51 protein-coding genes, 1 pseudogene and 1 riboswitch (1 of these 53 cut by a window edge) are annotated in these 57,671 nt (G+C 43.8%); of the genes and pseudogenes, 19 read left to right on the top strand and 33 right to left on the bottom strand.

Translation table 11 applies throughout. From position 1 onward, the window contains the following. Positions 1–1,146, bottom strand: the 5' portion of a protein-coding gene (locus E0H77_RS06930; RefSeq protein ID WP_131376197.1) for an NAD(P)/FAD-dependent oxidoreductase. 270 nt of this gene lie to the left of the window's left edge; 1,146 of the gene's 1,416 nt are visible here — the first part of the coding sequence; the start codon lies at positions 1,144–1,146; its stop codon lies beyond the left edge, outside the window. 489 nt (positions 1,147–1,635) lie between these two features. After that, positions 1,636–2,190 (bottom strand): oligoribonuclease, encoded by a 555-nt coding sequence (gene orn, locus E0H77_RS06935; protein WP_004902299.1) that lies wholly within the window; start codon positions 2,188–2,190, stop codon positions 1,636–1,638. Positions 2,191–2,310: 120 nt separating this feature from the next. Between orn and rsgA the strand changes: the two genes are divergently transcribed. The 7 genes from rsgA to E0H77_RS06970 all read left to right on the top strand — a co-directional run bounded on the left by rsgA (position 2,311) and on the right by E0H77_RS06970 (position 8,106). Continuing rightward, positions 2,311–3,369 (top strand): ribosome small subunit-dependent GTPase A, encoded by a 1,059-nt coding sequence (rsgA, locus tag E0H77_RS06940; protein ID WP_131376200.1) that lies wholly within the window; start codon positions 2,311–2,313, stop codon positions 3,367–3,369. 92 nt (positions 3,370–3,461) lie between these two features. Then, a complete protein-coding gene (locus E0H77_RS06945; protein ID WP_131376203.1) occupies positions 3,462–3,872 on the top strand; it encodes a rhodanese-like domain-containing protein in 411 nt (136 codons plus the stop codon). A 16-nt stretch (positions 3,873–3,888) separates the two neighbouring features. Further along, entirely contained in the window at positions 3,889–4,143 is a 255-nt protein-coding gene (grxC, locus tag E0H77_RS06950; protein WP_131376206.1) for a glutaredoxin 3, read from the top strand. 24 nt (positions 4,144–4,167) lie between these two features. Beyond that, positions 4,168–4,620, top strand: a complete 453-nt coding sequence (gene secB, locus E0H77_RS06955) for a protein-export chaperone SecB (protein ID WP_131313694.1) — start codon at positions 4,168–4,170, stop codon at positions 4,618–4,620. Positions 4,621–4,850: 230 nt separating this feature from the next. Next, the gene (locus tag E0H77_RS06960) at positions 4,851–6,221 is read left to right on the top strand and encodes a sensor domain-containing diguanylate cyclase (RefSeq protein ID WP_131376209.1); all 1,371 of its coding nucleotides are present in this window, start codon (positions 4,851–4,853) and stop codon (positions 6,219–6,221) included. 77 nt (positions 6,222–6,298) lie between these two features. Further along, positions 6,299–7,600: an ABC1 kinase family protein gene (locus E0H77_RS06965; RefSeq protein WP_131376212.1), complete on the top strand. Its 1,302-nt coding sequence runs from the start codon at positions 6,299–6,301 to the stop codon at positions 7,598–7,600. A 173-nt stretch (positions 7,601–7,773) separates the two neighbouring features. Beyond that, positions 7,774–8,106: a HopJ type III effector protein gene (locus E0H77_RS06970; protein ID WP_131376215.1), complete on the top strand. Its 333-nt coding sequence runs from the start codon at positions 7,774–7,776 to the stop codon at positions 8,104–8,106. A gap of 331 nt (positions 8,107–8,437) precedes the next feature. Here the strand turns inward: E0H77_RS06970 and E0H77_RS06975 are convergent, their stop codons facing one another. From E0H77_RS06975 to E0H77_RS06995, 5 genes are all read right to left on the bottom strand, one after another. Next, positions 8,438–8,758, bottom strand: a complete 321-nt coding sequence (locus tag E0H77_RS06975; RefSeq protein ID WP_131376218.1) for a DUF190 domain-containing protein — start codon at positions 8,756–8,758, stop codon at positions 8,438–8,440. A gap of 13 nt (positions 8,759–8,771) precedes the next feature. Further along, positions 8,772–9,155, bottom strand: a complete 384-nt coding sequence (gene crcB / locus E0H77_RS06980; protein WP_004749785.1) for a fluoride efflux transporter CrcB — start codon at positions 9,153–9,155, stop codon at positions 8,772–8,774. Between the two features lie 116 nt (positions 9,156–9,271). Beyond that, positions 9,272–9,338: riboswitch (Fluoride riboswitch) on the bottom strand. Between the two features lie 50 nt (positions 9,339–9,388). Continuing rightward, positions 9,389–9,796 carry a GFA family protein gene (locus E0H77_RS06985; protein WP_131376221.1) on the bottom strand — a complete coding sequence of 136 codons (408 nt, stop codon included), beginning with the start codon at positions 9,794–9,796 and terminating at the stop codon, positions 9,389–9,391. Between the two features lie 57 nt (positions 9,797–9,853). Further along, positions 9,854–11,047: a TIGR03862 family flavoprotein gene (locus tag E0H77_RS06990; protein WP_131376224.1), complete on the bottom strand. Its 1,194-nt coding sequence runs from the start codon at positions 11,045–11,047 to the stop codon at positions 9,854–9,856. Further along, positions 11,037–11,675, bottom strand: coding sequence for a class I SAM-dependent methyltransferase (locus tag E0H77_RS06995; protein WP_171478323.1), 639 nt, complete (start codon positions 11,673–11,675; stop codon positions 11,037–11,039). The genes E0H77_RS06990 and E0H77_RS06995 overlap by 11 nt, the downstream gene beginning before the upstream one ends. An 82-nt stretch (positions 11,676–11,757) precedes the next feature. Here E0H77_RS06995 and E0H77_RS07000 point away from each other — a divergent pair, with 82 nt between their 5' ends. Next, positions 11,758–11,943: a DNA gyrase inhibitor YacG gene (locus E0H77_RS07000; RefSeq protein WP_045794382.1), complete on the top strand. Its 186-nt coding sequence runs from the start codon at positions 11,758–11,760 to the stop codon at positions 11,941–11,943. Positions 11,944–12,053: 110 nt separating this feature from the next. Here the strand turns inward: E0H77_RS07000 and E0H77_RS07005 are convergent, their stop codons facing one another. The 5 genes from E0H77_RS07005 to E0H77_RS07025 all read right to left on the bottom strand — a co-directional run bounded on the left by E0H77_RS07005 (position 12,054) and on the right by E0H77_RS07025 (position 16,366). Further along, positions 12,054–12,698: an MBL fold metallo-hydrolase gene (locus E0H77_RS07005; protein WP_131376230.1), complete on the bottom strand. Its 645-nt coding sequence runs from the start codon at positions 12,696–12,698 to the stop codon at positions 12,054–12,056. Positions 12,699–12,706: 8 nt separating this feature from the next. Further along, complete coding sequence (hemH, locus tag E0H77_RS07010) at positions 12,707–13,717, bottom strand: ferrochelatase (RefSeq protein ID WP_131376235.1); 1,011 nt, start codon at positions 13,715–13,717, stop codon at positions 12,707–12,709. Between the two features lie 36 nt (positions 13,718–13,753). Next, on the bottom strand, positions 13,754–14,761 hold the full coding sequence (locus tag E0H77_RS07015) for a DUF4062 domain-containing protein (protein ID WP_131313705.1): 1,008 nt from the start codon (positions 14,759–14,761) through the stop codon (positions 13,754–13,756). An 81-nt stretch (positions 14,762–14,842) separates the two neighbouring features. Further along, positions 14,843–15,709 (bottom strand): glutamate racemase, encoded by an 867-nt coding sequence (gene murI, locus E0H77_RS07020; protein WP_131376238.1) that lies wholly within the window; start codon positions 15,707–15,709, stop codon positions 14,843–14,845. Between the two features lie 45 nt (positions 15,710–15,754). After that, on the bottom strand, positions 15,755–16,366 hold the full coding sequence (locus E0H77_RS07025) for a DUF1285 domain-containing protein (protein WP_131376241.1): 612 nt from the start codon (positions 16,364–16,366) through the stop codon (positions 15,755–15,757). A 165-nt stretch (positions 16,367–16,531) separates the two neighbouring features. Between E0H77_RS07025 and E0H77_RS07030 the strand changes: the two genes are divergently transcribed. Continuing rightward, the gene (locus E0H77_RS07030) at positions 16,532–18,244 is read left to right on the top strand and encodes an electron transfer flavoprotein-ubiquinone oxidoreductase (protein ID WP_131376243.1); all 1,713 of its coding nucleotides are present in this window, start codon (positions 16,532–16,534) and stop codon (positions 18,242–18,244) included. A gap of 166 nt (positions 18,245–18,410) precedes the next feature. On the opposite strand, the gene E0H77_RS07035 is transcribed toward E0H77_RS07030, so the two are convergent. The 4 genes from E0H77_RS07035 to tusA all read right to left on the bottom strand — a co-directional run bounded on the left by E0H77_RS07035 (position 18,411) and on the right by tusA (position 20,873). Further along, positions 18,411–19,136, bottom strand: coding sequence for an HvfC family RiPP maturation protein (locus E0H77_RS07035; protein WP_131376246.1), 726 nt, complete (start codon positions 19,134–19,136; stop codon positions 18,411–18,413). Beyond that, entirely contained in the window at positions 19,120–19,947 is an 828-nt protein-coding gene (locus E0H77_RS07040; RefSeq protein WP_131376249.1) for an HvfB family MNIO-type RiPP peptide maturase, read from the bottom strand. The genes E0H77_RS07035 and E0H77_RS07040 overlap by 17 nt, the downstream gene beginning before the upstream one ends. 59 nt (positions 19,948–20,006) lie before the next feature. Further along, on the bottom strand, positions 20,007–20,270 hold the full coding sequence (locus E0H77_RS07045) for a hypothetical protein (protein ID WP_131376252.1): 264 nt from the start codon (positions 20,268–20,270) through the stop codon (positions 20,007–20,009). Positions 20,271–20,615: 345 nt separating this feature from the next. Continuing rightward, positions 20,616–20,873 carry a sulfurtransferase TusA gene (gene tusA, locus E0H77_RS07050; protein WP_131376255.1) on the bottom strand — a complete coding sequence of 86 codons (258 nt, stop codon included), beginning with the start codon at positions 20,871–20,873 and terminating at the stop codon, positions 20,616–20,618. Positions 20,874–21,047: 174 nt separating this feature from the next. On the opposite strand from tusA, the gene E0H77_RS07055 reads away from it, so the two are divergent. From E0H77_RS07055 to E0H77_RS07095, 8 genes are all read left to right on the top strand, one after another. Continuing rightward, a complete protein-coding gene (locus E0H77_RS07055) occupies positions 21,048–21,887 on the top strand; it encodes a CBS domain-containing protein (protein ID WP_131313713.1) in 840 nt (279 codons plus the stop codon). Then, on the top strand, positions 21,884–23,443 hold the full coding sequence (gene lnt, locus E0H77_RS07060) for an apolipoprotein N-acyltransferase (protein WP_131376258.1): 1,560 nt from the start codon (positions 21,884–21,886) through the stop codon (positions 23,441–23,443). Before E0H77_RS07055 ends, lnt begins: the two co-directional genes overlap by 4 nt. A 640-nt stretch (positions 23,444–24,083) precedes the next feature. After that, on the top strand, positions 24,084–26,285 hold the full coding sequence (locus E0H77_RS07070; RefSeq protein WP_131376260.1) for a primosomal protein N': 2,202 nt from the start codon (positions 24,084–24,086) through the stop codon (positions 26,283–26,285). Between the two features lie 135 nt (positions 26,286–26,420). After that, on the top strand, positions 26,421–28,262 hold the full coding sequence (locus E0H77_RS07075; protein ID WP_131376263.1) for a monovalent cation:proton antiporter-2 (CPA2) family protein: 1,842 nt from the start codon (positions 26,421–26,423) through the stop codon (positions 28,260–28,262). Between the two features lie 50 nt (positions 28,263–28,312). Then, positions 28,313–29,188: an Hsp33 family molecular chaperone HslO gene (gene hslO / locus E0H77_RS07080; protein WP_131376266.1), complete on the top strand. Its 876-nt coding sequence runs from the start codon at positions 28,313–28,315 to the stop codon at positions 29,186–29,188. A gap of 348 nt (positions 29,189–29,536) precedes the next feature. Next, positions 29,537–30,466 carry a DnaJ C-terminal domain-containing protein gene (locus E0H77_RS07085; RefSeq protein WP_131376269.1) on the top strand — a complete coding sequence of 310 codons (930 nt, stop codon included), beginning with the start codon at positions 29,537–29,539 and terminating at the stop codon, positions 30,464–30,466. Between the two features lie 11 nt (positions 30,467–30,477). Next, positions 30,478–30,810 carry a chaperone modulator CbpM gene (locus E0H77_RS07090; protein ID WP_131376272.1) on the top strand — a complete coding sequence of 111 codons (333 nt, stop codon included), beginning with the start codon at positions 30,478–30,480 and terminating at the stop codon, positions 30,808–30,810. Between the two features lie 168 nt (positions 30,811–30,978). Then, positions 30,979–31,209 (top strand): HP1242/YdcH family protein, encoded by a 231-nt coding sequence (locus E0H77_RS07095; protein ID WP_131376275.1) that lies wholly within the window; start codon positions 30,979–30,981, stop codon positions 31,207–31,209. An 89-nt stretch (positions 31,210–31,298) separates the two neighbouring features. On the opposite strand, the gene E0H77_RS07100 is transcribed toward E0H77_RS07095, so the two are convergent. From E0H77_RS07100 to E0H77_RS07130, 7 genes are all read right to left on the bottom strand, one after another. After that, positions 31,299–32,144, bottom strand: coding sequence for a Cof-type HAD-IIB family hydrolase (locus tag E0H77_RS07100; protein WP_131376278.1), 846 nt, complete (start codon positions 32,142–32,144; stop codon positions 31,299–31,301). A gap of 248 nt (positions 32,145–32,392) precedes the next feature. Beyond that, complete coding sequence (locus E0H77_RS07105; protein WP_131376281.1) at positions 32,393–33,616, bottom strand: magnesium transporter CorA family protein; 1,224 nt, start codon at positions 33,614–33,616, stop codon at positions 32,393–32,395. Between the two features lie 90 nt (positions 33,617–33,706). After that, positions 33,707–35,794: a polyribonucleotide nucleotidyltransferase gene (gene pnp, locus E0H77_RS07110; protein WP_171478324.1), complete on the bottom strand. Its 2,088-nt coding sequence runs from the start codon at positions 35,792–35,794 to the stop codon at positions 33,707–33,709. Positions 35,795–36,041: 247 nt separating this feature from the next. After that, complete coding sequence (gene rpsO / locus E0H77_RS07115; RefSeq protein ID WP_131313723.1) at positions 36,042–36,311, bottom strand: 30S ribosomal protein S15; 270 nt, start codon at positions 36,309–36,311, stop codon at positions 36,042–36,044. Positions 36,312–37,200: 889 nt separating this feature from the next. Continuing rightward, positions 37,201–38,946: an exodeoxyribonuclease V subunit alpha gene (gene recD / locus E0H77_RS07120; protein WP_416240507.1), complete on the bottom strand. Its 1,746-nt coding sequence runs from the start codon at positions 38,944–38,946 to the stop codon at positions 37,201–37,203. 98 nt (positions 38,947–39,044) lie between these two features. Then, positions 39,045–42,773, bottom strand: coding sequence for a UvrD-helicase domain-containing protein (locus tag E0H77_RS07125; RefSeq protein ID WP_131376290.1), 3,729 nt, complete (start codon positions 42,771–42,773; stop codon positions 39,045–39,047). Further along, positions 42,773–46,435 carry an exodeoxyribonuclease V subunit gamma gene (locus E0H77_RS07130; RefSeq protein ID WP_131376293.1) on the bottom strand — a complete coding sequence of 1,221 codons (3,663 nt, stop codon included), beginning with the start codon at positions 46,433–46,435 and terminating at the stop codon, positions 42,773–42,775. Before E0H77_RS07130 ends, E0H77_RS07125 begins: the two co-directional genes overlap by 1 nt. 167 nt (positions 46,436–46,602) lie before the next feature. Between E0H77_RS07130 and E0H77_RS07135 the strand changes: the two genes are divergently transcribed. Beyond that, complete coding sequence (locus tag E0H77_RS07135; protein WP_131376296.1) at positions 46,603–47,112, top strand: hypothetical protein; 510 nt, start codon at positions 46,603–46,605, stop codon at positions 47,110–47,112. Positions 47,113–47,123: 11 nt separating this feature from the next. Here E0H77_RS07135 and pap read toward each other — a convergent pair whose 3' ends face one another. From pap to E0H77_RS07180, 9 genes and pseudogenes are all read right to left on the bottom strand, one after another. Next, complete coding sequence (gene pap, locus E0H77_RS07140) at positions 47,124–48,542, bottom strand: polyphosphate:AMP phosphotransferase (RefSeq protein ID WP_131376299.1); 1,419 nt, start codon at positions 48,540–48,542, stop codon at positions 47,124–47,126. 172 nt (positions 48,543–48,714) lie between these two features. After that, entirely contained in the window at positions 48,715–49,503 is a 789-nt protein-coding gene (locus E0H77_RS07145) for an ABC transporter ATP-binding protein (protein WP_131376302.1), read from the bottom strand. A 10-nt stretch (positions 49,504–49,513) separates the two neighbouring features. Further along, a complete protein-coding gene (gene ssuC / locus E0H77_RS07150) occupies positions 49,514–50,293 on the bottom strand; it encodes an aliphatic sulfonate ABC transporter permease SsuC (RefSeq protein ID WP_131376305.1) in 780 nt (259 codons plus the stop codon). Then, a complete protein-coding gene (gene ssuD, locus E0H77_RS07155; RefSeq protein ID WP_131376308.1) occupies positions 50,290–51,465 on the bottom strand; it encodes an FMNH2-dependent alkanesulfonate monooxygenase in 1,176 nt (391 codons plus the stop codon). Before ssuD ends, ssuC begins: the two co-directional genes overlap by 4 nt. Before the next feature lie 46 nt (positions 51,466–51,511). Further along, positions 51,512–52,504, bottom strand: coding sequence for an aliphatic sulfonate ABC transporter substrate-binding protein (locus E0H77_RS07160; RefSeq protein WP_131376311.1), 993 nt, complete (start codon positions 52,502–52,504; stop codon positions 51,512–51,514). A gap of 11 nt (positions 52,505–52,515) precedes the next feature. Next, entirely contained in the window at positions 52,516–53,511 is a 996-nt protein-coding gene (locus tag E0H77_RS07165) for a sulfonate ABC transporter substrate-binding protein (protein WP_131376314.1), read from the bottom strand. A 542-nt stretch (positions 53,512–54,053) separates the two neighbouring features. Next, a complete protein-coding gene (locus E0H77_RS13895) occupies positions 54,054–54,245 on the bottom strand; it encodes a hypothetical protein (protein ID WP_228258302.1) in 192 nt (63 codons plus the stop codon). Between the two features lie 282 nt (positions 54,246–54,527). Next, positions 54,528–54,936, bottom strand: a pseudogene (locus E0H77_RS07175) (ABC transporter permease subunit); the annotation flags it as partial. 152 nt (positions 54,937–55,088) lie between these two features. Beyond that, the gene (locus tag E0H77_RS07180) at positions 55,089–55,319 is read right to left on the bottom strand and encodes a hypothetical protein (RefSeq protein ID WP_131376317.1); all 231 of its coding nucleotides are present in this window, start codon (positions 55,317–55,319) and stop codon (positions 55,089–55,091) included. Positions 55,320–55,543: 224 nt separating this feature from the next. Here E0H77_RS07180 and E0H77_RS07185 point away from each other — a divergent pair, with 224 nt between their 5' ends. Further along, a complete protein-coding gene (locus E0H77_RS07185; protein ID WP_131376320.1) occupies positions 55,544–56,008 on the top strand; it encodes a hypothetical protein in 465 nt (154 codons plus the stop codon). Positions 56,009–56,318: 310 nt separating this feature from the next. On the opposite strand, the gene dsdA is transcribed toward E0H77_RS07185, so the two are convergent. Then, a complete protein-coding gene (dsdA, locus tag E0H77_RS07190; RefSeq protein ID WP_131376324.1) occupies positions 56,319–57,656 on the bottom strand; it encodes a D-serine ammonia-lyase in 1,338 nt (445 codons plus the stop codon). Between the last annotated feature and the right edge of the window lie 15 nt (positions 57,657–57,671).

Consider the following 57,671-nt stretch of genomic DNA (forward strand, 5'->3'; position numbering starts at 1 on the left):
ATTGTAGGTTAAATCAGTTTCACCACTCCACACAAAATCCAGCTCAACGGATTTAAGTTGCGGAAAGACATGCTGAATCCGTCTTTCTAAATATTGATAAGCACGATGTGGATTCCAGCATCTTCCTGTACCCTCTCCACCAAACAACAGACGGTTTTTAGACACTCCACGGTAAAAATCGAGCGCAAATTGCGTATCGTAAACTGCATAGCCCGATGGAATAATTTCTTTTAAATCAATTTCCAAGGGTGCTGTGGTACAGACATAAGTAAACAACGGAATGGTGGTATGATTATGCGACTCAAGTAATTTAAACGAGGCATGATGTACTGCCAACACGACACTTTTACGCGCCTTAATCACACCATGCGTTGTATGCACATAAACACCATCAGCCTGCGTTTTTAATTCTATAACTTCTGTCTGCTCAAAAACCTGACCACCATTTTTAGAGAAGCCATAAATTAAACCACGAGTCAGTGCCAACGGGTGAATTTGCCCACCGAGGCTATCAATTAGCCCACCATGATATGCTTCGCTGTTTACATAGTTATGTACTTCATGTTTCCCTATAATTTTGGTGTGATCTTCACCAAGAAACTTACGTGCATCTGCACCTTGGGTCAGTGCAATCAAATGCCCTTCGTGTACTGCGGTTGTGATATGCCCGCGCTTGCGGTCAAGCCCCAAATCATACTGATCAATAATGTCATCAATGAGTTGCATGGCTTCATCGGCGGTAAAACGCCAGAGTTTTTTGGCATCTTCCACACTCATATGCTGCAACATTTCGGAAGCTTCCCAACGTGCCAAACCTGGGGTAAGTTGCCCACCATTTCGTCCTGAAGCTGCGCTGCCAATTCGGTTTTTTTCCACCAAAATGGTATCAATACCGAGTTCAGACAAATGCAATGCTGTAGATGATCCCAGTAATCCACCACCAATCACAACAACATCACATTCCTGATCCGATGCTAAGGTGTCGAACGAGTGCCATTCTGCCAGTGAACTTTCATAATAATTGGCAGGTTGATCAATATCGGCACACTCAGGATTTAACCAAGTCCATTCCTTATCGAGTTGGTTATGAATACTTCGCTTATATTCAACATCCTCTAAAATAAGAGGTTTATCTATCTTTTGCATGTCGGACTCCAAATCTAGAATTTGCTTTTTTGATTGAGAGTTTTCTTCAAGAGGGTTCAATAGTTAGAAAACCAAAGAAACTATAGAATAGTGAAAAGCTGTTTTATGAAGTTCAGAAATAAAAGAGAAGTGTACTGAACCAATCAACCACTCATTTTTTAAGGGTTTCAACTTGCCTGACTGTCTCCATACATCTCAATGAAATAGCATTGAATGCTATTTCTTGCGGCTTAAAGTATCCTGTAAATTTGAGTGTTTATTGCAAATGGAGCAATTCATATGCCAGTAGTCCACCAACATTTGCTGTGATTTGGTTTCGCTTGACTGACACTCAAAAATCACTATATGGCTCTATATTGTCGTATTTACATAGAATTTTCCATATATGACAATATTTTTATAGATACAGACAACCGCTCAGCCGACTCAATCTCCACAAAAAAGCCTGTCATCGAAAAGACAGGCTTTGACAGACTTCAATCATCTGAATTACTTGTTCATAATAAAGAAATATTCACGATAATATTTCAATTCACGAATTGAATCACGAATATCATCTAAAGCCAGATGTGAAGCTTCTTTTTTCAAGCCAGACATAATTTCAGGGCGCCAGCGTTTAGCCAACTCTTTAACAGAAGAAACATCCAAATTACGATAATGGAAGAACTGTTCTAATTCAGGCATTAAACGGTGTAAGAAACGGCGGTCTTGGCAAATCGAGTTACCACACATTGGCGATGCTTTAGCATTGACCCATTTTTTCAAAAATTCGATGGTTTGCACTTCAGCATCACGCGCCGTGAGCTGACTACGACGCACACGATTAATAAGACCAGACTGCCCATGCTGACGAGTATTCCATTCATCCATCGCATTAATGACAGGATCAGATTGATGTATCGCGAGCACAGGCCCTTCCGCCAGCACGTTCAAATGATCATCTGTAATAATTGTTGCAATTTCAATAATTTGATCATTATCTGTATCGAGACCTGTCATTTCAAGGTCAATCCAAATTAAACGTGTATCAGGGGTGCTGCTCATCGAGTCAATTCTTGTCTGTTTAAAAATTCTCATCTTAGCAAATTTCTTGCAACTTCGCTGTAATTCATCAGGGCTTCATGCTATTTTTGCCATTCTCTTGTGTTGGTCTTTAGGATATGCATGGCTCTCATCCGTAAACGTCGCTTAACTGAGCAACAACAGCGACGGATTCAAAAACAGCATCAATCACGCCAAGAAGATATTGATACATCAAATGATCTCGAAGGCCTGGTGGTGCAACATTATGGACGTCAGCTAGAAGTCAAAGCATTATCAACTCCTGAACCACACCCTGAAAAACCGCCTGTTGCTGAAGGTGAACCTGAACCCTTCTGGAAACCGATTGAACTGGGGAGTGTCTGGCGTTGTCATACACGTACCAACCTCGAATTGCTGGTTACAGGCGATCGGGTCAAATGGCAAGCCGACCCCAATACTGGTTTGGGCATTATTACCGCAATTCACCCACGTCAGTCTTTACTGACCCGCCCTGACCGTTATCATAAAGTTAAACCTGTTGCTGCCAATGTCAGTCTGATTGTGGTCGTATTTGCTGCCTTGCCTGAACCTGCACCAATGCTCATTGACCGTTATTTGGTGGCATGTCAGAACGCCGAAATCCCAGCGTTACTGGTACTCAATAAAACCGATTTATTAAAAGAAAATGACCCTATCTTAACACTGGTCACAGAATATGAAGCATTAGGCTATGAAGTGGTGCAAACTTGCCTAACAGGCGACATTTCAACTCTAGTACAGCGCTTAGATAATGAAACCGTCGCATTCGTTGGGCAATCTGGGGTTGGGAAAAGCTCACTGATTAATATCATTGCACCTGAAGCCGCACAAAAAACCAATATCATTTCGGAAAACTCAGCTCTCGGTCAACACACGACCACATCAACCCGTCTGATCAGTTTTGGTGAAACAGGCGCATTGATCGACTCTCCTGGAATTCGAGAATTTGGCTTATGGCATCTCACGTTAGATGCTGTTGAACACGGTTTTCCTGAAGTTGCCAATTTACTCGGTTCTTGTCAGTTCCGTAACTGTACGCATAAGCATGAGAAAAACTGTGCACTGCGACAGGCAGCCGATGCAGGTGAAATTTTACCTCGCCGTCTGGAAAGTTTTTTACGTTTATGCGACGAGATTCAAGAAGCGCAACAAAAAAATTAAGTTTGTTGAGATTTACCCTTGAAGCGAGGTTTTTGATCACTATTAATATAGGCTATACTCTAGCTCAATTTCTGATGGTTATAAGGTGAATTGTGGAACGTTGGTTTGAATTCATGGGGAATCACCCCTTTCTATTTGGTATTCTTGCCGTTCTTATCGTATTGTTTTTCGTATTTGAAGGACGACGCAGCGGCCGAAAAATCTCACCACAATCCCTTGGTATTTTAGTCAAAGTTAAAAATGCCATTCTCATCGATTTACGTGATGCTAAAGATTTCCGTGATGGGCATATCAGCGGTAGCCGTAACATTCCGTACAGCCAACTGTCTAGCCATATTGAAGAATTGAAAGGCTCAGATCGTCCATTGGTCTTTATTTGCAATTTAGGTCAGGTTGCGGGAAGTGCGTTACAACAGGTTGGACACACTGACAGCTATCGTTTAGATGGTGGTGTTTCCAACTGGAAAGCACAAGGTTTACCACTTGTAAAAGCAAAAAAATAATTCTGAGGAGAATACGATGACTGAAGTAGTAATCTATTCAACAACCGTTTGCCCATACTGTGTTCGCGCAAAACAGTTACTCGAACGCAAAGGCGTGGCATATAAAGAAATCAATCTTTCCAATGAAGCACCTGAAGTGCGTGTGGAATTGATGCAGCGCACCAACCACCGTACTGTGCCACAAATTTTTATTAATGATCAATTTATTGGTGGGTTTGACCAGCTTTACGCTTTAGAGCGTGAAGGTAAACTTGACCAGTTACTGGCATAATTTCTATCACACTAAGGATTTAAAATGAGTGAAGAACAACAAGCTCAGTTGGCTCTAGAGCGTATTTATACTAAAGATGTTTCTTTTGAAGTTCCTGGCGCACAAGTTTTTACCCAAGAATGGCAACCAGAATTAAATATCAATCTTTCATCTGCTGCGGAAAAAATTGACCCAACTCACTATGAAGTTTCATTAAAAGTGGTTGTGGAAGCGCAAAATGCAGGTGAAACCGCATTTTTAGTGGATGTGACTCAATCAGGAATTTTTCTGATTAGTGATATTGAAGATGAACGTCTTCCTTACATTTTAGGTGCATACTGCCCAAATATTTTGTTCCCATTCTTGCGTGAAGCGGTGAATGATCTTGTCACTAAAGGTAGCTTCCCTCAATTGTTGTTGACTCCAATCAACTTCGATGCTGAATTTGAAGCGAACATGCAGCGCGCACAATTAGCTGCTACTGAAGGTCAAGCATAAGTTTTGCTCTAAAATATAAATAAAAGCCACGCTCTGTGTGCTTTTATTTATATATACGAGTTAGCAATATAATTATTATTATGATTGTGACTATATTCACACTCTATTGCTTTTACACGAACAAATATTATTCATTATTACAAATATATCCATTACAATCACTGTATAGAAATAGATCCATGGATGCGTGGCTATAAATACATTTTTCGTCTAGGTCAAAATAAATTAGAATGTCTAGTACCTCCATACGTACTCTTGATTCCACAGAGCTTTTATCCTTAGTAAGCCAGCTGACCGATGCGATTCAGCAAAACATTACGCCAAGTGTGCTCTTAGAATATTGCTGTGCACAACTACAGACCAGTGAAGCATGGTTATTTGAACAATATCACCTCTGGGATGAATGCCATTTTTTTCACACGCCTGACAGCTCATTTTCAGAAGATGAGGGTCAAGTGCATATTTCCAAGCACGAGTTTGAGTTATGTCATCCTTATATTGCGATGGCATCAACAAGTGATTCTTCATCAAATTACTGTTCACAGCTCACCTTTAAACTCACCACACGTGAAAATCTAGCCAGTATTTATTTATATTTAGAATTTAGAATGCCACAACCGCAAGCATTGTTCACAAGTATGGAGTTTGTGCTGTTTCTCAACATTGTCCGTTTGTATTTTTCAGAACGGGCGAGTTTTAAAAATAATTTTTTTCACTCTTTAAATATTAGCGAGTTTTATCAAGATATTGTCGATGATGCGCCTGTCATGATTTACGCACTCAATGAACAGCAACGAATTGTGATGTGGAACAAACAATGTGAACAGGTCTTTGGCTGGTCAAAACAAGAATTACAACAATTTGAGCAACCATTAAAACTGTTCTATCCAGATAAAAAATACAGAGATCGAGTCTTAAAACAAAGCGCACAAAATACAGGCTCAAAAAAACTCAAAGAATGGAATCCGCTACACCGCGATGGCAGTATGCTCACCACACTTTGGGCACAGTTACTCTTACCCGACCAAACCACCCTAAATTTCGGTATTGATATTACTGAACAGCGTAAAGCTGAAAAAATTCTCAAAACCCGCGCCCGTATTGATGGGCTAACTCAATGCTTTAACCGTGATGAAATTTTGCATCAGCTAGAAGAACTACTCAAAGATAGTCAAAACCAGTCCCAAGACTTGCCTTTTTGTGTATTCATGTTGGATCTAGACCATTTTAAAAGCATCAATGATACTTGGGGGCATTTGGCAGGTGATGAATCCTTGATTCACTTTAGCCAACTCCTGCGCTCTTATCGCAAACAAAATATGACTGTTGGACGTTTTGGCGGTGAAGAGTTTTTACTGATCATGAAAGTTTCGTCGTTGGATGAAGCTATGGAATTTGACAGCAGACTCAGGGCAACCCTGCAAAACCACCCGTTGATGTATCATGATCAGACCATCAAACTCAATTACAGTGCAGGTGTCGTGCTGATTGAGCAAGGATGCTGTAATTTAACCCACCTGCTGACCAGTGTTGATCAAGCTTTATATCATGCAAAAAAAACAGGTCGTGGACGTACCATTCAAGCTGAAGAACATTTTTAAGTTAACAATTTTCTATCACATTGGGCAGAAAAGCGCTCTATGATCTAATTTTGTACAACAATAAGGTTTTTTTAAATATGGCAAATTCAGCAAACTCCCCGACTCGGCGTTTTTTAAAACTTGCAGGGATGACAGCGAGCATTGCCACCAAAACAGTTTCAAATAGCCTGCGCAGCCTAAATGCAGATCAAGACCAAAAAGATGCGGCCAAGTCTAAACTTTTTAAGGAAATTGGAATTCAAATTGCCGATACTCTCGGACAAATGAAAGGCGCGGTCATGAAAGTGGGGCAAATTGCCTCACAATACAAAGATATTTTCCCTCCCGAAGTTGCCCAAGCCATTAGTAAATTGCAACGCCAAGCCCCTGCCATGCCTTTTGCTGAAATTAAAATGCAGGTGGAATCAGAGCTAGGACAACCACTTGAAAAGATCTTTACTGACTTCAGTGAAACACCTTTTGCCGCAGCATCAATCGGGCAAGTGCATCGGGCGACCCTAAATAACGGTCAAGACGTGGTGGTCAAAGTCCAATATCCTGGCGTTGATCATGCCTGTGAGAGTGATCTGAAACAGATTCGGCTGGCGCTACGCATGATGGGAATGCTAAAAATTGATAAAGATTTGCAAGATCAGTTATTTACTGAAATTCAAGAAAGCCTTGCCAATGAACTCAACTATGAACTTGAAGCACAAAATCTTGAGATTGCACGAGCATTCCATCAAAAACTAGACTCAAGAGTTATTATTCCACAAGTATTTAAACAATACTCGACTCGGCATATTTTAACCCTCAGCTTTGAAGCAGGTGAGAGTATTGAACATGCCAGTACATGGTCACAAGAGCTACGGAATGAGTTAGGTAAACGCCTGTTTACGGCTATGGGACAGGAAATTTTTTATTTAAAACGTTTTCACTGCGACCCGCATCCTGGCAATCTGGCATTTCGTCCCGATGGCAGTGTGGTCGTTTATGACTATGGCGGTGTCAAACAGCTCAGCACTGAGCAGGTGCAGTATTTCAAAAAACTGATCTATGCTGCCAGACAGAGCAATATTCTCGAACTGGAAAATGCCCTCACGGAGTTACAAGTCCTGACCGAAAAACAGCGCTTTCCAAACGAGTTGTATCATGATTGGTTAGAAATTCTATTACGCCCGTTAGTTCAGCATTATGACTTTGCAGAAAACAGCGCACATCATGATGGAATGTTACTCATGAAGGCTTCTTTAAAATATTGGGATATTTTTAAGCCTTCGCCAAATACCTTAATGTTAAACCGAACCTTTACAGGACATTACTGGAATCTTGTACATCTGAAGGTAAAAGATGATCTCAACAGCCTATTTCATGAGCTAATTCCTGATAACATGTCATAAATCTCTTCTAGAATAAATCCATCTACTCAAAATTGGTTCATCTGATTTTAAACGAGTTGATTGAAACTCAATTTATTGCGAAGCCTAAAATCTATCCTCCTTTTAGGCTTCTTTTTTTATGTGTCAGAACAATGCTATGCTTCGCTGTATTTTGAAAAATCATCGAGGTTACTATGGCTCAAGCCCTGTTAGAGCAATTAAAAAATGGACAAGCTAAATTTGCAGATGTGATGAGTTACATCGAACAGCATTACACCCATACCCCAACCGCTTTTCAAAATGGTGCACAGCATAATGCCAGCACTGAAAATCAAGGCAGTGCTAAAGTCTTTTCGTTTGCACAGTTAAATGGCTTAAACCCAGAAGATACACTTGCATTGTTTGCGGAACATTATGCTGCGGTCTTAGCAACGCCTGAAAGCACTGACCATCAAAACATCCGTCAGTTTATGCAACATGGCTGGCAAGGGATTAAATTTGAAGGTCAAGCTTTAGCAGCAAAATAATCCTGTATCGCTTTTTCATCAAAAGATAGGCGCTCAGTTGAGTGCTGATTAGTTAAGGAGATGATCAATGATCTCCTTAATTTTTAAATAATTATAAAAAATAAATACTTAAATCTATGCTATTTTCTAATTTTTACGAATAATAAGCGAAGCCTCGCAAGGAAAGCTGCTTGAAGTGCAGTACTCCTACCCCAAAACAGTTTTTTCTACCATGTTGTCATGGTTAAAGCATTGCCGAAACATCGCCACAAAATATATCACCACATCAGTTTAAAAATAAAATGCCAGTCAATTTCTTAACTGACCAGCATTCAGCTTTTAAGCGAGTCTTTTATGTTAATTGTCCAAGCGAACCAAATTCGACAGGAATTTTGACATAAAACAAGGACAACTCTTGCTGCTGCAAATAATCCAGCAACTCATCTGCCTGCAGGGCAGTCACAACGAGTTCAACTTGAATCGGCTGGTCTGCAAGCTCAAAAAAACGACTAGAATGGCTTTCTCCTTGCCGACCTACACTTTCTAATGCACTCAAAATTGTTGCCCCTTGGATCTTAAACTGTTGGGCGACTCCAAGTAACCATTTAGACAACGGCTTACCTCGATATTGAACTTTTTGTTCCGTATAAAAACGCAATAAATAGCCTTGCATATCTGCCTCCAATTCAAGCCTGTGCGGTCAAATAATGATGTGCTGCCATTCCCAGAAAGGTACACAGTAATGAACCGATCAAATGCACCGAGATTGCAAGACATGCTAGGCTGAGTTTGCCATTTTGTAACAAATTCATAATTTCAGCAGAAAAAGTTGAAAATGTGGTCAGTGCACCGCAGAACCCTGTAATGACAAATAATTTATAGTTTGGACTCAGACTACTTTGTGCAAAAAATGCAATCGAAAAGCCAATAATAAAACCACCAATCAGATTAACTGCTACTGTTCCAAGTGGAATTTCTGGGTAGATCGCATTGAGCTTTAAACCTAAAAACCAGCGTGTCCACGCACCGAGGACAGAGCCTAAGGCAATTGAAATGAGCGAATAATACATAATGATCTGTCTCCTTTAGCACAGATCTAAAAGAGCATAAGCAAAGAATGAGTAAAACATAGAAGTACTCCTGAACAGAGTACGCACGCAAACCCACGTACCCTGTCTAGATGAAGGGTGACGTAGGCATCATTAGCCGATATGGCGGTTTGTTACAGGAGGAATGCCATCTCCAGATGAGCTTATCTTAGACGATTTTTCATCGGCATGAAAAATCGTTTTTCCCGATCTTTTTATGGGCGTTCGGCATACTGTGGCAATGCATCACAAATATCATCCCACTCTGCTTTCGATGCTGCAAAAATATGCATGATTGGTTTTTGTTGTAAAGGCGTATCCAGTGTGCCAATACGCAGGCGATAATAATCTGGTGTTTCTGCTTTCACGCTGATAATTGGTGAACCACATTCACTACAGAAACAACGTTGTGTCGTTGCAGTTGACTGATATTTTTTCAGTAAGTGCTCACCCTGCACAATTTTAAAGTCTGCAACACGAATCGGGGCATTGACTGCATACGCACTACCATTGGCTTTACGACAACGTTGGCAATGACATTCGAGCATATCACCAATTGCACCATGTACTTCGTATTGAATGCCTTGGCATAAGCAACTGCCACGATAGATCGTTTCAGACATTTGTCTTCCCTCATGTTGTATTTATCGTGGCGTCAGCATAACAAAAAAATGCAGGCTTTAGCTTAAAAACTGCACTACACCCTGTGCCGCGGCACGCCCTGTTGCAAAACAGGCTGTGAGCAAATAACCTCCTGTTGGCGCATCCCAATCTAGCATTTCACCACAGCAAAAAATGCCTGCATGCTGTTTGAGTTGTAAGGCTTCACTGAGAACATCTTGCTTTACTCCGCCTGCACAGCTAATCGCTTCATCAATCGGGCGAAAGCCTGTTAAAGCAATCGGGAGTTGTTTAATCTGGGCGGCTAAAGCTTCAGGTTGTTGCCAAAGATCTTTAGAAACAAGCTCACGGACTAAATTGGCTTTTGCAGTATCCAAGCCTGCCTTGCGCCAGATATTTGCCATGGACTGTTTTTTATGCGGCTGTAGCTTTTGAACCAATTCAGCCTGCGTCAATTCGGGCAACAAATCTAAGTACAGCTGCATGGAAGTTTGTTGGCGGAGCGCACGATTAAATTTATAAATCAGCCCGCTTTCTAAGCCGTATTGGGTAATGACGATATCGCCCAGACTGGCCTGCTCAGCATGATCTACCCAAGCTTTAACCCGCTTTAAAGGCTGCCCAAATACAGGTTGCATATAGCTTGACCAAACACGTTCCACACCCGCATTACTGGCTTGAAAAGTTTGAATTTCTTCAGGTTTCAGCCATGTTTGCCATGCACCATCACTGCCTAAACGCGACCAAGACACTGCGCCACAGGCCAAAATAATCGCTGAAAATTTTTGTTGAATCACAGAGGCATCGGGCGTTTGGGTATTTTGAAAACACAGCACTTGCTCAGGCTGAATGCCGACACAACGATGCCGATAATGAAACACCACACCTGCATCAGTTAAACGTCTGAGCCATGCACGAAGCAATGGTGCAGCTTTCATTTCAACTGGAAAAATCCGCCCCGATGTACCAACATAAGATTCGATGCCTAAGTCACTCATCCATTGGCGAATCCACGTCGCATCCCATTGTTCCAACCATGGTTTGAGCCAATCTGCATGATCATAACGCTGAATAAACTCAGGCAAGGCTTCAGCATGGGAAATATTTAGTCCCGTTTTACCTGCCATGAGAAACTTACGCGCCGCAGAAGGCATCTGTTCAAACACTTCAACCGCATAACCCGACTGACTCAGCATTTCTGCTGCCATCAATCCCGCAGGCCCTGCCCCAACAATGGCAACCTTAGCCTGCATGGCTTTGTCCCAACAGTGGCATAAAATCATCAAAACGGGTAACGTAATCAGCAGGCTTACGAATAATCAATTGCTGACACAATTCACCACGCTCCAAATATTTCACTTCAAAATGCGTGCGCGCTGAGTCAGAAGCAATCACCTGTTTTTCATACGGTAATTTCCAGATCTCTTTTAACTGCTGCTCTGCTTCCTCGATATATTCAGGAATATTACTGGCCAGAGTGACTTGCCCCTCAAACTGTAAACGTGACAGAATGAACTCGAAAAATGGCATGTTCAACCAACGCTGCGCGGGGTTATGCGGTTCAGGATTTGGATACAAAATAAAGAACTGCTCCACCTGTGCAGGATACAGCGCATGGGTAATCCACGGCAAAGCGTCGGCATGGATCGGAAACAAATTTTTTACGTCAGACAATTGATGCTGTTTTTGCATCGCTTCAAATTTTTCGCGAGTTCGCTCAATCGCATATAGCATCGACTGAGGTTGCTGTTGGCTAAACAAAACCGCATGTTTTCCTTTGCCTGCACCGATTTCTACACAAACAGGCTGATTTTCAATGGCTTGAAAATCACGTGGCGCTTGCATACGCTGGGCTTGAAATTGACGAAGATGCATAATCAGATCAAACTATTCACAAAATGGCACAAGTCTAACAAGTGCTTGCCCAAATGCCTACCCGAAAACGCTTTTGTAGGAGCTTCTCATGCCTCGTACCTTTCCCTGCCCGCGCTGCGGTGAACCAAGTCAATGGGAAGACAATCCCTATCGTCCATTCTGCTCAGAGCGCTGCAAACTGATTGATTTAGGGGCATGGGCAAATGAAGATTATCGTCTGCCCACTCAAGATGCACCGCAATCCGATATTTCACAACAGGACGATGAGTTTTAACCGATCATAGATTTCTTTCATCATGGTTTACACCCTCTTTATTTTTCTCTCAGAGAGCGAAATAAAATTGACTGATGAAAGACGCCCCCGATAAAAGCACAAAGCAGGCCCTAGCCTGCTTTGTTGGCAACAAAAGGATTGAATTGCTTTTCATAACCAATGGTACTGATTGGCCCATGCCCTGAAATAAACTGGGTGTCATTGGGTAGGCTAAAGCATTCACGTTGAATAGAATCCAATAGTTGCTGATGGTCACCTCGTGGAAAATCAGTGCGACCAATCGAGCCTTTAAACAGCACATCACCTGTCCAAAGTAGACCATATTCGGCACTGTAGAACATGACATGCCCTGGTGTATGTCCTGGGGCATAACGCACCTCAAACTGGTGTGTCCCCAAACTTAAGGTTTCTCCGCCTTCAAGCCACTGCGTTACATGAACAGGCTCAGGAATCGGAAAACCATAACGCGCTGAAACGTCTTGCAAAGCATCGAGCCAAAACTGGTCTTCTTGCTGTGGGCCAATCACAGGTACTTGCCACACGCGTGCCAGCTCTCCCACCGCACCAACATGATCTAAATGCCCATGCGTGACCCAAAGGGCTTCTACGGTTAAACCGAGTGCTTCAACTTCTTGTTGCAATTTTTGCGCATCACCACCCGCGTCAATCAACACAGCTTGTTTACTATCATCATCCCAAACAATTGAACAATTTTGCGCAAATGCGGTGACAGGAACAATTTTAACTTGAAGCATGGCGATTCTCAGTAACTGGCAAAAGTCTGTTGTAACGCAGTAAGATGCGCCGACAACAATTGTTCAAACAACTGCAAATGCAGTGGCTGAGTATTTAAAGCAGGAATATAGGCATAAGACTGTCCGCCTTGTGCTTTGAACAGCTCGGCATTTTGAATAGCAAGCTCTTCCAAGGTTTCCAAACAATCTGCCGAAAAAGCAGGACTCAGCACTTGTACAGATTTGACCCCTTGCTGTGCCCATTCAATCAGCAAGGCATCAGTATAAGGTTTAACCCACTCTTGCTTACCAAAGCGAGACTGGAAACTGATGGCCCATTGCTGATCATTTAAACCCAAAGCTTGTGCCACTTTGTCTGCGGTGATGCGACAGCGCTCGGCATACGGATCGCCCTTGTCAGCATAAGGCTGTGGAATACCATGAAATGACATGAGCAGTTTTTCAGCGCGGCCATGTTCAGCCCAGTAATTGCGTACACTTTCTGCCAATGCCTGAATGTATAACGGATGCTGATAATAATCGCGAATAATCGTCAAGCCAGGTAAATTGCGTTGCTGCATCATCCATGCTGCTAACTGGTCGTACTGCGGTGCAGTCGACGTTGCTGAATACTGCGGAAATAATGGAAAGACCAGCAAATGTTCTTGTGGTGGAAGCTGCTGCAACAGCGCTTTTAGCCCTGGATTGCCATAGCTCATGGCAGGCACAATATTCAATTCAAACTCAGGGTAAGCTGCTTCAAGTCGTGGCTTTAACCATGCCACTTGCTGAAACATAATTTCTCGCATCGGCGAGTCTTCACCCCACACAGAAGCATAAGCATGTGCCACCCGTTTTGGGCGAAATGGCAAAATAAAAGCCCGCAAAATAATTTGCCAAAGCAGTTTGGGGATTTCAATGACTCGAGAATCAGACAAAAACTCTTTTAGAAATTCACGTACCGCAGGTACGGTTGCTGCATCTGGCGTGCCTAAGTTGGCTAAAATGACAGTAATCTTGGGTTTATTCACACTGAACATCCATTCATGCGCTGATTGTACACTGCTTGCAACATATCATAAGGATGCTTTGTTTGCTGTCATTTTATCGAGCAAACTCAAGCCTTTCTCGGTAAATTTCCACAAGGTGCGTTGACGGTCATCACGCCCGACAGGGACAATCCAGTCGCTTTGCCGTAACTGCTGCTTAATGTTTTGCAAGACTCGAAAATTAATCTGGGAACGTGCCACCGCATGCGCACGTAACATTTGTAACTGTGCATCCTTTAAACCAGTTTCATTCAAATAATCATTGATGCGAATGGAAAAATATTCTTCTGGCGTTGGGTTTTTAAAGACATTGTATAAGACCTGTAAAATGTCGAGCCATGTCATTTGGCGGCTTAATTTCAGCTCTTTAAAATTACCATCCTGATAAGCATGTAACTGATATTCACACTCAAACGTGTCTTGACTGGTAATTTTAGGATAACTTAACAATGGATCTGGGGCTTTTTTTGCCAACTGTGCTTCAAGCCCTTTAATTTTTTCTTTGAGCGCAGCGATTTCATTATTTAACGTTTGTGTATTTTGTGGACGAACCCACCCCCAAGCAGGGTAACGAATCAACATATTCGACATGTTCATTCTGACTGTTAATTCAAGCTCTCGTGTATTGCGAAAATAAAAAATATGTTCCACTTCCTGCAACAAAATCTTGCGAAAGGCATGAAATTTTTCCTGCACAATGTCAGGTTCTTTAGGCAAAAGATCACGGCGTGACTCAGGGTCTGAATGTAAAAAAACAATAATCGGTTTATCTTTACTGACCGCATAAATATATTCGAGCTGCATATAACTCACGCCAGACATAGACTGCTCGCCATAATGGCTGCCCAGCAACATAATCACGTAGTCACAGTCATCGATTTGGCGGCGCGCCAAAGCTGTACTTAAAGGGGTTTTTTGTTCGAGCCCCCAAGCAAAAAACCCCATTCCAACCAAGGTCTGACACAGTACACTCCGCTCGGGTAACATTTCCTGCCCCGAAGTTGAAATAAACACTTGGTATCGTTTATCGACCATAATTATGCTCTTGAGTGTACTGTAAGAAATAAAACAGACTTAATTTATAATTCATATAAAAAAATAGCGATTCAGTATAAATCACAGTGCAGGATTTGCAATCTCCCAATGTAAATGTAACGGCATCAAGTGTTCAATCACTGTCACTAACTGTGGGGTCTTACCACCACTGGCATAGCAGTAAATTTGCGTCCCAGACATCGGTTGATCATTGAGTAAAGCGTGTTTGCTTAAAATACGTGATGTTTGTCGAGCCACAGCTAACCCCGAATCAATCAGCTTAAGCTGGTTGCCAAATATATGCCGAATTGCTTCACTCAAAAATGGATAATGTGTACAGCCCAACACCAAGCAGTCTGTGCCCTGCTCAACCGCAGGAGTCAAACATTGCTTTAATACATCTAAGCAATGCGGAGTCATTTGCTGTCCAGCTTCAATTAAAGGAACCAACTCCAAACAGGTGACAGGCAAAACTTGAACTCCTGCTGGCTCTGCAAAATGCTGCATGACATCTTTAATCAGTTGTCCGCGAAAAGTTGCAGGCGTTGCCAGTACAGCAACCACTTTGGTTTTGGTTTGCAGGACGGCAGGCTTAAGTGCAGGCACTAAACCAATAATCGGAAAATTTTCACCATAGTGCTCACGTAAATAGTCCAGACTAAACGCAGAAGCTGTGTTACACGCCACCACTACAGCTTTACATCCCTGACGATATAGCCATTCGATTGCATTTGCAGTCAACTCACGAATTTCCTGACCTGAGCGTGGCCCATACGGTACATGTGCAGTGTCCGCAAAATATATAATGCGTTCGTTGGGTAAATGTTTGGCAATTTCCTGCACAACAGATAACCCGCCAATTCCTGAATCAAAAATCCCGATGGGCGCATGGGCATCGGCTTTGGGCACGGCTTGGGAAACAAGCGGTCGAGGCTGTATTGCGGTCATGGTCAGACTTCAATGGCAATCAAATATACCTATAAAGCTTAAACCTCAGCTACGTAATTGCAAGAGTAAATCACCACTTTGTAAAGACAAAATACTGTCACCCTGCTCAGTTTCACTCAATGTTCCATAGTCCACCAAATGATAAAAACAACTGCGTTGAATCAACGCATTTAAGCCAAAGCGGACATGCACATAAGCACGCCACTCACCGTGGTATTGCTGCATAAAAATCGGGTGTTCGGCATCCACAATCACAATATCCTGATTGGTGGTGGTCAATTGCAAATAACATTTTCCATCAATATTGACCTGATCGACCTGACTGATTTGTAACGGTGCATCCTCAACGGTAATCTCAATTTGCTCGACGGGTGTCTTCAAATAAAATGTATCGTTTTCTTTCCAAAGCACGCTGGAAAACAGGTCAATCAGGCTCTGGCGCGTCATGCGTTGACCTTCGTGCCACCATTCACCGTTGGATTTTATGGTTAAATCCATTTTGCCACAATGCTTTGGGTGCCATTGGTCAAGAGGGAGAATTGACCTTTTGTGACTTTGCTGTCCATCTTTTAAGTATTGAGTAATCTGTTTAAAATTTTTATCATCGTGACTTGATGTTTTTTTGCTCATATCGGGGGAAATCTTTTGATTTGCCATCGCTTTTATGCCCTATTTGACAGAAAATACAGCCCTCTCAGTCAGTGGACTGAATGCGGTTTGAATCTATACTAACCGAAATACTGATCTATACCCAAAGAACACTCATGGCAGCACCAGCTTACAGATTTGGTTGCCACCCTTTTGCAATATGAGGAGTCCTACATGGAGCACATCGAACGCGAATCGATGGAATTTGACGTCGTGATCGTGGGCGCAGGACCATCTGGTCTTTCTGCTGCAATCAAAATCCGTCAACTCGCAATTGAAAACAATTTACCCGATCTATCCGTGTGTGTCGTAGAAAAAGGCTCCGAAGTTGGCGCGCATATTCTCTCTGGGGCGGTACTTGAGCCACGCGCACTGAATGAACTTTTTCCAAACTGGAAGGAAGAAGGTGCTCCACTGAATGTCCCTGTGACTCAGGACAAAACCTATTTCTTACTATCAGACAGCACACATAAAGAAGCCCCACACTGGATGGTACCAAAAACCATGCATAACGATGGCAACTATGTGGTGTCTTTGGGCAATGTAGTACGCTGGTTAGGGCAAAAAGCCGAAGAACTCGAAGTTTCGGTATTTCCAGGCTTTGCTGCATCTGAGATTTTGTTCCATGAAGATGGTTCGGTTAAAGGTATCCAAACGGGTGACATGGGCATTGGCAAAGACGGTCAGCCAACCCATAACTTTGCGCCAGGCTATGAGCTACATGCCAAATACACGCTGTTTGCAGAAGGCTGCCGTGGTCACTTGGGTAAACGCCTGATTGCCAAATACAATCTGGATAAAGATGCAGATCCACAGCACTACGGTATTGGTATTAAAGAACTGTGGGAAATTGATCCTGAAAAACATCAGGCAGGTCTGGTGATGCATGGCACAGGCTGGCCTTTTGCTGAAACGGGCACTGCAGGTGGCTGGTGGTTATATCATGGGGAAAACAACCAAGTGTCTTTGGGCGTGATTGCCGACTTGTCCTATGAGAATCCACATGTGTATCCATTTATGGAAATGCAGCGCTGGAAAACCCATCCACTGATCAAGCAAGTTCTGGAAGGTGGTAAGCGTATTTCCTACGGTGCGCGTGCGGTGGTCAAAGGTGGTTTTAATTCTCTACCAAAACTGACTTTCCCAGGCGGCTGTCTGATCGGTGATGATGCAGGTTTCTTAAACTTTGCCAAAATCAAAGGCTCACATACTGCCATGAAATCAGGCATGCTTTGTGGTGAAGCGATCTTTGAGGCCATTGCTGCGGGTGTGGCACAAGGTGGTGAAGTAGGTTATGCCCGTGTGACTGAAGGCGATGATGTCTTTATTAAAGAAGTTATCACCTACACACAAAAATATGAAAATAGCTGGCTCAAAGAAGAGTTATATAACTCACGTAACTTTGGCCCTGCGATGCATAAGTTTGGCACATGGATTGGTGGTGGGTTCAACTTTATTGACCAAAATGTGTTCCGCATTCCATTTACTTTGCATGATTTGCTTCCTGACTTCCAAGCGTTAAAAACGGTGGATGCAGTCAGCTTTAAACCTGACTATCCAAAACCAGATGGCAAACTGACTTTTGACCGTTTATCGTCGGTGTTTATTTCCAATACTGTGCATGAAGAAAATCAGCCATCGCATTTGAAACTTGCGGATGCTTCGATTCCTGTGAACGTTAACCTGCCAAAATGGAATGAACCTGCACAACGTTACTGCCCAGCAGGCGTCTATGAAATTGTGGAAGAAAGTGACGGTTCAAAACGCTTCCAGATTAACTCAGCCAACTGTGTACACTGTAAGACCTGTGATATTAAAGACCCATCACAGAACATTACCTGGGTTGCACCTGAGGGTGGTGGCGGGCCAAACTACCCGAATATGTAAAAGAATAGTTTACGGCTTAATTTAGCTAAAAATCCCCGATTCGTCGGGGATTTTTTATCAGTTAGGACATAAAACTTCGAGGTTTAGCACAGAGAAGTAATACTTCGTAAGATAAGCGACTGACTGGCGTAGTTACGAGCTACCTAACACAGGCTCATTCTGTTTGTCAGTCACGTAAACCTTGTTGCTGCAAATAAACAGCCAATTCATCGAGCTGCTGCTGATACTGCTTTGCATTCCACTGTGGAAAATACTGCTCAAGCACCTGTGTTAACTGTTCAGTCGATTGGGGGCCTTGGCTAAGTTGTTCGATTAAAATTGCCATGACAGGATGCAGCACATCAACCCGAATCTGATCCTCCACTTCACGCCATGCCATAATCGCACTCGGCTGCGGTTGGCATTCATCGATAGATATGCCCAACTGCCACTGATACACGGGATACTGATACACCAATACCCAAACTTGTGTTGTGAGTTGCCACTGTTCTGAGTTTTCTAATGTGCTGTCTGATAATTCGATCGTATCCAGATACAGTTCCAGCCATTCATATTGCAACAACTCAGCCAACCATGGATATTGCTCAAGGGCAGCGTGTTGCTCCCGATTGAGATAGTCACGAAATTGCAGGGAAATCTCATTATAAAATGGAGACTGACATTGTTCTTTGGCAAAGAAATCATGAATCAACTGCTGCCACAGTGACTCAGGAAGTAGACTTTTGGCAATCGGGTAAACATTGTCAATAAAACTGGTGATATTGTTCAACAGTAGTTCACGGTACAACTGCAAACGCTCAGGTTGCACCAGCGGCAATTGCGCAGGATCAGCCTGACGAAGCGCTTGGCAAAACTGATGCTGAACTTGCTGAAAATCAGGCTTGGTTTGCATCTGCATACCCCTGCTGAATCTGTCGGATCTGTTGCAATTCTTGTTGTAACACTGACCATGCAGGCAGATTAAAATCACGTTCTAACAAGGTTGGACGCACGCCGATCTGTTGATAGGTGTATACCAGCAATTGCCAGACAGGATCGGCAATTGCAGCACCATGCGTATCGATCAGTAAATCGGGGCTGACCTGCTGATGCCCTGCAACATGCAGATAACGCACCCGTTCAGGCGGCATGGCACGAATAAATTCCTGCGCATCACTGCCGTGATTGACACTGTTGACATAGACATTGTTGACATCAAGTAACAATTCACAATCCGCAGCTTTAAGGACTGCAACAACAAATTCGGCTTCGGTCATTTCGGCCACAGGCATGGCATAGGTTGAGACATTTTCAATCACTAGACGCTGCCCTAAAATGTCCTGTACCTTTAAAATCCGCTCAGCAACATAGCTGACAGCAGCTTCCGTCATGGGAATGGGCAGTAAATCATACAAATAGCCACCATCGTGGCTATAGCTTAAATGTTCTGAATACAATAACGCGGCGTGCTGTTTCAAGAACTGTTTAATCTGTCCGACAAATTCCAGATTCAACGGATGCGACCCGCCAATCGACAACGATAAGCCATGGCAAATCAGGGGCGCGCGTTCAACACATGCCGCAAATTGTTTGGCATGTCGCCCACCGAACCCCATCCAGTTTTCAGGCGCAACTTCAATAAAATCAGGTAACTGTTCAGCCAGCAAAAACGCATCGATCAGCTCGCGCCGTAACCCTAAACCAACACCTGTCAAGTTGTGCATGACATTCCTCAGCACGTCACCCTGCTAACAGTTGCTAAACTGTTAGCATCGGCTTTGGTTTAGTGATTGCTACCACATGAAGCATCGCCAGCTTTGTGACCACCACAAGATGCATCAGCAGCTTTTTTATGCTGCACTATTTTATGTTGCGTTGATTTTTTCATCATCACGCGTTTGGCTTCACCACATTGACCATCTTTTGCTTTACTGCTTTGTACACTGCTGGCCGAAGCGGGCTGATTATCCGCTGCCTGAGCTGCCGTACCTGTTACTGACAGTGCCAATAAAGCTGCAACTGAAGTCATGCTATGTAATTTGTTCATCGTGCTTTCCTAACTCAATCGGGATGTAAAAATGATCATGTACCAAGGTACACAAAGAGGCGGTTAAAATACCGATTTGTGACCATCAGAGTGCATTTTGCGACCCCAGATACCATCTCAAGCTAAGTTTAATCTTTCAAGCTTAATGCTAAATACACTTTCATTATTTTTTGTAGCTTATTGCATTTTTCCTGATCAGATTAAGCGTTTTGAACACTTCAAAGCTTAAAGGTGCACCTGTATATTTTTCAGTACCGATCTCATCCTATAACCATCAATGAGATCGGTATAGAGCTATGCATTCATCTGGGTGATCCATTGAAGTAAACCGTACTTTTGTCGGGCTTAACCCTTTTTCACCAAGTAATGGTATTCCTTCTTCTGCTGTTCATCGAGCTGTTCTTCCTGCAACAACAGTTCATGTCCCAAATGCATACAAAACTTTGGAATGTCCCATGAGGTTGATGGATCAGTCGCAAACACCTCTACCACGTCACCTGATTTGGCTTTACGAATTGCTTGATGCAACATCATGACAGGTTCAGGGCAACGCAGCCCACGGGTATTAAGTTGAATGGCTGGGGTAACAGAAACGTCAGACATGGTAAACCCAAGATAAAAAATCTGCTTTATTTTAGCATAAAGTACAATAAGACTTGTTTTTTCTCAATTCGTTGTATTGTCGTTGCAAGATGCAGTTTATTAGATGCATCTCGGTTTTTTCTTCGGTATGATTGAGGCCCATTCAGTAAAAAAACACCCATTTTAGGAACAATCATGCACGAGGAATCAAGCCCATCGTGGGGGATGCGAGGCTTAAGAAAATGGTTAGGCACAGCGCCTGAAACCCGAGATGAATTATTAAAACTTGTCCAAGATTCTCGCCGTTTTTTAGAACCCGATACAGTGGCAATGCTTGAAGGCGTGCTGGACTTACCTGCCACCAAAATTCGCGAAGTCATGACACCCCGTACCGCCATGATCAGCTTACAAGAAGATGACGAACTGCTCGACATTTTGCATGTCCTGATTGATTCGGCACATTCACGTTTTCCTGTGTTTTCAACCGACCAGCCTGAAAATGTGGTGGGGATTTTACTGGCAAAAGATTTATTGCCATTTTTAATTGACCCGAAAGCCAAACTCGACATTCGTGCGATCATGCGCCAGCCTGTGTTCGTGCCTGAAAGTGCCCGTTCTGACCAAGTGCTGCGCATGCTCAAAAACACCCAGACTCATATTGCGATTGTGATTGATGAATACGGCGCAACTTCAGGTCTAGTCACGCTAGAAGATATCCTAGAAGAAATTGTCGGGGAAATTGAGGATGAACATGACACAGCCGATGAAGAGGCTAATTATATTGTCCCCGACCCAAAACATAACCCTGCCAATGCATGGCTAGTGCAAGCGCTCACCCCAATTGAATATTTTAATAGTGTACTAGATGCCGATTTCTCCGATGATGAAGTCGAAACTGTCGGTGGTTTATTGTTACAAGAACTCGGTTTAGTCAATGATTTGCAGGGGCAAGTGATTGAACTGAACCAATGGCAATTTACTATTTTAGAAGCTGATGCACGTACGATTCATCTAATTCAGGCTGTGCGTCAATGAGTCAAATCTTTATCGCAAAATCTTCTAAAAATAACAGCACCGCAAAGCTTCCACTTTGGCTCGGCAGTCTGATTGCCTTACTGGCAGGTTCCGCCTTTATTTTTGCTTTAGCACCCTATTATATTTGGATTGTGGCACTGATTAGCCCTGCCGTTTTATATGCCTGTCTGCAACAACGTTCTGCCCCTCAAGCGTTACTGATTGGCTGGTGTTACGGTTTTGGCTTGTGGTTTGTAGGTGCATTTTGGTTATACACCTCGATTCATGAATACGGCGATACCAGTGCATTTTTCAGTGTATTACTGATTGCAATTATGGCCAGCATTATGGCCCTGTTTAGTGCGTTACAAGCCTGGGTCTACCGACGCTTTTTCCCTGAAACACCGCTAACTTTTGCACCCCTTTGGGTGTTTTTTGAATGGGCAAAAACCTGGGTGTTTACAGGCTTTCCGTGGCTATTTGTTGGCTATGCCTTTACCGAACGCTTTTTAGACCAATATGCGCCACTATTTGGGGTCTTTGGAATCTCGTTTATTGCGGTAACGATTGCCTGCGGTCTGGTGGAAATCATTCGACGGAAATGGTTCTGGGCAGTACCGATCGTGGTCTTGCTGGCAGGAGCATGGGCTGCTTCGTTTGCGGTATTTGTGCAGCCAAAAGCCGAAAAACCCCTACAAGTATCGTTGATTCAGGGCAATATTCCTCAAGACCTAAAATGGCTGACCAGCTATCAGAACCGTACATTGGAGATTTACCACGACTTAAGCATTCCTGAGTGGAGTCGTGATTTGGTGGTTTGGCCAGAGTCTTCGATTCCAATGCCGCAAACTGCCATTGAGCCGTTTTTACAAGACATTAACCGTCAAGCACTTGCCAAGCATTCGGCATGGGTGACTGGCATTCCTTACTTTGATGAAGCTGGCTCCATTAAGGCACAAAAACCGTTGTTCTATAATGCTCTGATGGCTTCTGGCGAGCAGACTTCTGGGTTATACCAGAAACAGCGTCTTGTGCCATTTGGTGAATATGTGCCGCTGGCAGGCTTACTCAAGTGGGTTTTACCATCACTGCAAAATGATGCCAGTGCAGGTGGATTTACCGCAGGTCAGTCAGGGCAAAAACCACTGTCTGTGAAGAGGCACAATTTAGGTGCAGTGATTTGTTATGAAGTCGCTTATCCGAATCTGACCCGCCTCAATGCTGAACACAGTGACTTTATGGTGACCGTGTCCAATGATGCATGGTTTACAGGCACGGCAGGCCCTTGGCAGCATTTACAAATGGTACAAATGCGTGCCAAAGAAAATGGACGCTGGTTTATTCGTGCCACCAATACAGGGGTGACTGCGTTTATTGATGCCCAAGGGCATATTGTTAAACAAGCACCTCAAGATAAAACCTTTGTGTTGCGCGGTGAATTACCTGCATATACAGGTCAAACCTTGTATAACCGTTTGGGCAATGCACCTGTGCTGATCTTCTGTCTATTGTTGTTATTGCTGAGTTTGCGCTATCGTCCACGTCAGATTGACGTGTCGTTTAAATCGCGCCGTTAATTCAAGCAGCGTGTTGGTTGCATCAAGTAGCCAACACGCTTCATCATTTAATATTGAAAACTCATAATCCAATATGTGACCACATTTGCCAAAAACAGCATGTACCCATGCTGATAGATTTGTATTGTCCGTTGCTCAAATGAATGTTTTATACGACTCACTGACGGCGTTAAAATTTGCAATGCTCGAATAAAGCCCAAACTGGCACAAGATACAAATAAACTAAGCGCAAAGCACCCCAAATGATCTGACTTTCAGCATGACTGACATGCCATAAAACATCTACCACATACTCTGCTGGTCACAAGCTAGCAATGAAACACACTGCTTTTCGCATTTTCCAGTGCAACTCATGCACATCATCTAAGAATAAGATTCTTAATGTTTATCCCTTCCGACAAAACTATTGTCTTTTGCATGATGCCGATTTTTAAAATCAAGACATCACCTTATTTCTGCCGATCTTTAGAGTTTCTTGTAACTATTGGTTTGGAAGATTATTTTTTCTAAATTAAATTAAGATGTTAAATTATTCTTAATGGATACTTTGGCAGTATATTTGGCATTTTTTCAGAGCCAGACTTGTCAATCCCCAAACAAATCTTGCATAGTGCTGTCAAATTCAAAATAAGTGATGTTTATGCCTTTACCGTTTCGGATTCGAGTTGCCATTCCTGTTCATTTATATGACTGTTTCGATTACACCTTGAGTGCAGAACAGTATCAGCAGGCAGAAATGGGCGCACGTGTAGCAGTTCCATTCGGGGCGCGGCATTGTATTGGCATCATTGTGGAAAAACTGGCAGCCGATGAACCTTTGGATCCACGTTTTGAGTTAAAAGCCATTCATGCCTTACTGGATCAGCACAGCTTGCTGGATGCCAATCATCTGAAACTATTGCATTGGGCAGCGTTGTACTATCATTTCCCCCTCGGAGAAGTGTTGCCTGTGACCTTTCCAACGCTGCTGCGTCAGGGCAAACCTTATGATGTTTTGGCAAAAATCTGGGTACTCACAGAGCCTCAAGCTGACGTGGCATTTAAAAATGCGCATCGTCAGCAAGAAGCCTACAAAATTTTAAAACTCAAACCACACGGTACACCACAGCATATTTTAAATGCCAGCGGGATTGAAAATAAAACCCTTGAAGCCCTCGCCAAAAAAGGGATTGCTCGTGCAGAATATCAGCATCAGGAGATTAAAAACGAGCCTGTACAACTGGCACAACTGCCACTGAAAGCCAATACTGACCAAAGCAAAGCCATTCAAAGTATTTTAAAGGCACAGCAACAGTTTCAGGCATTTTTACTGGATGGGATTACAGGCAGCGGTAAAACCGAAGTGTATTTGCAAGTCATGTACGAAGTACTGAAAAAAGGCAAACAGGTCTTGGTGCTGGTACCCGAAATTGGGCTGACCCCGCAAACCATTCATCGTTTTCAGTCGCGTTTTCACGGTCATACCGTGCTGCTCCATTCGGGTTTAAGTGATACTCAGCGTTTACAGGCATGGCAACAGGCACAAACGGGACACGCTTCGATTATTTTGGGAACGCGCTCTGCTATTTTCACCCCACTGCCAAATCTTGGCTTAATCATTTTAGACGAAGAACATGATCTGTCTTTTAAACAGCAGGAAGGCTTTCGCTATCACACCCGCGAAGTCGCCTTGTATCGGGCGCATCTGCAACATTGCCCAATTATTTTAGGTTCAGCCACCCCAAGTATGGAAAGCTATGCCTTGGTCGAGCAAGGCAAACTGACACATTTGCAACTCAACCAGCGCGCGGGTCATGCTGTCTTACCGCAAATGCACATTATTGACCTGAAAATTGCCCAGAAACAACATGGGCTGAGTCAGCAGTTAATTCAGCAGATTCGGCAGCGGCTTGAGAAAAAACAGCAGGTTTTAATCTTCCTGAATCGACGGGGTTATGCACCCGTCCTGATTTGTGAGCAATGTGCATGGCAAGCGAACTGCCCACGTTGCGATGCGCATTTCACCTTGCACACCAAGCCCTATCAGCATTTGCACTGTCACCACTGCGGTCTGGTACAGCGTTTGCCTGAGCGCTGCCCTGCCTGTAACCATGAGAGCTTAAAACCGATTGGCATGGGCACAGTCAAAATTGAAGAAGCCCTCCAAGAACTGTTTCCTGAATACCCTGTGCTACGAGTTGACCGTGACAGTACCAGTCGGGTGGGAAGCTGGCAGAAAATTTATGATCAGATTCAGCAAAATCAACCGCTCATTTTATTGGGTACACAAATGCTGGCCAAAGGGCATCATTTTCCGTATGTCAGTCTGGTGGCACTTCTGGATATTGATGCTGGCTTGCTCAGCGTTGACTTTCGTGCCACAGAACGCACTGCGCAATTGATTATTCAAGTCGCAGGACGTGCAGGACGCGGTGAACACAAAGGTGATGTGCTGATTCAAACCTTACGCCCCGAGCATCCCCTGTTTCATATGCTGCTAGAAAAAGACTACCGCTACTTTGCCCAGCACACCCTCAAAGAACGCAAACTGGCACAATTTCCGCCGTATCGCTACACAATGCTGGTGCGTAGTCAAACTCGCAATGCCACCGACAATCAGGCATTTTTACAGCAGATTGCCAACCAACTTCGTAACGCCGCAGGCAACGAAATCGAGATTTGGGGGCCAATTCCTGCACCGATGGAACGTAAGGCGGGACGCCATCAGGCACATTTACTCCTGTTGGCAACAGATCGTACCCGCTTGCACATGCACGTGCGAGCTTGGTGGGCAGAAGTCATACAACAACAGCCGAAAAATATCCGAGTTTCGATTGATGTCGATCCACAGGAATTGAACTAACACAACTACGACCATTTACGGGCATTGTCTGCAATATTGCTGTTTATAATATATGGATCAAAGAGATAAAGCTGGCTACTTGACTCGATGTTTGGGTTTGGTTGATGTTCTGCTGTTCAATATTAAGGCTGATTCATGTCACTACTCCTGCAAATCACGATTTTTTTGGGTGCTGCCCTGTTACTGGTTCCATTGGGGAAGCGTTTTGGTCTGGCCACAGTTTTAGGCTATTTATTCACGGGAATTATTTTAGGGCCGAGTGTCTTCAATATCGCCAGTGACGCCGATGCGATTATGAACATGGCAGAGTTTGGCGTGATTTTGCTGATGTTCCTGATCGGGCTTGAACTTCGTCCGCAGCGCCTGTGGCAGTTACGCGAATCCATTTTTGCGATGGGTAGCCTGCAAGTGCTCGGGACAGGCATCGTGATCATGCCAATTCTATATTTCGGGCTGCATTTGTCGCTTGCCAGTAGTTTTGTGATTGGTTTTGCCCTTGCGCTGTCTTCTACCGCCTTTGTGCTGCAACTGCTCAGCGAAAAACAACAACTGAATACCACTTATGGGCAAAAAGCCTTTTCAGTGTTGCTGTTTCAGGATATTGCCGCCATTCCATTGCTGGCCACCATTCCAATTTTGGCAGGCAACCAGTCTGCTCATCATGGCATTGCCTATTTCGCAGCGATTCTTGCCACCTTTAGCGGTTTGTTTTTATTTAGTCGTTTTGTCATGCGCCCATTTTTTCGCTTTGTTGCCAAAAGTGGCGCCAGTGAACTGATTACTGCGGTGGCACTGTTTATTGTGCTGTCGGTGGTACTGCTGATGCAAACCCTCGGCATTAGCGTCACACTCGGAGCATTTTTAACAGGTGTGTTACTGGCAGATTCCGAATTTCGGCATGAACTTGAAGCCAGTATCGCGCCGTTTAAAGGCTTGCTACTGGGCTTGTTTTTTATGACCGTGGGCATGACCACACAGCTTTCTTTGCTACAAACCATGCCTGAAATCATCGTGGGTGGTGCGGTTGCACTGCTATTGATTAAAGCCAGCATTATGACCTTGATTGGGCGTTATTATCATAACAACTGGAAAAACAGCCTGTTGCTGGGGACTTGTCTGGCGCAAGGTGGTGAATTTGCTTTTGTGGTGCTCACCACTGCCCAAGATGCGGGTGTATTGAAAAGCCATTTGCTCGAACCTGTCAGCCTGATCGTGACGCTTTCCATGACCTTAACCCCACTGCTGTACTGGGTGGTGAGTCGCTGGATTGCACCACGTTTTGACCGTCAGGAACAGCCTGCCTACGATGACATTCCCAATCAGCATAATCCGATGATTATTGCGGGGTTTGGGCGTTTCGGGCAGATTATTGCGCGGGTTGCCCGTCTGCAACATATTCCCTTTACCGCGATTGACCATAGCCTGCAACAAATCGACTTTGTACGCAAATACGGCGGCACACTGTATTATGGTGATGTCACACAGCCTGAAATTTTGCGCTCGGCGGGCATTGAACATGTCAAAATTTTTATTCTGGCGATTGATGATGTCGAAGACTCGCTCAATGTAGCTCGGCACATTACCCTGAACTATCCGCACATTACCCTACTGGCAAGGGCGCGCGACCGTCATCATGTACATTTGCTACGAGATTTGGGCGTGCATTATATTTGGCGGGAAACGTATTTATCCTCACTGGGAATGGCGTACCGTGCCTTGCGTGAACTGGGCATTGATGATGCCACGGCATATCAGAAAATCGAGCTGTTTCGTGATTATGATGAAAAGCTGTTATTGGAACAGCAAAATATTTACAATGATGAACAGAAAATCTTTGAAACACACCGTAATGCGCTGGCTGAACTGGAGCATCTATTTGAAAGCGATGCATTTGCTGAAAATAAAAGCGATGATGTCAATTTACGTCGCGGTTTAGATCAGCAACGCATCAATGTTGCACGGGATGAGTCTGAGTAACTTGTGTTTTATAATATCATCTCCATTAAGACAGGGTCTTGGAGAAATATATGTCTAATTTACGTCAACGCTTTTATATTGAAAACTGCCCTGTTCGTGGCGAAGTGGTTCATCTGGAAGAAACGCTGCAAACCATTTTGCAGCAGCGTCAGTATCCACAAGCTGTACAGATTTTACTGGGTGAAATGCTCAGTGCCACAGCGCTACTTGCCAGTACCTTAAAAATCAAGGGACGCATCAGCCTGCAAATTCAGGCACAAGGCACGTTTAAATGGGCGATGGCAGAATGTAACCATTTAGGTGAAGTACGTGCTTTAGCTGATTTTGAAGCAGACCCGCGTTTTGAACACGCGACTGACAGTAGCACAGTGTTAGCTGCGCTGCATCAGCCTGTATTGTTTATCAATATCGAACCTGAGTTTGGCGAGCGTTATCAAGGAATTGTACCTTTAGATCAGCCAAATCTGGCAAGCTGCCTGATGCAGTATTATGATTTGTCAGCACAAATTCCAACGCATATTGTCTTGGCAAGCAATGAAAAACGCACGGGTGGTTTACTGATTCAGCTTTTGCCGCGTAACAGTGAAGAAGAACAGCGTTTTATCGATGAAGACTTATGGCCTCGTCTGATTATGCTGACCGAAACTCTAAAAGCTGAAGAACTCACTGACCTAAGCGCTAATGAAATTCTATACCGTTTATATAACGAAGAAGATGTGCGTTTACCTGAATTGGAGCAGCTTCAATTTGGTTGCACCTGTTCCAAAAAGAAATGTGCCAATGCCCTGATTCAGATTGGCGTTTCCGCAGTCAAAGAAACACTGGAATTTCAAAATCCAATCGAGATGGACTGCCAATTCTGCAACACCAAATATCAGTTTACCGCTGAAGAAGCGCTTGGCTTGTTTGGCGAGCATCTCAGTTAAATGACTAAACCTAAGATGAATTGAAGACCGACTTCAATTCATCTAGTTTATTGATAGGCATCAATGATGCCACACAAAATATAAAAATTAATTTCATCACCTCGCCTGTACCCATCAAACTTCATACTGACTATAAACCTGTCTTTAGCAACATTAAGCTCAATAGAACCGATCACTACATTTAGTCTCACAGCAAAACCCTAAAAATAGTATTTTACGAAAATATTTTTGTGCGACGAGTTTTAAAATTTCGCGATATCTATATTCAATAGAATGCACAATGCCTGTTGAAATCTATAAAAATCGTTTCATAATGATGAAAAGATAACCATAAACAGCGATGAAGCTATGCCAAAAAATTACTACGAAGAACTAGGAGTCAACCGCAAGGCGAGCGCAGACGAAATTAAAAAAGCCTATCGCAAACTGGCGCGTAAATACCATCCTGACATTAGCAAAGAAAGTGATGCCGAAGCCAAAATGCAAGCCATCAATGTCGCCTATGACACGCTCAGTAACTCTGAAAAAAAAGCAGAATATGATCAAATGTTAGATCATCCACAGGGCTTTGCTGGTTTTGGTGGACAAGCAGGTCAAGGCGGTTTTGATGAAGCCCAGTTTTATCGTCAAGGCAATGCCTCAGATTTTCATGGTTTTGAAGATTTATTTGGACGGTTTGGCTCAGGTTTTGGTGGGGCACAGCGTCAGCAGTCATCTTATCGAGGGGAAGATCAACACGCCAGTATTGAAGTGCCGATAGATGTTGCTTACCATGGTACAACCCAACAAATTACGCTACAAATTCCCACCATCAATGCCTATGGTGAACCCGAAGTCCAACGTAAAACCTTACAAGTCAAAATTCCTAAAGGCATGAAAGAAGGTCAACAAATTCGCCTGTCGGGTCAAGGTCAGGTCGGAATACGTGGTGGAGCCAACGGTGACCTGTATATTGAAATTCGTTACCAAGATACTGACAGCGTTCGGGTTGAAGACAGTGATGTTTATGTGACCGTGCCAATTAGTCCTTGGGAAGCAGCGCTCGGGCATGGCATCACCGTAAATACGCCTGCAGGTGCATTACAGGTCAACATTCCTAAAAATGCAAAACAGGGCCAACAATTACGTTTAAAAGACAAAGGGATTCCGAATAAAACCGCAGGACATTTATATCTAATTCTCAATATTGTTTTTCCAAGTGCTCACAATGAGCAACAACAGCATGCTTATCAACAATTGGCGGCAAATTTTCCAGACTTTAATCCGCGTCAAGGCTAAGGAGTTGAGCTATGACTACTATTTATTATCGTGAAATTCTCTGTGATGACTGCACTGACTCGGAAATCATTGATGACCAACTCAGTTTCACTTTGACCCAATTTGCTGAGACATGTGGGCAATCGCCAGAATGGATTTTGCAACTGCTCGAATACGATATATTACCCACCCGTTCAGACACAACAGAACATGTTTTTTTAGGTGAAGACCTCAGTCGGGCACGCCGAGCCTATCGTTTACAACGAGACTTTGAAGCATCATTTTCAGCCGTTGCAATGATGCTCGATTTGATTGATGAGGTGCAAAAATTGCGTAAGCAAGTCAGACATGCGAACTTCGAATAAGCGGAGAATTCTTACAAAATATTAGAATATTTTTTACATAAAGTACTGTAAAAAAGCCAAATAATCACATAAGATTTATAAGGAATTAAAAAACTCACAAGCATTATAAATTGCATTTGTTGATGCGGTGCAAACATAATAATTTCAATACTCACACAAGGAGCAATCATGTTTCCAGAATATCGCGGACTCATTAGTAAGTTAAAACAGGAAGATGCTCATTTTTCCAAACTGTTTGAAGAACACAATGCGCTTGATCATGAAATCCTTCGTTTAGAACAAGATCCTGTGACTTCTGGACTAGAAGAAATTGAAACGCTCAAACTGAAAAAACTTAAATTAAAAGAAGAACTGTACGATATGTTGAAACGTGCAGAGAGTGACATTGAGGGGAGTTAACATTCGCTAGCATCCAAAAAAGACGGGTAACAGCTCGTCTTTTTTATTGCAAATCCAATAAGCCAAATACTGAACATCAAACAATCAGTTTAAGCGCTCTTTTTATGCAGACTATGAAATGGTGCTTGCCCCAACAAGACTTGATCAATCACATCAAGGACAACTTCTTGCTGGTTATTTTTTTCGGTGACAAAGTTAGCCGCTTGTTTCAGTTCATCGACAGCATTGGCTACTGCAAAGCCATAACCTGACTGTTTGACCATTTCAAGGTCATTGTAGTTATCGCCAATCGCAAGAACCTGATCTGCTGAGACACCCCAGCGCTGTTGCAGTAATTGCAAACCATGTGCCTTGTGGCGATTTGGCACAATCAGATCAATAAAGCCAAAACCGCTCGACACCATTTTCACCGAACCATTCGCAATAAATTCAAACTGCTGCAAATCATCACACAGCGTTGAAAAATCATATTGTCGAGTGTCTAAAGTGACTTTGCAGATTTGATCTTGCGCCTGTGTCAAATCAGGAATTTGCTGCAGAGATTTGAAGTATTTGTTGAGTTTTTCCAGATTGTGCTCAGGGACTGCATGATCAATATATGCACCACGTTTCCCACAGAGAATCAGCGCACTTGCGTAACGCTCTGCAATTGCGACACGCATACGATCCACCAAGTTTGGAGAGAAATATGCAAATGAAACTTCTTGCTCAGCATCCAGCACATAAGCACCATTTTCGGAAATAAAGGCAAGCTGGTGAGCAATCTCGGGAAAGTAATTTTTTAAGGTTGAAAGCTGATTGCCGCTGGCAACTACAAAATAAATACCACGTTGTTGAAGTTGTTGATACTGTTTTAAAAAGCGTGCTTTGTTATATTTTTTATCTTCGTTAAGAAAAGTTCCATCCATATCTACTGCAATAATTTTAACTGTCATTTACACCTCAGGTTTTGTTTTTGTTCGTCCCATTATGCACACAAAGGATTGCGGTTTTGTGAAAAAAATTAGACTAAAGGCGAATATTTTTAAGTTTTATTACAAAAGCATCAGTAAATAACGTTCAGTCTTGGCGAATCGCATGAGAATAAACGGTACAACATCCCTTTGACTTAAAATATATGACCATTCCTATAAAGCGATGCGATTTAGGCTAAGCGACTCGGTAGCCCCATAGCCTGCCTGCTTTATTTAAATTTAGTGATCTTTTCAACTTCTTTCAGGGTCTGCTTAATTGGTTCGTAATCTAAAAACCAAAATAAGTTTACGCCACGATGATGGTGCTGCTGTGCCAGCATATCAATCACACTCTTTTCACCACGCCCTACCAAATGACGACGATAAAAATATATGACCAGCAGCACGGTACACATGAGCATCACGATCAGCATGACCCAAAAACCTACAGGTGATTTCAAGCCTGGAATAAATTCAAAATTCATTCCATACACCCCTGTCAACAAAGTTAAAGGCGCAAATACTGCGGTAATGATGGCTAAAATTCGCATATTTTCATTGGTCTGATTGGAAATTGCCGAAAAATGCAAATCTATTGCCGCCTGAATCGAACTGCGCAAGCGTGCGGTATGTTTCTGAATCCGCTCAATATGGCTCACCAGATCATTAATGCGCACCAGCATAATATCGAGTGCTTCACGATGTTGCTCACCCACCAAATGATGGTAGTTTTCTACGATCTCATCACGTAATTCTTGCAAGGTTTCAATCTGTTCTTCACATAAATTTTCGACTTGCTGGAACGCCATGTTTTCCTGCAATAACTGATGCCATTGTTTGAAATTCCCATGCCCTTGTAACAGCTCACGCTGCCAATACTCTACACGGCGCGTCAATGGTGACCGCAATTCTAGATAATCATCAATCATGCTATTTAAAATGCGCAATGACAGATTCAGAGGGGTATTGGGAAGTTTACGTAGACGATTTTGTTCTTCAGGAGAACGATGCATAAACCCATGCAAACGCTCAATATAATTTTCAATGGCTTTATTGCCCTTCTCGCGCACGGTCACCAATGCCCGTGAACTCATACAAAACCCGACAGGTGTTGTCACCAACCCAAAATCACTGCTGTGCGTTTCCGAGTTTTTATCAGTGAGGTTAATATGATCATTCAGCGTAATCAGTTTACGAAAGATCAGAAAATCATAATCTTCCATTGCATCAAAAGCACACGGATGCTCAATATTTAAAATATCCTGTACATGAAATTCATTTAAGGACAAATTTGCCAAAGCATGTAATTTTTCTTGCCATTCATCACTTTTACCGACCACATCCTGCCTTAAGCAATCGACCCAGACAAAATCCAGCACATAAAATTCAGACTGTTCTTGGCTAATAAAGGCGTAATTTTCATCAGGATGATGGTAAAAGTAATAAATCTGCATATATTCACATTTAAAAATACATTAAGGTTTTTATCATGCCATAAAAAAAGCCCGCTTCAAGCGGACTTTCTTTATCAGACAACAGCTAGATTATGCTTGTGCAACATCTTTCATGGTCAATTTAATACGACCACGGTTGTCAACATCGGCAACCTGAACGTTAATTTCTTGACCTTCTTTCAATACGTCAGTCACGTTAGCAATACGCTCATTTGAAATTTGAGAAATATGCAACAAACCATCCGTACCAGGCATGATGTTGACAAACGCACCAAATTCTACAATGCGAATGACTTTACCTTGATAGATTTTACCTGGCTCAACTTCAGCGGTTAGGGCCTGAATCTTGGCAATTGCAGCACGTGCAGCAGCTTTAGATTCACCAAATACACGCACTGTACCGTTGTCTTCAATGTCAATCGCCGCTTTAGTTTCTTCAGTAATTTGACGGATAGTTGCACCGCCTTTACCAATCACGTCACGGATTTTGTCTGGATTAATCGTAATCACTTCAAAAGTTGGCGCATGCATTGAAATTTCAGGACGAGCACGCGAAATCACTTTATTCATTTCATTCAGGATGTGCATACGACCCGCAAATGCTTGGTTCAATGCCACTTCCATGATTTCTTCAGTGATACCTTCGATCTTGATGTCCATTTGAAGTGCAGTAATACCGTTGGCAGAACCTGCTACTTTAAAGTCCATGTCGCCAAGGTGGTCTTCGTCACCCAAGATGTCAGAAAGAACTGCGAAACGCTCGCCTTCTTTAACTAGACCCATTGCGATACCCGCAACTGGTGCTTTAAGTGGAACACCTGCATCCATAAGTGATAGAGAAGCACCACATACAGAAGCCATTGAAGATGAACCGTTAGATTCAGTGATATCCGATACGATACGGATTACATACGGGAAGCGGTCTGCTGCAGGAAGAACAGCTTGCACACCACGACGTGCCAAACGGCCATGACCGATTTCACGACGTTTAGGCCCAGATTCACGACCAGTTTCACCCACAGAGTATGCTGGGAAGTTGTAGTGCAACATGAAGCTGTCAGTTTTAGTACCTGAAAGGGTATCAACCATCAACGCATCACGTGTGTTACCCAAAGTTGTTGTTACCAACGCCTGAGTTTCACCACGAGTAAACAATGCAGAACCGTGAGCACGATCTAACACGCCAACTTGCACGTCAAGCGCACGAACTGTTTTGGTGTCACGACCATCAATACGTGGCTTACCAGACAAGATGTTGTCACGTACGGTACGGTATTTAAGATCTTCAAATAATTCGTTTACGTCGTCAGCGATACCGTCAACGTCTTCTTCTGGAACGAATTGAGCAACAGCTTCTGCTTGAAGCGCATCAAGTGCCGCGTAACGGTCTTGTTTTACCGCAATGGTGTAAGCTTCAGAAATTTTTGCTTCAAATGCTTCTTTCAGCTTCGCACGCAATTCTTCGTTTTGTGTTGGAGCAACCCAAGTTGATTCTGCTGCACCAACAGCTGCTGCAAATTCTTTAATCGCTTGAATCGCAATTTGCTGTTCGTCATGACCAAACAATACTGCACCAAGCATTTGGTCTTCTGAAAGCTCTTTCGCTTCAGATTCAACCATCAATACTGCTGATTCTGTACCTGCAACCACAAGGTCAAGATCACTTTCTTTTAGTTGTTCATAGTTTGGGTTAAGAACGTATTCACCGTTGATTAAACCAACACGCGCACCACCGATTGGACCACGGAACGGCGTACCTGCAATTGCAAGTGCAGCAGAAGTACCGAGCATCGCAGCAATGTCAGCGTCCATAGTTTTGTCAGAAGACACAACAGTTGCTGTCACTTGAATTTCGTTGTAATAACCTTCTGGGAACAACGGACGAATTGGACGGTCAATCAAACGTGAAATTAAAGTTTCTGCTTCAGAAGCACGACCTTCGCGCTTACCATAACCACCAGGGATACGACCCGCAGCATATTGTTTTTCTTGGTAGTTAACTGTTAATGGGAAGAAATCCTGACCTGCTTTTGCTGTTGGCTGAGCCACAACTGCAACAAGAACAGTTACCCCACCCATAGTAATCAATACCGAGTTGGCTTGGCGTGCAACACGACCAGTTTCCAAAACGACTTGGTATTGACCATACTGGAATTCTTTACGAACAATATTAAACATCGACATATATTATATTTTCCTAGTTCTTTTTGAACAGTTTTTCTAGTGGAGACCCCTAAGGTTTGGCATTCACAACACAAACTGGAAATAAATGACAAAGCTTAGAAGCCGACCTCACTAGATGTTAGACACGAAGAAGGAGCGAATATTCGCCCCTTCTAAAATAGCTTAGCAAGCTAAGCTTTGCTTGATTTTCAGCGACGAAGTCAGAAACATTCGAAATACCGAAAAATAAGCCTGAATCGAATTAACGACGTAGACCTAAAGCACCGATCAAAGCAGTGTAACGACCATGATCTTTACCGTTTAGGTAGTCAAGTAATTTACGGCGTTGGTTAACCATACGGATCAAACCACGACGGCTGTGATGGTCGTGTTTGTGAGTTTTAAAGTGACCTTGCAAATCATTGATTTGTGCAGTTAACAAAGCAACTTGTACTTCTGGTGAACCAGTGTCGTTTTCTGCACGAGCAAATTTAGCAACGATTTCTGCGCGGTCTTGGTTAGTTAAAGCCATTTCGATTACTCCGAGATGCTTGAAAAATTAAAATTTTTGATATCTTTCAAGTGATTAAAAATTTTAATCATCATGATTGCCGTGCATCACTACAGCAAGGTGTTTATTTTAAGTGAAAATCTGAGCGATTGCAAAAAAAGCGTGAGATTCAATCAATTTTTTTAGAAATAATAAAAAAAATGCAAAAGCCCAAACGGTATTGGTTTGGGCTTTTGTACGCTGTAGTTTCTTGTTTTGCCATTATTGTTATTATGAGCGGTTGAGTCGCGCTTCTTAGTTAGTTATTTAACATCCTAACTTGAGCTTATTATGCTTCCATGTGCACCATGTTCGCACAAAAATAGTCGGTCACCTATGGGCGTTGTCTTAAGCTAATGTAAGCAAAAACTTACAAAAAAAACACGATTAAAATACTCAAGAAACACAAACCACTACAGTTTGATGAAAAATATTCAATAAATTCAAATAAATATAAAAACAAAAAAGATTATACCTATAGTTTTATATATTTAAAAGAGTTGACCATTTGATACAAAAATTTACATGTTCAATTTCTCAACTTTACATAAAACAAAATGGATCAATTGTTCTGTATGGATGAATCGAGATGATTAACACGGCTAGATCTACAGGACATAAAAAAACCCTGTAGTCTCTCCCAAAACTACAAGGTTTAGTGGCTGTAAGTTTCCTGCGTATGACTCACGTCCCGTAAGTTTGCTGTCTATTGACTATTATTATTCTTATGCAATTATAATTTAGCTCATCCATGCTAAATCAATTTGGCAAAACCATAGTATGAACATCTAACTGACTAAACTATTCGGCAATTTCCTTATTTAATGTAAGCCATTTCTTACATTAGCCCTTATTGTATAATAAAACTTTACTATTCAATGGATTGTTCAATTTTTCTAATCAAACCACTGTATCTAACCGTCTGACAGGTTAATGCCTGAGCAAACGCTGCCCGATCTACCAACAATGACACGGCTTTCTTTGCCCGAGTAATTGCCGTATAAATCAGCTCCTGACTTAACAACTTTGCTGCTTGTGCATCCAGTACAACAGCCGTATGCGCAAACTCGGATCCTTGTGATTTATGAATCGTCAAGGCAAACGCGGTGGCAATATTTTTAGGCAAGCGTTGGGCAATCACCCATTTTTGTAAGCTTGGAAAAAATACCGAAAACTGCTGATGATCTTCTTTCTGAAAAAGGCAGATCCCAATATCACCATTGGCAAGCCCAAGCTGATCGTCGTTTTCTGTCATCATGACAGGACGACCAATATACCAATCCCCAACTGCCTGCGTATATGGGAATAGTATTTTGAGTAATTGCTGCTGCATAAACTGGTTGATACGTTCCAGACCAAACTCACCGTGATGAATCGCGGTCAAAATGCGGTAATGATCAAAACTGGCAATAACTTGCTCAATCTCAGTCTGTGACTGTTCACCTTGCAAATAAGCCAGCAAGCTTTGAGTATAGTCTTCAAAACCTGACCATAATTGCTGTAATGTCTGCTCTATGGCAGTTTCAGCATTTAAATACTGTAACTGAACTAAATCTTTTTGAATGCTGTTTAGATCAAGAACCTGCAACTGTCCCGCCGCAACAACGTCTTGTTCAAATCTATCTAATACTTGGGCAGCATTAAGTTGTCGAGCAGTCACCTGCTGAATAAAACGTGCCATTTTCCCAATTAAAGCATCATCACTAAAACGCCTACTATTCAGCAAATTTACGCGATAGGACTGTAACTGTTTGGATTGCTGTAAATCTGCCAGTACCGAACCAACATCCACCGATGCCAACTGCTGCGCATCTCCCAATAAAATCAGGCGGGCATGATCAGGAATTGCCTCAAACAATAAAGTGGCTAGATTTAAATCCAGCATCGAGGCCTCATCGACAATAATCAGATCATAAGGTAAGGGTTGCTGTGCGGTAAATTTTGCCTGCCCTTGTCTACCGATTCCAAGCAGGCGATGCAATGTCACAGGCTTTAATAGCAGTAGTTCAGGCTGAATCAAGCCTTGTTGTTGCAAATCAGGATCATTAAAAGAAAGCTGCAAGGCTTCCTGCATCCGCTGGGCGGCCTTACCTGTGGGTGCAGCCATTGCGATACGTAAATGAGGTAAGCAATGATTTAAAACTGCCACGATCCGCGCCAGTGTGTAGGTTTTTCCAGTCCCTGGCCCACCTGTGATCATATTTAAAGCCGACTGCCCGACCATCTGCAAAGCCTGCTGCTGATATGGATCAGGCAATAATGATAAATACGCAGAGGTATCGACCTGCATAGGCTGCTGAGCAACTAAGCGCTGCACTTGCTGAGCCAGACGCTGCTCAAGTGCAAAGTAGCGATATAAAAATAAGGCCTGCCCATCGTAGACAAAAGGAGCGACCTGAGCTGCATGCATACTCACCAGCGACCCAAGTTGCTGCACTTGCTGCTCCGTACAACTGACACAGCTGTCACCACGGGCTTTTGCCATAAACAATTGTGAAATGTAGAGTACAACATCAGCATTTTCACTTGACTTTACAAGGCTTTTTGTCAGATACTTCGCCCACTTTTCAGCCCAGACAAAATTTTCCCGCTGCTCTGGCATTATTTCCTGCTTCATCAATTAGTTATCCTCATACTTATTCACATAGATATCAACAGAGTTATACCCAAAGTTGTCCACAATTTAAGCTTTTGTTTTTTATACACTTAGTTAAGTTATGCACTTTTTTGTGCATTTTTCTGTACATACATATAACCCAAAATGGCATCTAACCTTAAAATAAACTCAGGTTCTGGTCGCCAGTAATAACTGCCAAATCCAGCCTGAGCCGACATGCCACGCAAATACAGATAACTTGCTCCCCCCAGATGCTGCTCAATCGCATAATTTTCCAAGCGAGTTTGCAAATAACGGTGTAAGGCAACCAGATAAATACTGGCTTGTAGCCAATAGCTGCTTTGCGACATATTTTGCTGAATGGCAAGCGCACTATAATCTTGCAGGCTATCGCCCAAATAATTACTTTTATAGTCCGCAATATAAAAGCGCCCCTGATGCTCATACACCAAGTCAATTGCCCCATTTAAATAACGTGCAGACTCGGCAGGGTTAAATTCAGGCATGTATAACCCATATTCTTTAAATAGTGCATGTAAACGTTGCACCGCAAAGACTTGATCAGACAGCGCCATAAAAAATGGAAACTCTGCCAAATGTTGTGCAGGCTCAAGCTGCTGCAAACAAAAATCAGCATGAATGGGGGTCACCAAGATTTGAGTCAACCATTGTTGAATTTCGGCAACCGCACAGTCTTCAAGTGTCATCTCAACATACAAATCACTGCGCTGTTGATAACGCTCCAATAACTGTTGCCATAAGTACATATCATCATTTTTAAAACGGCGACGAATTTCGTAGTGCCAGTCATCACTTTGCTGAAAATCTAAATGTTCAAAAATTCCATGCAAGAAATTCCCAGCATGTGGACCTTGCGGGAACTGGCGCTGAATCCACGGCAATTTTTCCTGCCCTTGTGAACGCTGTGCTATGGATATAGACAACGGCCATTCATCTTCTGCAGCTTGTTGTTCACCACTATATTCTGCCAGTAAGTCTTTGGCTTGCTGTCTGGACAGATGCTGCGCCAGCCCTGTAAAACTGGTTCGCGCACGCGGATAAAAGCGCTTTTGGGGCAATGGCAATGCTTGTAACTCAGTAACAGTTTGGGTTTCGGCAGAAAAAATCGGCTTCGGACATTCGGTTAAAAAAACCGCTTCGCCACTGGCAGGATGCTCAAATGCACCTGACTGATTTTTCCAAAATGCCAAGCCTGTGGTGGATGTGCCTTTATGGTCTTGCAACACCGCATAGACTCGATAACTGGCACGGGTCAGGGCGACATACCACAAACGGCGCTGCTCGGCTTCAAGGCGCAGTTGATGCTGATCCAAATCAGCTTGAGGTAAATTGTCCCGATCATGAATCGCAATCACACGCTGTGTTTCGAGCTGCTGAGTTTGTGGGTTGAGCTGTTCGACCGTGGAGAAATTCAGTTGTTTGTTGGGTTCTCCAGCTTTACCATCGGCATTGAGTAAAAATACGATTTTAAACTCCAGTCCTTTAGACTGGTGAATGGTCATGAGTTGCACACCCGCAGCGGTAGAGAGCTTACGTTCCAGTTCCCATTCCCGATCACTGGGTTTTTGTACCTGCATCATGTACCAGTGATACAGGTTTTGTGCACCCTGATACTGCCCGCTGTGTTGACTGAGCAGCTCGGTCAGATGACGTAAATTCACCACTACCCGTTCATTGTCACGGCTTTGACTGGCAACTATGGTTTGCCACACCGCAAAACGCTGCAACAAATATTGCCATGCAGTCAAAAAGTTACGTGCTAGCCACAGCTCACGTACATGGTCAAACTCCAAAATATACTGACTTAAGCCATCGGCTTGGGCTTGTAAATCTACCAATTGTTTCAGCGTTAAACCAAACAAACGACTCAACAATGCACGCTTGAGTTTGGCTTCATGATAAGGCTCTAAAATCGCCGTCAAGACTGCTGCAACATCTTTGGCAATCTGGCTATCAAATACGCTTCGCTTGGCAGGACGATTGACCCGAATTCCTAAACGCTCCAGTACATAATGCACCTGATCCAAACCATCATGATTTTTAGACAGCACCGCAATATCATCGGCAATCAACGCCCGTGAGCCTGTGCTCTCGGCAAAATACAGTTGCCCTTGTGCCGACTGATTCAGTAACTGTCGAATTTGCCATGCCACTTGCTCATGTGCAGGCTGTTTTTCGGGAATGCTCAACCAACGCAGTGGCTGCGGATTTTCCTGTGCATGATCCATCAAGGCAGGATGAGGACGATGCCCTGCCTGCACAGGGTAATACAGCACCTGTTCGCCAAAATCGGGCTGCCGCTGGAACAAGGCATCGACCACTTCAACCAATGGTCGAATCGAGCGTTGGTTATAAATCAGTTGATAGAACTTGCCTGCTTTTTGCTGTACATCCTGATGCGCTTTAATAAAAGTCAGCATGTCACCGCCACGAAAGCCGTAAATGGCCTGCTTACGATCACCGACCATAATCATGCAGCTTTGACGATAACGCTGTGGATGCCGCCAGATACTTGCCAGCATATCGTCCTGATCCTGGTTGGTATCCTGAAATTCATCCACCAAAATGAGCGGATAACGGTTTTGCACAAAAGCGGCAAATTTTTGCCCTTGCTCACCTTGTAAGGCTTCTGCCAGTGTTCGGATTTGCTGGGAAAAAGTGGTTTCGCCATGTTGCAGTAACAACTGTGGCAAACGCTTTTTCACTTCTTGGCACAAATAAAACTTGAGAAATGTACCCGTTTCTTGCAGTGTCTGCTGCATATTAGACAGACAGTTCAACACCTGCAACAAGGCATTCAGCTGAACATCAGCATAAAATTGCTCGGCGGCTTCAGTCGGGCATTTTTTTGAAAAGATTTTTTGCTGCTGAAACAAATCGACAAATTTAAACAACTTATTACGGCTTTCAGTAAAGCTTTGGCTAAAAAATCCTTGCCCATCTTCCCTCAAAATCAGCGATACCGCGCAAGGAATCAACTCGCTAAATAACACCGTGAAACTGTCTTTTTTAAAATACGTGCCGCTCACACCTTTGAAGTATTCGCCTACTGGCAGATAAAACTCTGCCAAGTGACTCAGATCTAATGTGCTGAGTTGCTGGCGTCGCTGTAACAGTTCATCCACCTGAAAGGTCACAGGCTGCACCGTTTTGAATTGGGCATTGGTAAAATTCAGGCTTTTTTCAACCAGCCCGACATAACTGTCAATCTGCCCAAGATCACCACTGATATATAACCAGTCAATCAAATGCTGAGGCTGTGCCTGAATCCATTCGCGTAAAATGTCATGCACCAGTTGCCGCGTGTACTGTTTGGCTTGATCGGTAATTTCGGCATGTTCAATTTTTCCACTTTCAAACGCAAACTCGCGTAATAGCTTTTGGCTAAAGCTGTCGAGTGTTCCGACAAACAACTCATCCAGCTGATCGATGACCAGTTTCAGCCGTTCACAGGCATAACCGACCTGATGGGCAAACTGGCTGAGAATCTTGGCTTGTAATGGATCAGTACACTGCTGTGCAAATGCCAGATTTTCTTCGGCAGTGGCACTACGCCGAGCATCAAAAAAAGCATAGCTTTCTTGTAAGCGCTTACGAATACGGGTTTTTAACTCTGCCGCCGCCGCGCGGGTAAACGTGGTAGCAATCACCTGACGCGGTAAATATTGCTCCAGTAGAATCCGTACCATCAGGCTCGACAAAGTAAACGTTTTGCCTGAACCTGCGGATGCTTCAATCCAGTGTAAACCGCTAAAATCAATATCGTGAATCGGAGTGGTTGAAATACAGGTTTTATTCTTATTCATTAGGCATGTTCTACTGCACGTTGGTACTGATAAATAGGCGCATACAAACTGTAAGCAAAACGCTGACAGGCATCTTGCAGCAACAAATCAGCATCTTGTTCTTGCAAAATAAACTGCCAGTCGTCGTGATACTGAGTGGAACGATCTTCATGAATTGAAAAGAGACTGTTAAAGTTTCCGCCACCTTGCCACTGTTTCAACAGATTTTTTTCAGGCTCAATGATGTGCATATTGCCCTGTTCATTGGCTTGCCATTCTAAGGTTTTACCCGTTTCGAGTGGTTTCAATAACAATGCCGCAGGCAACACCAAAGGTGAAGTTTGCCCATAATCCCACGCCTTCAGCCATTCATCCAAATAAGCTTTTGCCTGTGCTGAACTCAGCCCTTCACAAATCAGGGTGCTGTTGCTAAACACCACTATACGTTTCAACTGCTTACCTTGTTCTCCGAGGTTTAAATAAGTCAGCCACAGCAAATATTCCAGCCATGTTTTAGCACGGCGTTCAGCACGGGCACTGGATGGATTCAGACTAACCCAATCCTGCTGTGGCTGTTTAGGAATCACAATCCGCATGTGCAACTTGTCGCGCAAATGCAAAGTCTGTCCTGTGGTTTCACTCGGTGCGGCAGCATATTGCTGTAACTGCATTAATAATTGCTGATGTTCCAACTGACTGAGCTGCCATGCGCTGTGCTGAGTTTTACCGACAGGCAAACGGTCTTGCAGCAACTCGGTACTTGAAGACGGTTGTTGCTGTAAAAATTCACGTAGGCTATACCGCCCTAAACCATCGAGTAACAATGGTTCAACTTCATCGGGTAAATCCTGCATACGCAGATTTTCAACCCCAAGGGTTTTTAAATACAACTGCGCAGGAAAGGCCATGTCATTTAACCACTGCTGACTGCTAAGCATAATCACATCGGTTTCAGGCACCACATAAGTTTGGTTACTCCATGGTTGACGTTGCCCTGTGGCTTGCTGAATTTGCTGAGCCACAGTAAACCACTGATCTTGATAGCGCAGATGTTCTAGCGTAAAACCTTGTAAGTCAAAAGGTTGTAACGGATGTACCCGATACAGACTCAGCACATGCTGTGGAATTTCCAAACCTGCATACTCTACAGTTGCATCAATCCCAGCATCGGGCTGCGCGGATGCCACAATGTAGCCAATATGATCCAGCAGTTCTTGCAAAACGCTGGATGGCTGGCGCACTTCACCATCGCTAATATCGAAACCATTATAAAATAGCCAGAGTTGCTCTTTGGCCAGCAGCAGCGCATCTAAAAATGCACCCTGATCATCTTCCAGACGCGAACGATCCCCCAACTGTGGCCGCAAACTTTGCATCAAATCAAACGGGGTATGAGTTTGTCGGTTTGGAAATTTTCCACTGTCCAGATTCAGCATGACCACCAAACGATACGGCAATGGGCGAATCTGCCCGATTTGACTAAAGGTAATCTGTCCGCTGGGTTCAGCCTGATCGAACTGACTGTCGAGCTGCTGCTGAATTTCTTGCAAAACCACGCCCAATGGCAGACTAAAATCCTGTAATGCCACCTGTGGTGAATGTTGCTGTTTTTGATAATGCACTGACAAGGTCAACATACGAATGTGTTTACGGACCATGTCATAAGCAGCACCAAGCGCAACGACACCTGCCTGTTGGAACTCGTGAATATCTTGCTGAATCTGATACAGCCAGTGTTCAACGGTATGATTTTGACCCAGTTCATGCAAAATCAGCCAATCGCGACGCTGCGCCAAATCTTCATAAATGTCGATCAGGGTCGCGATTAACTCAAAATCACTCGGCAACACTTGGGCATAGCTCAGCGTTCCTTCAAACAGCACATGCTCAGGAATCGCCACCCCAAGTGCCAAACGGTCTAAGGCAAACTTAAAACTAAAACGATAATCCCGATCTTCTAGACTAAGCTGACGCGCCAGATGGGCTTCGTCCAACCCGCGCTTAAAACCAGCCTGAGTCAGCAACTGCAACGCCCGCTGGGTTTGTGAGGTATCTAAACCATAACGCTGCTGCGTCGCAGGCAAGCTCAGCCAGTCGGCAAACTGTTCAAACTGAAAACGTCCATGCGGTAGCTGAATCCGATCATATACCGCCTGCCATGCCTGACTCATATCTAGCTGTGCTACACCACCAATTTTGACAGGCAAATACGGTGCTTGCTGGGCATTTTGTACCCGTGGTGGCGGTGCAAAGACACTGCGAATATGTGGTTCAAGTGCCTTGATGTCTGGCGTTAATACCAAAATATCATCCAGACGGTGTGGCTGTTCAGCCGTGCCCTGTGCCAGCCAGTGCAACAGTTGATCCTTCAAGACTTCAAGCTGGCGCAATGCAGAGTGACAAACATGAACCTGAATCGACTGATCGTCGGGAGAAAGCTCAAATTGATGCTTTTCAGGTTCCATCAGGTACAGCACATCCGACTGAATTTTACCGAGCAAACTCTCAGAATAATCTTCATCGAACAAATCTAGCCATTGTCCTTCTTCCCCCGAAGACAAATGCGATAACAACGAGAAATGGTCACGTGCCTGCTTGCCAAAACGGGTCAATAATGGATGACGTGACTCACGTGCTTCAGCATTAAAATTGAGGGTGAATTCATCAAAGAAACGTTGCAGATCGGCATCAGAAGCCTGTGGGTGTTTTTGTAAAAAGCGCTGTTTTACCCCAAGGTCATAGCGTTTTTTCCAGTTCGGGTCGACACTGTCTGCCCAGTATTCCTGCGAAGGGTTGTAGTGCAAAATCACCACGTCCAAGTACTGCCCTAAACGCCGTAAAAATTGTAACTGGGTCGGGGGCAAATCCAGTACCGTAAAAATCAGCAATTGCTGCGGCAGGCGTTTCAGCGCGGCTTTGCGCTGCTCTGGGTCATCGAGAATTGCCCAAAAATCGCGGTCAATCTGCTGCATTTGCACAAAGTCCGCATGAAAGACTTCCTGCCACAACCAGCGCTGCCACGCTTCAAGCTGCTGTACCTGTTCTAGTTGATACAGCGCAATGCCATGTTCATCGGCTTGAAACAGTTGCTCGATATTTAGCTCACGATTATTGCCCCACGCCTTAAGCCAGTTTTGTGGACAACTACACGGTTCATGCCAATGGTGCTGACACTGCCCACGATAAATCATGTAATGACTAAACACCCGCGACACCTGCTCGGATACCCAGTACAACATATTTTGTTTTTTGAGTTGCTGTTGCAAACCCTGCTCTAAATGTGTGGCACTGTCATAAATTCGCTGCACAATGCTATACAACGGATGCTCGGCAGCAAGGCTGAGCTGTTCAGGTTCAATATAGGGTTTTAACGCTTCGTAAATACGCCACTGCATTACCAATCGTGGAATGTTGGCTTGACGTACTTGCTCTTTATTTTCTAGAACTTGCTGATAGGCGTACCACTGAAAAGTCTGAATCCGTTGATGATACAATTGGTTGGCGCTAATACCCTGATACTGAGAAATCTGCTGCTGTAGCCATTGTTCCACCGCAGCACTCGGTACCACAAAATGCTGCTGTTGTAACACCTGTAAAGGATGGCTTTGTGCCTGACTAATTTGGGCTAACAGCGTTTGCAATAACAGTTCTAATCGCTGACTTTGACAAACATGAATACCCATAAATCACTTTTCTCGCTGTATTTTTGCAGGATGGATGCAATTTGCACAAATTGACACACAGATTGTACTATTTCTTTAACATGACTTATGTCATTTTAAAAAACAATACGTTGTGATCACAATGACTGTATTTCAAGTAAAATAGCATCTCAACAGGTAACGACTTTATGAAAATTGATCATATTCCCGACGCGATTGACCCCGATTTGAATCTGGAACAGGTACGCCAAGACTGCTTGGCTTTAGCGAAAAAACGCGCCTACCTGTCTGCTGGGGCTGCGGTCATTCCTGTGCCTTTTTTAGATGTGGTGGCCGATGTCGGTATTTTATCCAAACTGATTCCTGAAATTAATGAACAATTTGGACTCGACCGTGAGCACATTAGCGTATATGACCCAAAAACCCGTGAAATTCACTGGCAGGAACTGCGTAAACGCGGGGTACAATTTTCGGGCTTAATGGTGGCACGCACAGGCGTCAAAAAATCATTGAACGGTTTTATTGGCAAAATGGTGACCAAACAAGTCTCCAAATTTATTCCTTTAGGCGGTCAAATTATTGCTGCCAGTTTAGGCTATTTGGTCTTTAAAAAAATTGCCTCTGCACATGTTGAAGACTGCTACCAACTGGCAAAACGCATTCAGCTTAAACAAAAAGCCCAAACGGTTGTGGGCTAACATCAGGCGGATTACTCCGCCTTTAACTGATTTAAGATGGCTTGCATAATTTCCAATCGCGCCTGACGCTTACTGTCGGTAGAAATCACATGCCATGGAGCATAGGCAGTATTGGTCAGATAAAACATATCAGAGGCAGACTCTAAATAATCATCCCATTTTTCCCGATTACGCCAGTCATCACTGGTAATTTTAAAGCGTTTGTGTGGTGTTTCTTCACGAATTTTGAAGCGCTGTTCCTGCTCATCCTTACTAATCGCCAACCAAAATTTAATCACAATGGTCTGAGTATCGACCAAATCTTTTTCGAAACGATTAATTTCCTCATACGCACGTTGCCACTCAAAATCTGCCGCTAGATTTTCAATGCGCTCTACCAGCACTCGCCCATACCAAGAACGGTCAAAAATACTGATCGGACTGGCATTTTCCAGTTTTGTCCAGAAACGCCACAAATACGGATGATGCCGTTCATAATGCTCAGGTGCAGCGATACAGTGAATGTCGTATTCACGCGGGTCGAGGTTTTTCACGATTCGGCGTATTGCTCCTCCCTTACCCGCAGCGTCTATTCCTTCAAACACAATGACCACCTTGCGCTGATTGTAACGCAAGCAATCTGCGACCTTACGCGAGAGTTTTTTAAGCTGTGCCCTATAGTCTTTTTGACTGATTTCAGGATGTGTAATTGCCGATAAATTTTGTGGAATTGGGGCTTGTGGCCACTGATTTGCGACTAAGCCGGTATGTTTGGGTAAGTCTTTCAATGCCAACAATAAATGCTGGGAAAATTCACGGTTACACTGATGTTTATCTTCGCAATCCAGTACAATCCAGTCCTCGCTATAGCGTTCACGTAAACGCTGGATGTTGTCATACTGTTTTTTATTGCGCCAGTCCAGACCATGCAATTTATGCCATTTCTCCTCAGAAGGATTCATATTGTCCAGACGTTTTTGCAGAGATTTCCACGACAAGTCGAACCAGAACTTGACGACATCGACCTGATTGTTTTTTAGATCCTGCTCGAACTTGCGCATTTGGTGTATATAGGCGTCGAACATGGTGTCATCTAAAGGTTTAGATACATGCATCGCCGTATTCAGTAAGTCGTTGTACCAGTTACTAAACAGCACCACGATTTGCCCTTCAGCAGGAATCACCTGAACATACGGCTGCCAAAAAGGTTGTTTGTTGTTAAAAAAATGCGGTGGTTCGGCATAGACATGCAAATAACGTGGATCGACCCATTCGCGCAGTTGCTTGACGGCTTCGCCCTTACCTGCCAGTTCAATACCACTGACAATCACCAGAATGCTTTTACCGTGATCACTCCCTCGGCTATTGCGCAGTCGGTATTGGGCTTCAATGAGGTCAAAGGAAAGCTGATGGTCATGTTTTATTTTTTCTGGTTTTACACTTTGATCCATACTGAGTGACCTATGCTTATTCAATTCTTATATCTAGCATGATACTACACTCAGTTCAGGCATATACAATCCACTCCCATCAAAAAACAAAAGGCAGGAATCCCCTGCCTTGTTTCTGTGTAGTTTTCAACATTTTTGATTATCTCGACAAGCAACATTCGTGGTGTCAGATTTAGGTGGCTAAAACTGCTTGTAGCACCTGTTGTTCGAGTTCAGCAAAGCCAATACCTTTTTGACGAGGACGTGGTAGGTTCACTTTAAACTGCTGGGCAATATGCCCTTTATCCAGCAAAATAATTCGGTCTGCCAGTTGCACAGCTTCACTGACATCGTGCGTCACCAAAATTGCGGTAAAGCCCTGCTCACGCCACAACCTTTCAATCAGATTTTGCATGTCCAAACGGGTCAAGGCATCCAGTGCGCCAAGCGGTTCATCCAACAATAAAATCCGCGGGCGATGCGCCAAGGCACGTGCCAATGCTGAACGCTGGCGTTGTCCACCCGAAAGCTGGCTTGGCCACAATTTGGCTTTTTCTTTTAAACCGACTTTTCCCAGTAAGGCAATCGCCTGTTCAGACTGTTGCTTGGGTAAGCCCAGTTTGACATTGTCCTCAATGCTTTTCCAGGGCAGCAAACGCGGATCTTGAAACATGACCCGAATATCATCTGGCTGAATTGCAGCACTGTGCGCTGGCGCAGTAAAACCGATTTGCCCCCGACTGGCTTGCTCCAAACCTGCAACCAGACGTAGTAAAGTACTTTTACCACAACCACTGCGCCCCACAATCGCCAGAAACTCGCCTGCCTGAATCTCTAGATCAAGATTTTCCAGTACCGTAACACTGCCATAATATTTGTTGAGTTGCTGAATATGAATTTCAGCGCCTGTGGTCGGGGCAACTTTACGCTTGGGCGAGATGACTAGCTCATCCGCGTAATCCGCAATACTTAAATCAGTCATGATGCTCTCCTCAATCGTGTTGATAACCCGCATGCCAGCGCAGTAAATAACGTTCCAGATATTGGGCAAAAACATCTGCCAGTTTGCCCAGTAAGGCGTAGAGTAAAATACCGACCAAGACCACATCGGTTTGCAAGAATTCACGTGCATTCATGGTCATATAACCAATGCCTGCCTGAGCAGAAATAGTTTCCGCGACGATTAACAACACCCAAACCAAGCCTAAAGCAAAGCGTAAACCGACCAAAATCGAAGGCATTGCTCCAGGTAAAATGATGTCTTTATACAATTGCCAACGGGTCAAACCATAGCTTTTACCCATTTCGATCAACTGTGGATCAACCGAACGAATGCCATGATAGGTGTTGATATACATTGGGAAAAATACCCCGATGGCGACCAAGAACAGCTTTGCCGATTCATCAATCCCGAACCACAAAATCACCAGTGGAATGAGCGCCAGCGCAGGGATATTCCGAATCATCTGCAAGGTGGTATCCAGTAAATTCGAGGCAATTCTGGATGAGCCATTGAGTAGCCCAAGCAGTAAGCCCAAACCACCACCAACCAATAAACCGAGCAAGGCACGCCCTGCGCTAATCTTGACGTGATGCCACAGTTCACCACTGATTAACAGCGACCAAAAAGCTCTGAGCACTGCAGTTGGTGCAGGTAAAATTCGGCTTTCCAGCCAACCTGTCACCGACGCCACTTGCCAGAAAATCACCAATACTACAGGCACCAGCCAAGGCAACGTGCGTTGCCCCAGCCGTTTTACCACTTGGGTCATACAGCCTCCTCTGCCCGTTGACGTTTTTTGTCTTCATCAGGCACATAATTGTTGGCAATAATTTCGCCAAAAGGCCCAGTCAAATTCGGCTGTGACAATTTTTGGCGAGTTTCCAGTGGCAATAACGGGAACACCAGTTCGGCAAAACGGATCGATTCTTCCAAATGTGGATAGCCCGAGAAAATAAAGGTGCCAATACCCAAATCGGCATATTCTTGAATACGCGCAGCAACGGTTTCAGGGTCACCCACCAATGCCGTACCTGCACCACCACGTACCAAGCCAATGCCTGCCCACAAGTTTGGTGACACTTCCAGTTGGTCACGGCGACCGCCATGCAAGGCTGCCATGCGGTGCTGCCCGACTGAATCCATTTGTGCAAATTTTTTCTGTGCTGCGGCAATGGTGTTGTCATCGACGTATTGAATCAGGTCGTTGGCGGCTGCCCATGCTTCTTCATTGGTTTCACGCACAATCACATGCAAACGGATACCGTAGTTCAAAGTACGCCCTTTGGCTTCGGCTTTGGCGCGCACTGCTTCGATTTTTTCTTTCACCGCAGCAGGTGGCTCGCCCCAAGTCAGGTAGGTATCAACCTGTTCTGTCGCCAAATCAATTGCAACATCTGAAGAACCACCAAACCACAGTGGTGGATAAGGTTGTTGCACAGGTGGGTAAAGCAGTTTGGCATCATCGACATTTAAGTGTTTGCCGTGGAAGCTAAATGATTCACCTGTGTGTGAACGGGTTAAAATTTCACGCCAGATTTTCACGTATTCATTGGCAGTTTCATAGCGGGTGGTATGGTCTTCATACAAGCCATCGCCTTTGAGTTCTTGTTCATCACCACCAGTCACCAAGTTCAGTAACACACGGCCATTGGACAAACGGTCAAAGGTTGCTGCCATACGTGCAGTCAACGCTGGCGTAGTCACCCCAGGGCGTAACGCCACCAGAAATTTCAGGTTTTTAGTAGCATCAATCAAACTTGCTGCCGTGATCCACGGATCTTCACATGAACGTCCTGTCGGAATGAGTACTCCTTCATAACCCAAATTATCCACGGCAACCGCAATCTGCTTCATGTAAGCATGGTCAACCTGACGTGCCCCTTTGCTGGTACCTAAATAACGGCTGTCACCATGAGTGGGAATAAACCAGAAAATTTTCATTGTGTTGTTCCTTTAAATGTCTAAGTCTTTAAAACCCAGAGCGCGCTTAGTGCTGCGCCCAGATAATTTGGTTGATCTCGATGGAATTGGGGATCAACTTCTCTTGATAAAAACGATTTGCAATCTCTTGCTGTGCCTTGACCACATCAGGGGTAATCGCCTGTGTTAGTGACGGTTTATAGCGTTTGTCGAGTACACGCTGGGCAATCTCGGCATTTAAGCCTGTGGCTTGTTGATACAAGTGCAATGACTCTTTTGGATGATCGACAATCCACTGTGCGGCATGGTTCAGTGCGGTTAAGAACTGTGTGGTTTCTTGTGAATGGGCTTTGACAAAGTCAGGATTGCCAATCACAAAGTTATAGGTCGTTTCAAAGGCTGTGCCGTCAATAATCGGGCGGGCATGTCCTTCCACTTCAGCCACGCTACGGAACGGTTCCCAGATCGCCCATGCATCCACCGATTTTTTATCCAGTGCTGCACGGGCATCGGCAGGTGCCAACCAGATCGGTTGAATGTCATTCCAAGTCAGATTGGCTTTTTTCAGCACACGCCCGAGCAAGTCATGCGCACTTGAACCTTTTTGTACCGCAATGCGTTTGCCTTTTAGGTCGGCAATGGTCTTGATCGGACTATCGTTCGGCACAAGAACCGCTTGCCATTTCGGATGCACATTTTCATAACCGACATAGACAATGCCTTTATTGGCAGCTTGGGCAAAAATCGGGGGAGTATTTCCAACCGAACCGAGATCAACTGCACCGACTGCCAAAGCTTCTAACATTTGCGGCCCTGCGGGGAATTCTTTCCATTCGATCTTGGTTTTTGGAAACTCTTTTTCCAATAAATGCTGCTGTTTTAAAACAATTGAATTTAAAGATGATTTTTGAAATCCAATACTCAGTGTTTTTAGCTCAGCTGCGTTCTTTGCTACTGGTGCAGATGCCTGTGCAGGGGCAGTTTCAGACTTCTGGCACGCTGCAAGTAACACCGTGACACTGGTCAAGGCTACAAGGCTGGTGCTTCGTAAATAGCTCATGTCTGCCTCCGTTATTTATTTGATGCGCTTAAAATCGCATCTTGAATATGGATTTGATTTGGAATCAGTTTTTGTTGATAAAAGGCATCCGCTACTTGCTGTTGTTCTGCAATCACTTGACTGGAAATAGGCGTCACGCCAAAGCCCATGCGCGAAATTGAAGTTTTCAGCACGCTATAATCTAGTCCTGTTGGTTTTTCTAATAATTTTGCAGCGTCATCCTGATGGGTCTTGACCCATTCAGTGGTCTGGTTCAGCTCTTTCACCACGGTGTTAAACACTTGCGGGTTGTTTTGCGCAAACTTGCGATCAGCTAAATAGAACTGGTGATTGCTAACCAAGTTCTGCCCTGTCGACAATACGCGTGCGCCCAGTTGCTGCTGTGCTGCGGCAAAGAACGGATCCCAAATCACCCACGCATCGACTGCACCTTTTTCAAACGCAGCACGAGCATCGGCAGGTGGCAGATACACCACTTGGATGTCTTTTAAAGTGAGATGGTTAGCTTCCAAAACTTTCAGCAGCAAATAATGCACATTCGAGCCTTTGTTCAAGGCAACACGTTTGCCTTTTAGCTCCTGAATCGAATGAATATTGGAGGTTTTCGGCACAATCAGCGCTTCTGCCTGAGGTGCAGCAGGCTGGTTGGCGACATAAACCAGATTGGCATTCGCCGCTTGAGCAAAAATTGGCGGAGCTTCACCTGCCTCCCCAATCACCACGCTACCGACATTCAGGCCTTCAAGTAGCTGAGGGCCTGCTGGAAACTCGACCCATTTCACCTGAATACCTTGCGCCTGCAAGGTTTTTTCCAAATCACCACGGACTTTCACAATCGGCAATAAACCGTATTTCTGAAAGCCAATACTTAAAGTTTTCAGTTCGGTTTTCGGCTGCGATGCTGCCTGAGTATTACTTTTTTGCTGTTCAGCAGGTTTGCTACATGCGCTTAGTGCCAAGCTCAAACCTGCACAACCAATCACTGACCACTGTTGAATACGATTCATCTTTCTACGTCCTAAATTCTGTGAGTTCATTCAAAAATATGTTTTAAAATTCAGTTACATTCGAGCAAACTGACAACACATTGCTGGCATAACCGTGAAGGATTGAAGATGAATAGATGACACCGCGAAGGTGCGAAGTGGTATACAGCGATTCATGGCTTTCTGCGCTCTTTCGACAAAAATGATCTGGAAGCCCATACCTTAAAGCTTTGTCTTTTTTAGCAAAATAAAGAAAAAATTGAATAATTATGAAATTTTCTGCATAAGAGATTTTCTGCAAAGTTTTACAGGTTTACTGCTAAAACCACTTTCGGCTTAATTCAAAAAGTAGAAGAAAAATTTATTGTTATACATATATTTAGATATCTTCAAAGTATCTAAGGCTACGACACTTAAGGATAAGTATCCGCCCCAGCCACTATCCTTTTGGCTTTTTTACATATCCATAGCAGAATTGCAGATATAGCCTTTGACGGCTTTGCCAAAAACTCAGTTGTAAATCAGCAGTTTCCTGGTCCAGTTTAGCAACAGGGCCAATCAGCTCAATCTGTTTTTGCCCATGCGCAAACACATAAGCTGAAGACACGCTCATGGTTGGGTGCAACCAGTACCGCACAAAAAAGATGATGTCCCAAAGAGATGGCGCGTTTACCCACGTCATTGGATAAACGCAGAAAACGTAAAATTTGTTCAGGATTTGGTGCAGATATTGGCTTTCCTTGAGCTAAATGCATGATGGCTCAGACTGATTCAATCGTATTGAAGTTTTGTATGTGGATACGTTTCAATATAAAAAATAGGTTGTGAAAATTGAAGCTCACGATATGAAAAAACTGAAGCTTATTCGCAATGAATTTAGATGACAGGCGGCATGGATGCCGCCACGTTGTACTGACGTTATGTCCCTATAACGCAGTACAACAAAGGATTTTTGTTACTTTTCATCCATGAAAAGTAAAGAAATACATTCACCTAAATATCAAATTTCTATCCCAATATTCGATCATCAACTCAAACTAGGGCAAAAATGTCTTACCAAACAACGCAGGCAAATTCATCTTTAACAACTTCTTATCCCGAGAAATCAGCACCAACACCAAAATGGTTGCCACATACGGCAATGCCGCTAAAAACTCGGTTAGCACATTGATGCCAAGCGCCTGTGCATGAAGCTGCAAAATGGTCACGCCACCAAACAGATACGCCCCAACAACAAGCGTGCAGGTTTCTACGCAGCAAACACCACCAGAGCAATTGCAATCCAGCCACGACCTGCCACCATGCTTTCAATCCACATCGGGGTATACAGGTCGATAAAAATGCACCACCAATGCCTGTCATTGCACCACCAAATAACACCGCGCCATAGCGAATCGCCAACACGTGATAACTCATGGCATGCGCACTTTCAGGCGATTCTCCGACCCAAAACGCACTAAACACATTCAGATCGAACTGTACTGGCAGTGCAAAGCAGCAATTGACCAACCAGCATCATGCCTTCTACGCCAAGGGGTCGCAGCAGCAACGGTGGTGGCTAAAATTGCGGTGACTTCTAACATATCTGTATTCTTCTTTTAGCCTTGCGTTGCCAACACAGCTGCTTTGGTTTTCTTTTTCAAAAAACGGTATTTGTTTTCAATAAAGGTACCGGCTGCCAGTAAAAACATCAGCAATAAGCCTTGGAACACCCCTGCAATCTCCACGGGAAGCTGTAACTGCATTTGTGCCATTTCCCCGCCCAAGCAGACCGAACCAATCGTCATGACCATGGTAGCAAATGTTTTTAACTTCGATGAAATTGGCATTCTTGTATTCTCCCGATTGTTATTTATTGCAAGCTGAACCATTCACGGCATTTGTTATACATTAAAGCAATATCCATTCCATATTGACTAGGCAGCAGCATAAATCTGCTTTTTTACTGCAAGATCGCTGCAAAATTAGCGCTTTTCTAGAAAAAATTGCTAGAATGAAGAAGGGATTTCCTGTGATTAGAAAGCAATATTTTTGTTATTTTTTGGGGTTTTAAATGAGTCATGTCCATACACTTCATCCAGCAATCGTACAGCAAGCCAAGCAACTGGCTCTCGGGTTGTATGAACAACAGCTTGCTAGCACACCTGAGCGATTTGCACCTGTCAGCGATTATCAGCAGCACTGTGTCTTTGCACTGAACATGAAAGATGCCATGGAGCTTTATAATGAAAATAAAGTTTCTCAATTGGAACTGCCACCACTGACGTATGTCGGAACATTATTTGATGTTTTTGTTCATGACGGTTTAGACACTACACTGCTCAATGATGCCAGCGCATTAGCACAGCATTTTATGGAAACCCTTTCTGATACGGTATTTTTCCAGCTTAAATCTGATACTTTAAGCGATATCGACCATGTAATTGCCGAAGTAAAAACATTCTCTTACTGGTCACCTGTCTGGGTGCTGCTGGCAGACCAGTGGCATGATACGTTTAACCAAAAAATTTCTGCCTAACAGCAACCAAAAGGCTCTTATCCAGTACAGATAAGAGCCTTAAATTTTGAAAAGATTTGAGCGTGTAGGCTTAGGATTATTGTTCTTTCTGCATGTGCAGCACACCATTTCTAAAAAATAACAAAATGAAATTCCTAAAATTTTAGCGTTGATTAAACATCTGTTATGAGCCCCTTTGATTGCACTTGGGCTTCGGGGGAAAAATAAAAAGAATGTCACCCATGATGCCCATGTTCTATTCTTCAAACTCAAATTCAGAATAATAAACCCATGATCAAACGCTTCTGCATGCTGCTAATACGCATCAGCATTAAGTAGCCGCCAGACCTTGTGCCAAATATTTTTGTATTTCAGTTTCAGGCACCATACCGCCACCTGTGGCCCAGACTAGATGAATCGCCTGCTGCAATTGCTGCTCTGAGAAATGCTGAGCATTCAAGTAATCTTGAGCACATGATACCAATATCGCACCGTACATGCCTGCCAAAGCTGAGGGTTCAAGCTGAATATCTTCAACATCACTGAGCCAGCGCAGCATGTCATACAGGCGTTGATCATTCAGAGTGTAATAACCATCAATCAAACGCTGCATGGCTCGCCCAACAAAACCTGAGGCACGACCGACCGCCAGACCATCTGCAGCAGTTAAATTATCAATGCCCAAATCCTGTACCGAAATCGCATCATGTAACCCAGTATGCACACCAAGCAACATACACGGTGAATGCGTCGGTTCAGCAAAAAAACAGTGTACGTGATCGCCAAATGCCAACTTCAAACCAAAAGCCACACCGCCAGGCCCACCACCCACGCCACAAGGCAAATACACAAATAGTGGATGTCCGGCATTCACCAGCAGATTTTTTTGCTGGAACTGTTGCTTTAAATGCTCGCCTGCCACCGCATAACCCAAAAACAGGGTGCGTGAGTTTTCATCATCAATAAAAAAACACTGTGGATCTTGCGCGGCTAAAGCACGTCCCTGCTCAACTGCCACACCATAATCCTGTTCGTATTCAACCACCGTTACGCCGTTGGCACGTAACTTGTCCTTTTTCCATTGACGGGCATCTGCCGACATGTGCACCGTGACTCGAAAGCCCATCTTGGCACTCATGATGCCAATCGACAGACCCAAGTTGCCTGTTGAACCCACGGCAATCGCATACTGGCTAAAGAACTGTTTAAATTCAGGCAAATACAACTTGCGGTAATCATCTTCAATGTTCAGTAAGCCTGCTTCGATCGCCAGTTTTTCTACATGTGCCAACACTTCATAAATCCCGCCACGTGCCTTGATCGAACCCGAAATTGGTAAATGACTGTCCAGTTTTAACCAAAGCTGTCCAAAAATTTCTTGCTGATACTGTTGTTGCAAGCAATGTTGCATGGCAGGAATCGCTACACATTCTGACTCGATTTTACCTTCAGTCGCTTCAAGCTCTGGAAAAGCCAACATTAAATACGGTGCAAAACGCTGCAAGCGCGCATGTGCCTGTGCCACATCTTCTGCGGTCAAACCGACATCGGCCAGCGCCACATCCAAAGTGGTACTGGCTGGATTAAACCATACTGTTTCCTGTAAATCTCGTAGCTGTTGCAGCAACGGAAATTCAGCAACAAGTTGATCGATTTGAATAGGTTGCATAACAGATTTCGCTCT

The sequence above is a fragment of the Acinetobacter brisouioides genome, from assembly GCF_004331075.1.
GTDB lineage: Bacteria > Pseudomonadota > Gammaproteobacteria > Pseudomonadales > Moraxellaceae > Acinetobacter.

What these genes read in the sequence shown, in the direction of transcription:
- E0H77_RS06960 (WP_131376209.1), top strand. Translation starts at nt 4,851, where the DNA reads ATGTCTAGTACCTCCATACGTACTCTTGATTCCACAGAGCTTTTATCC.
- ssuC (WP_131376305.1), bottom strand. Translation starts at nt 50,293, where the DNA reads ATGACCCAAGTGGTAAAACGGCTGGGGCAACGCACGTTGCCTTGGCTG.
- E0H77_RS07055 (WP_131313713.1), top strand. Translation starts at nt 21,048, where the DNA reads ATGCACGAGGAATCAAGCCCATCGTGGGGGATGCGAGGCTTAAGAAAA.
- rpsO (WP_131313723.1), bottom strand. Translation starts at nt 36,311, where the DNA reads ATGGCTTTAACTAACCAAGACCGCGCAGAAATCGTTGCTAAATTTGCT.
- E0H77_RS07000 (WP_045794382.1), top strand. Translation starts at nt 11,758, where the DNA reads ATGCCTCGTACCTTTCCCTGCCCGCGCTGCGGTGAACCAAGTCAATGG.
- pap (WP_131376299.1), bottom strand. Translation starts at nt 48,542, where the DNA reads ATGGATCAAAGTGTAAAACCAGAAAAAATAAAACATGACCATCAGCTT.
- E0H77_RS07180 (WP_131376317.1), bottom strand. Translation starts at nt 55,319, where the DNA reads ATGCCAATTTCATCGAAGTTAAAAACATTTGCTACCATGGTCATGACG.
- hslO (WP_131376266.1), top strand. Translation starts at nt 28,313, where the DNA reads ATGTCTAATTTACGTCAACGCTTTTATATTGAAAACTGCCCTGTTCGT.
- E0H77_RS07100 (WP_131376278.1), bottom strand. Translation starts at nt 32,144, where the DNA reads ATGACAGTTAAAATTATTGCAGTAGATATGGATGGAACTTTTCTTAAC.
- dsdA (WP_131376324.1), bottom strand. Translation starts at nt 57,656, where the DNA reads ATGCAACCTATTCAAATCGATCAACTTGTTGCTGAATTTCCGTTGCTG.
- E0H77_RS07160 (WP_131376311.1), bottom strand. Translation starts at nt 52,504, where the DNA reads ATGAGCTATTTACGAAGCACCAGCCTTGTAGCCTTGACCAGTGTCACG.
- recD (WP_416240507.1), bottom strand. Translation starts at nt 38,946, where the DNA reads ATGAAGCAGGAAATAATGCCAGAGCAGCGGGAAAATTTTGTCTGGGCT.
- E0H77_RS07165 (WP_131376314.1), bottom strand. Translation starts at nt 53,511, where the DNA reads ATGAATCGTATTCAACAGTGGTCAGTGATTGGTTGTGCAGGTTTGAGC.
- E0H77_RS07035 (WP_131376246.1), bottom strand. Translation starts at nt 19,136, where the DNA reads ATGCAAACCAAGCCTGATTTTCAGCAAGTTCAGCATCAGTTTTGCCAA.
- E0H77_RS06985 (WP_131376221.1), bottom strand. Translation starts at nt 9,796, where the DNA reads ATGTCTGAAACGATCTATCGTGGCAGTTGCTTATGCCAAGGCATTCAA.
- E0H77_RS07015 (WP_131313705.1), bottom strand. Translation starts at nt 14,761, where the DNA reads ATGGTCGATAAACGATACCAAGTGTTTATTTCAACTTCGGGGCAGGAA.
- E0H77_RS07135 (WP_131376296.1), top strand. Translation starts at nt 46,603, where the DNA reads ATGAAAATTGATCATATTCCCGACGCGATTGACCCCGATTTGAATCTG.
- E0H77_RS07070 (WP_131376260.1), top strand. Translation starts at nt 24,084, where the DNA reads ATGCCTTTACCGTTTCGGATTCGAGTTGCCATTCCTGTTCATTTATAT.
- E0H77_RS07145 (WP_131376302.1), bottom strand. Translation starts at nt 49,503, where the DNA reads ATGACTGATTTAAGTATTGCGGATTACGCGGATGAGCTAGTCATCTCG.
- E0H77_RS07105 (WP_131376281.1), bottom strand. Translation starts at nt 33,616, where the DNA reads ATGCAGATTTATTACTTTTACCATCATCCTGATGAAAATTACGCCTTT.
- E0H77_RS07045 (WP_131376252.1), bottom strand. Translation starts at nt 20,270, where the DNA reads ATGAACAAATTACATAGCATGACTTCAGTTGCAGCTTTATTGGCACTG.
- E0H77_RS06990 (WP_131376224.1), bottom strand. Translation starts at nt 11,047, where the DNA reads ATGCAGGCTAAGGTTGCCATTGTTGGGGCAGGGCCTGCGGGATTGATG.
- secB (WP_131313694.1), top strand. Translation starts at nt 4,168, where the DNA reads ATGAGTGAAGAACAACAAGCTCAGTTGGCTCTAGAGCGTATTTATACT.
- E0H77_RS07005 (WP_131376230.1), bottom strand. Translation starts at nt 12,698, where the DNA reads ATGCTTCAAGTTAAAATTGTTCCTGTCACCGCATTTGCGCAAAATTGT.
- orn (WP_004902299.1), bottom strand. Translation starts at nt 2,190, where the DNA reads ATGAGCAGCACCCCTGATACACGTTTAATTTGGATTGACCTTGAAATG.
- tusA (WP_131376255.1), bottom strand. Translation starts at nt 20,873, where the DNA reads ATGTCTGACGTTTCTGTTACCCCAGCCATTCAACTTAATACCCGTGGG.
- E0H77_RS07025 (WP_131376241.1), bottom strand. Translation starts at nt 16,366, where the DNA reads ATGGCAAATCAAAAGATTTCCCCCGATATGAGCAAAAAAACATCAAGT.
- E0H77_RS06975 (WP_131376218.1), bottom strand. Translation starts at nt 8,758, where the DNA reads ATGCAAGGCTATTTATTGCGTTTTTATACGGAACAAAAAGTTCAATAT.
- lnt (WP_131376258.1), top strand. Translation starts at nt 21,884, where the DNA reads ATGAGTCAAATCTTTATCGCAAAATCTTCTAAAAATAACAGCACCGCA.
- E0H77_RS07130 (WP_131376293.1), bottom strand. Translation starts at nt 46,435, where the DNA reads ATGGGTATTCATGTTTGTCAAAGTCAGCGATTAGAACTGTTATTGCAA.
- E0H77_RS07095 (WP_131376275.1), top strand. Translation starts at nt 30,979, where the DNA reads ATGTTTCCAGAATATCGCGGACTCATTAGTAAGTTAAAACAGGAAGAT.
- crcB (WP_004749785.1), bottom strand. Translation starts at nt 9,155, where the DNA reads ATGTATTATTCGCTCATTTCAATTGCCTTAGGCTCTGTCCTCGGTGCG.
- E0H77_RS07125 (WP_131376290.1), bottom strand. Translation starts at nt 42,773, where the DNA reads ATGAATAAGAATAAAACCTGTATTTCAACCACTCCGATTCACGATATT.
- grxC (WP_131376206.1), top strand. Translation starts at nt 3,889, where the DNA reads ATGACTGAAGTAGTAATCTATTCAACAACCGTTTGCCCATACTGTGTT.
- E0H77_RS06965 (WP_131376212.1), top strand. Translation starts at nt 6,299, where the DNA reads ATGGCAAATTCAGCAAACTCCCCGACTCGGCGTTTTTTAAAACTTGCA.
- hemH (WP_131376235.1), bottom strand. Translation starts at nt 13,717, where the DNA reads ATGTTCAGTGTGAATAAACCCAAGATTACTGTCATTTTAGCCAACTTA.
- E0H77_RS07075 (WP_131376263.1), top strand. Translation starts at nt 26,421, where the DNA reads ATGTCACTACTCCTGCAAATCACGATTTTTTTGGGTGCTGCCCTGTTA.
- E0H77_RS13895 (WP_228258302.1), bottom strand. Translation starts at nt 54,245, where the DNA reads ATGCATTTAGCTCAAGGAAAGCCAATATCTGCACCAAATCCTGAACAA.
- pnp (WP_171478324.1), bottom strand. Translation starts at nt 35,794, where the DNA reads ATGTTTAATATTGTTCGTAAAGAATTCCAGTATGGTCAATACCAAGTC.
- E0H77_RS07030 (WP_131376243.1), top strand. Translation starts at nt 16,532, where the DNA reads ATGGAGCACATCGAACGCGAATCGATGGAATTTGACGTCGTGATCGTG.
- E0H77_RS07085 (WP_131376269.1), top strand. Translation starts at nt 29,537, where the DNA reads ATGCCAAAAAATTACTACGAAGAACTAGGAGTCAACCGCAAGGCGAGC.
- E0H77_RS07090 (WP_131376272.1), top strand. Translation starts at nt 30,478, where the DNA reads ATGACTACTATTTATTATCGTGAAATTCTCTGTGATGACTGCACTGAC.
- E0H77_RS06970 (WP_131376215.1), top strand. Translation starts at nt 7,774, where the DNA reads ATGGCTCAAGCCCTGTTAGAGCAATTAAAAAATGGACAAGCTAAATTT.
- murI (WP_131376238.1), bottom strand. Translation starts at nt 15,709, where the DNA reads ATGACCGCAATACAGCCTCGACCGCTTGTTTCCCAAGCCGTGCCCAAA.
- ssuD (WP_131376308.1), bottom strand. Translation starts at nt 51,465, where the DNA reads ATGAAAATTTTCTGGTTTATTCCCACTCATGGTGACAGCCGTTATTTA.
- rsgA (WP_131376200.1), top strand. Translation starts at nt 2,311, where the DNA reads ATGGCTCTCATCCGTAAACGTCGCTTAACTGAGCAACAACAGCGACGG.
- E0H77_RS07185 (WP_131376320.1), top strand. Translation starts at nt 55,544, where the DNA reads ATGAGTCATGTCCATACACTTCATCCAGCAATCGTACAGCAAGCCAAG.
- E0H77_RS07040 (WP_131376249.1), bottom strand. Translation starts at nt 19,947, where the DNA reads ATGCACAACTTGACAGGTGTTGGTTTAGGGTTACGGCGCGAGCTGATC.